This is a genomic window from Erwinia phyllosphaerae, assembly GCF_019132875.1.
In the GTDB taxonomy this organism is placed as follows: Bacteria; Pseudomonadota; Gammaproteobacteria; order Enterobacterales; family Enterobacteriaceae; genus Erwinia; species Erwinia phyllosphaerae.
Window position 1 is genome coordinate 344,220 of the sequence record NZ_JAHSPF010000005.1, and the last position, 57,671, is coordinate 401,890.

The 57,671-nt window shown below is 56.2% G+C and carries 43 protein-coding genes (1 of these 43 only partly in view); 34 read left to right on the forward strand and 9 right to left on the reverse strand.

All coding sequences use genetic code 11. From position 1 onward, the window contains the following. Positions 1–25: 25 nt before the first annotated feature. Complete coding sequence (gene ygfZ / locus KUE00_RS11740; RefSeq protein WP_246760069.1) at positions 26–1,006, reverse strand: tRNA-modifying protein YgfZ; 981 nt, start codon at positions 1,004–1,006, stop codon at positions 26–28. 219 nt (positions 1,007–1,225) lie between these two features. On the opposite strand from ygfZ, the gene sdhE reads away from it, so the two are divergent. Beyond that, on the forward strand, positions 1,226–1,492 hold the full coding sequence (sdhE, locus tag KUE00_RS11745) for an FAD assembly factor SdhE (protein WP_246760070.1): 267 nt from the start codon (positions 1,226–1,228) through the stop codon (positions 1,490–1,492). Continuing rightward, positions 1,473–1,871: a protein YgfX gene (locus tag KUE00_RS11750; protein WP_246760071.1), complete on the forward strand. Its 399-nt coding sequence runs from the start codon at positions 1,473–1,475 to the stop codon at positions 1,869–1,871. The genes sdhE and KUE00_RS11750 overlap by 20 nt, the downstream gene beginning before the upstream one ends. A 49-nt stretch (positions 1,872–1,920) precedes the next feature. On the opposite strand, the gene fldB is transcribed toward KUE00_RS11750, so the two are convergent. Continuing rightward, entirely contained in the window at positions 1,921–2,439 is a 519-nt protein-coding gene (fldB, locus tag KUE00_RS11755) for a flavodoxin FldB (RefSeq protein WP_246760129.1), read from the reverse strand. Positions 2,440–2,535: 96 nt separating this feature from the next. Between fldB and xerD the strand changes: the two genes are divergently transcribed. The 7 genes from xerD (at position 2,536) to lysS (ending at position 9,804) form a co-directional block, all read left to right on the forward strand. Further along, the gene (gene xerD, locus KUE00_RS11760) at positions 2,536–3,429 is read left to right on the forward strand and encodes a site-specific tyrosine recombinase XerD (protein WP_246760072.1); all 894 of its coding nucleotides are present in this window, start codon (positions 2,536–2,538) and stop codon (positions 3,427–3,429) included. 44 nt (positions 3,430–3,473) lie between these two features. Further along, positions 3,474–4,172 carry a bifunctional protein-disulfide isomerase/oxidoreductase DsbC gene (gene dsbC, locus KUE00_RS11765; RefSeq protein WP_246760073.1) on the forward strand — a complete coding sequence of 233 codons (699 nt, stop codon included), beginning with the start codon at positions 3,474–3,476 and terminating at the stop codon, positions 4,170–4,172. A gap of 5 nt (positions 4,173–4,177) precedes the next feature. Next, entirely contained in the window at positions 4,178–5,893 is a 1,716-nt protein-coding gene (gene recJ / locus KUE00_RS11770; RefSeq protein ID WP_246760074.1) for a single-stranded-DNA-specific exonuclease RecJ, read from the forward strand. Between the two features lie 47 nt (positions 5,894–5,940). Continuing rightward, positions 5,941–6,792, forward strand: a complete 852-nt coding sequence (locus tag KUE00_RS11775; RefSeq protein WP_246760075.1) for a hypothetical protein — start codon at positions 5,941–5,943, stop codon at positions 6,790–6,792. A gap of 33 nt (positions 6,793–6,825) precedes the next feature. Continuing rightward, on the forward strand, positions 6,826–7,011 hold the full coding sequence (locus KUE00_RS11780) for a hypothetical protein (RefSeq protein WP_246760076.1): 186 nt from the start codon (positions 6,826–6,828) through the stop codon (positions 7,009–7,011). A gap of 171 nt (positions 7,012–7,182) precedes the next feature. Next, a protein-coding gene (prfB, locus tag KUE00_RS11785) for a peptide chain release factor 2 (RefSeq protein ID WP_246760077.1) occupies positions 7,183–8,281 on the forward strand; the annotation gives its coding sequence in 2 pieces (ribosomal slippage) (positions 7,183–7,257 and positions 7,259–8,281; 1,098 coding nt in all). Positions 8,282–8,283: 2 nt separating this feature from the next. Then, on the forward strand, positions 8,284–9,804 hold the full coding sequence (gene lysS / locus KUE00_RS11790) for a lysine--tRNA ligase (RefSeq protein WP_246760078.1): 1,521 nt from the start codon (positions 8,284–8,286) through the stop codon (positions 9,802–9,804). 140 nt (positions 9,805–9,944) lie between these two features. On the opposite strand, the gene KUE00_RS11795 is transcribed toward lysS, so the two are convergent. Further along, positions 9,945–10,568 carry a serine protease gene (locus tag KUE00_RS11795; protein ID WP_246760079.1) on the reverse strand — a complete coding sequence of 208 codons (624 nt, stop codon included), beginning with the start codon at positions 10,566–10,568 and terminating at the stop codon, positions 9,945–9,947. Between the two features lie 468 nt (positions 10,569–11,036). On the opposite strand from KUE00_RS11795, the gene KUE00_RS11800 reads away from it, so the two are divergent. Further along, complete coding sequence (locus tag KUE00_RS11800; RefSeq protein WP_246760080.1) at positions 11,037–12,200, forward strand: MFS transporter; 1,164 nt, start codon at positions 11,037–11,039, stop codon at positions 12,198–12,200. A 4-nt stretch (positions 12,201–12,204) separates the two neighbouring features. Here KUE00_RS11800 and KUE00_RS11805 read toward each other — a convergent pair whose 3' ends face one another. After that, a complete protein-coding gene (locus tag KUE00_RS11805; protein ID WP_246760081.1) occupies positions 12,205–13,122 on the reverse strand; it encodes a LysR family transcriptional regulator in 918 nt (305 codons plus the stop codon). A gap of 159 nt (positions 13,123–13,281) precedes the next feature. Here KUE00_RS11805 and lysA point away from each other — a divergent pair, with 159 nt between their 5' ends. Continuing rightward, on the forward strand, positions 13,282–14,532 hold the full coding sequence (gene lysA / locus KUE00_RS11810; RefSeq protein WP_246760082.1) for a diaminopimelate decarboxylase: 1,251 nt from the start codon (positions 13,282–13,284) through the stop codon (positions 14,530–14,532). Here the strand turns inward: lysA and galR are convergent. Beyond that, on the reverse strand, positions 14,529–15,530 hold the full coding sequence (gene galR, locus KUE00_RS11815) for an HTH-type transcriptional regulator GalR (protein WP_246760083.1): 1,002 nt from the start codon (positions 15,528–15,530) through the stop codon (positions 14,529–14,531). The genes lysA and galR overlap by 4 nt on opposite strands. Positions 15,531–15,732: 202 nt before the next feature. Between galR and KUE00_RS11820 the strand changes: the two genes are divergently transcribed. The 13 genes from KUE00_RS11820 (at position 15,733) to lplT (ending at position 42,981) form a co-directional block, all read left to right on the forward strand. Next, entirely contained in the window at positions 15,733–18,015 is a 2,283-nt protein-coding gene (locus KUE00_RS11820) for a molybdopterin guanine dinucleotide-containing S/N-oxide reductase (RefSeq protein WP_246760084.1), read from the forward strand. Between the two features lie 491 nt (positions 18,016–18,506). Beyond that, positions 18,507–20,231 (forward strand): penicillin-binding transpeptidase domain-containing protein, encoded by a 1,725-nt coding sequence (locus KUE00_RS11825; RefSeq protein ID WP_246760085.1) that lies wholly within the window; start codon positions 18,507–18,509, stop codon positions 20,229–20,231. Between the two features lie 618 nt (positions 20,232–20,849). After that, positions 20,850–23,753 (forward strand): autotransporter domain-containing protein, encoded by a 2,904-nt coding sequence (locus KUE00_RS11830; protein ID WP_246760086.1) that lies wholly within the window; start codon positions 20,850–20,852, stop codon positions 23,751–23,753. Positions 23,754–23,987: 234 nt separating this feature from the next. Further along, positions 23,988–24,176, forward strand: a complete 189-nt coding sequence (locus tag KUE00_RS11835; protein WP_246760087.1) for a toxin-antitoxin system HicB family antitoxin — start codon at positions 23,988–23,990, stop codon at positions 24,174–24,176. A gap of 216 nt (positions 24,177–24,392) precedes the next feature. Then, entirely contained in the window at positions 24,393–25,520 is a 1,128-nt protein-coding gene (locus KUE00_RS11840) for an efflux RND transporter periplasmic adaptor subunit (protein WP_246760088.1), read from the forward strand. A gap of 10 nt (positions 25,521–25,530) precedes the next feature. Next, a complete protein-coding gene (locus tag KUE00_RS11845; protein WP_246760089.1) occupies positions 25,531–28,650 on the forward strand; it encodes an efflux RND transporter permease subunit in 3,120 nt (1,039 codons plus the stop codon). Then, on the forward strand, positions 28,650–30,059 hold the full coding sequence (locus tag KUE00_RS11850) for an efflux transporter outer membrane subunit (RefSeq protein WP_246760090.1): 1,410 nt from the start codon (positions 28,650–28,652) through the stop codon (positions 30,057–30,059). The genes KUE00_RS11845 and KUE00_RS11850 overlap by 1 nt, the downstream gene beginning before the upstream one ends. A gap of 166 nt (positions 30,060–30,225) precedes the next feature. Then, positions 30,226–31,455 (forward strand): MdtA/MuxA family multidrug efflux RND transporter periplasmic adaptor subunit, encoded by a 1,230-nt coding sequence (locus tag KUE00_RS11855; protein ID WP_246760091.1) that lies wholly within the window; start codon positions 30,226–30,228, stop codon positions 31,453–31,455. Next, complete coding sequence (locus KUE00_RS11860; RefSeq protein WP_246760092.1) at positions 31,452–34,661, forward strand: efflux RND transporter permease subunit; 3,210 nt, start codon at positions 31,452–31,454, stop codon at positions 34,659–34,661. Before KUE00_RS11855 ends, KUE00_RS11860 begins: the two co-directional genes overlap by 4 nt. Further along, positions 34,658–37,750, forward strand: coding sequence for a multidrug efflux RND transporter permease subunit (locus KUE00_RS11865; RefSeq protein ID WP_246760093.1), 3,093 nt, complete (start codon positions 34,658–34,660; stop codon positions 37,748–37,750). The genes KUE00_RS11860 and KUE00_RS11865 overlap by 4 nt, the downstream gene beginning before the upstream one ends. A gap of 24 nt (positions 37,751–37,774) precedes the next feature. Continuing rightward, the gene (locus tag KUE00_RS11870; protein ID WP_246760130.1) at positions 37,775–39,211 is read left to right on the forward strand and encodes an efflux transporter outer membrane subunit; all 1,437 of its coding nucleotides are present in this window, start codon (positions 37,775–37,777) and stop codon (positions 39,209–39,211) included. A 400-nt stretch (positions 39,212–39,611) separates the two neighbouring features. Continuing rightward, the gene (gene aas / locus KUE00_RS11875; protein ID WP_246760094.1) at positions 39,612–41,777 is read left to right on the forward strand and encodes a bifunctional acyl-ACP--phospholipid O-acyltransferase/long-chain-fatty-acid--ACP ligase; all 2,166 of its coding nucleotides are present in this window, start codon (positions 39,612–39,614) and stop codon (positions 41,775–41,777) included. Further along, complete coding sequence (gene lplT, locus KUE00_RS11880; RefSeq protein ID WP_246760095.1) at positions 41,770–42,981, forward strand: lysophospholipid transporter LplT; 1,212 nt, start codon at positions 41,770–41,772, stop codon at positions 42,979–42,981. The genes aas and lplT overlap by 8 nt, the downstream gene beginning before the upstream one ends. Before the next feature lie 130 nt (positions 42,982–43,111). Here lplT and KUE00_RS11885 read toward each other — a convergent pair whose 3' ends face one another. From KUE00_RS11885 to mutH, 4 genes are all read right to left on the reverse strand, one after another. Then, positions 43,112–44,152: an NADP(H)-dependent aldo-keto reductase gene (locus KUE00_RS11885; RefSeq protein WP_246760096.1), complete on the reverse strand. Its 1,041-nt coding sequence runs from the start codon at positions 44,150–44,152 to the stop codon at positions 43,112–43,114. Between the two features lie 171 nt (positions 44,153–44,323). Next, a complete protein-coding gene (locus KUE00_RS11890; RefSeq protein WP_281434582.1) occupies positions 44,324–44,539 on the reverse strand; it encodes a YgdI/YgdR family lipoprotein in 216 nt (71 codons plus the stop codon). A gap of 164 nt (positions 44,540–44,703) precedes the next feature. Continuing rightward, positions 44,704–45,414 carry a TerC family protein gene (locus KUE00_RS11895; RefSeq protein WP_246760097.1) on the reverse strand — a complete coding sequence of 237 codons (711 nt, stop codon included), beginning with the start codon at positions 45,412–45,414 and terminating at the stop codon, positions 44,704–44,706. A gap of 69 nt (positions 45,415–45,483) precedes the next feature. Next, positions 45,484–46,170, reverse strand: coding sequence for a DNA mismatch repair endonuclease MutH (gene mutH / locus KUE00_RS11900; protein WP_246760098.1), 687 nt, complete (start codon positions 46,168–46,170; stop codon positions 45,484–45,486). Between the two features lie 684 nt (positions 46,171–46,854). Here mutH and rppH point away from each other — a divergent pair. From rppH to ptrA, 10 genes are all read left to right on the forward strand, one after another. After that, the gene (rppH, locus tag KUE00_RS11905; protein ID WP_246760099.1) at positions 46,855–47,379 is read left to right on the forward strand and encodes an RNA pyrophosphohydrolase; all 525 of its coding nucleotides are present in this window, start codon (positions 46,855–46,857) and stop codon (positions 47,377–47,379) included. Positions 47,380–47,391: 12 nt separating this feature from the next. Beyond that, positions 47,392–49,638 carry a phosphoenolpyruvate--protein phosphotransferase gene (gene ptsP, locus KUE00_RS11910; RefSeq protein WP_246760100.1) on the forward strand — a complete coding sequence of 749 codons (2,247 nt, stop codon included), beginning with the start codon at positions 47,392–47,394 and terminating at the stop codon, positions 49,636–49,638. Positions 49,639–49,773: 135 nt separating this feature from the next. Beyond that, positions 49,774–50,655 (forward strand): prolipoprotein diacylglyceryl transferase, encoded by an 882-nt coding sequence (gene lgt / locus KUE00_RS11915; protein ID WP_246760101.1) that lies wholly within the window; start codon positions 49,774–49,776, stop codon positions 50,653–50,655. Then, complete coding sequence (gene thyA / locus KUE00_RS11920) at positions 50,652–51,446, forward strand: thymidylate synthase (protein ID WP_246760102.1); 795 nt, start codon at positions 50,652–50,654, stop codon at positions 51,444–51,446. Before lgt ends, thyA begins: the two co-directional genes overlap by 4 nt. A 340-nt stretch (positions 51,447–51,786) precedes the next feature. Next, entirely contained in the window at positions 51,787–52,323 is a 537-nt protein-coding gene (locus tag KUE00_RS11925; protein WP_246760103.1) for a prepilin-type N-terminal cleavage/methylation domain-containing protein, read from the forward strand. Further along, positions 52,320–52,877, forward strand: a complete 558-nt coding sequence (locus KUE00_RS11930; RefSeq protein WP_246760104.1) for a prepilin peptidase-dependent protein — start codon at positions 52,320–52,322, stop codon at positions 52,875–52,877. The genes KUE00_RS11925 and KUE00_RS11930 overlap by 4 nt, the downstream gene beginning before the upstream one ends. Beyond that, complete coding sequence (locus tag KUE00_RS11935) at positions 52,874–53,311, forward strand: DUF2509 family protein (RefSeq protein WP_246760105.1); 438 nt, start codon at positions 52,874–52,876, stop codon at positions 53,309–53,311. The genes KUE00_RS11930 and KUE00_RS11935 overlap by 4 nt, the downstream gene beginning before the upstream one ends. Further along, positions 53,268–53,597, forward strand: a complete 330-nt coding sequence (locus tag KUE00_RS11940; protein ID WP_246760106.1) for a prepilin-type N-terminal cleavage/methylation domain-containing protein — start codon at positions 53,268–53,270, stop codon at positions 53,595–53,597. The genes KUE00_RS11935 and KUE00_RS11940 overlap by 44 nt, the downstream gene beginning before the upstream one ends. A gap of 75 nt (positions 53,598–53,672) precedes the next feature. Next, positions 53,673–57,041 (forward strand): exodeoxyribonuclease V subunit gamma, encoded by a 3,369-nt coding sequence (recC, locus tag KUE00_RS11945; protein ID WP_246760107.1) that lies wholly within the window; start codon positions 53,673–53,675, stop codon positions 57,039–57,041. Positions 57,042–57,187: 146 nt separating this feature from the next. Further along, positions 57,188–57,671 carry the 5' end (the start) of a pitrilysin gene (ptrA, locus tag KUE00_RS11950; RefSeq protein WP_246760108.1) on the forward strand. 2,402 nt of this gene lie beyond the right edge of the window, so only the first 484 of its 2,886 coding nucleotides appear in the window; the start codon lies at positions 57,188–57,190; the stop codon falls past the right edge of the window.

Genomic DNA, 57,671 nt, shown 5'->3' on the forward strand with positions numbered 1-57,671 from the left:
GGGGCCGGATGGCCCCTTACTGCACTTAAGCCAGCGAGTAGGGGAGCGGCTGGATAGTCAGGCTGCCGCCTTCATCACCCTGCACGCGTAGCTCCGTCTCCGCTTCCAGATCGTTATTCAGCACGGCCTGCACCCAGACCTCGCCATTATCCAGCTGGCAGGCGGCAAGGATAGTGCCGGTACGTCGCCAGTTATCACCCAGCTTCATCTCCAGCGAATCAGCGGCGGCGGGTACTTTACCTGCGCTACCGGCCAGCCAGTATAACGCTCGCTTGTTGGCACCGCGAAACTTCGCGCGGGCGACCATCTCCTGACCTGTATAGCAGCCTTTTTTAAAGCTGATAGCGTCCAGCGCCTGCATATTGGTGGCCTGAGGGATAAACTGCGCGCTGTTTGCCGCATCGATAATCGGCAAACCCGCTTCGATATTCAGCGCCAGCCACTGCGAACTGTCGGTCAGCTGAGCCTGGCCGTCCAGCGCCTCGCGTAAGGCCAGCGCCTTATCACGGCTGACAATCAACAAAAAGCGTTCTGTCGGGGCCGCAAACCACAACAGCGTGGCGTCATCCTGCTGGATAACGGGATTTTCAGCATCTGGCAGCGCGGTAAACAACGGCGCAAGCGCTGCGCGAACCTGAAATCCGGCTGCGCCAAGCAGCACGGCTTCATCATCCGCCTCAATCGCAACTTTGGCGAACACGGCATATTTCTTCAGTTCGGTAATTTGCGTATCGCGCAGGCTGCGGCGCTCAAGATAGGCCAGCCCTTCTCCACGATGAAACAGGCGCAAATTGCTCCACATTTTTCCTTTCGCATCACAATGGGCGGCAGGCAAATGCGCATTAGCGCCCAGCGCGGCGACGTCCAGCGTCAGCTGTCCCTGCAAATAGCTGATGCGATCGGCTCCGGTCACATTTACCAGCGCCCACTCTTCCAGCGAAATCAGCGTAAGCGGCAGGCGAGCGGAGGCCGCAGGTTGACGAGGCGGGAAAGATAAAATCGGCATAGCGGATTCCTGAATGTAAGATAAACCTGTCTTTCAATGTTAAAAGAGCCGTCCGGCTTTGCAACCAGTTTTCTGAAAACGGCGCACAAAAGGCGCGGCAACTCTGCAACCGGTGCAATTACCTTGCGAAGCATGCTGCAAACGCAAACTGAGCCATCAACATTACCCTGAAAAAGCGCTACACTAGCGGCCATCTTTCACTGACTGACGATGGAAAGCATGGATATTAACAATAAAGCTCGTGTGCAGTGGGCGTGCCGTCGCGGCATGCGCGAACTGGATATCTCTATCATGCCTTTTTTCGAGTTCGAATATGACCACCTGAGCGACAGCGAAAAACAGGTTTTTGTACGGCTGCTGGAAAGCGACGACCCCGACCTGTTTAACTGGATGATGAATCACGGCGAACCGGCCGATCCGGAATTAAAAAGCATGGTTAATCTGATCCAACAGCGAAACCAGCAGCGTGGACCTGTGGCGTTCTGAGCTGCGCGTCTCCTGGCGCGCGCAGTGGCTGTCGCTGCTGCTGCACGGCCTGGTTATGCTGATGCTGTTGCTGGCACCCTGGCCGACAAACTTAACGGCCGTCTGGCTGCTGCTACTGACGCTGGTCGTCTTTGAGTGTATACGTAGCCAGCGGCGTATCGGCAGCCGCGAGGGCGATATCGCGTTACTGGAGCATCGCCAGCTGCGGTGGCGGCAGAAAAACTGGCAGATATGCGCCAGACCCTGGATGACGCGCCAGGCGATTCTGCTGGCGCTGCGTTCGGCGAAGGGCGAGCGGGAAAAACTGTGGCTGCTGCGTGACAGCATGAGCGAAGCGGAATGGCGGCAGCTGCGTCAAAAACTGCTTACCGCTGGCTGAACCGAAGCGGGTGAACGTGTGACCCTGACGCGCTCATTTTCTGGCCTGCTTACAGCGAGGCAGCCATTTCGGTCAGGATCTGTTCGCACCACTGCGCGATACGTTCATCCGTCTGGTCAAACTGGTTGACGTCATCCAGCGCCAGGCCAACAAAACTGTTGCCGTCGGCGGTCAGCGGTTTCTTGCTGATAAACTCGTAGCCTTCGTTCGGCCAGTAGCCAACGAATTTTACGCCCAGCGGCAGCAGGATTTCATGCAGCATGCCCAGCGCGTCCAGGAACCACTCGCTGTATTCGGCCTGGTCGCCCATACCGTAAAGCGCGACGACTTTATCCCGCAGGTTGAGCGTAGGGAGCTCGTTCCAGATGGTTTCCCAGTCCTCCTGGAGCTCGCCAAAATCCCAGGTAGGAATGCCCAGGATCAGCATATCGTACTGCTCCATCAGCCGTGGCGAATCATCTTTCAGATTGTGTAGCGTCACCAGATCTTCACCAATAAAATCGCGGATTTTTTCCGCCGCCATTTCGGTGTAACAGGTGCTGGAACCGTAAAAAAGGCCGATGTTCATACGCGGTTTACTCAATTCTCCTGGTTCAATGGCGCGAATTATATCAGAATTGGGCTTTGGCGGCGTGTCCGTCTGGCCGGCAGAAAAGGAGACGACGTGCAGGACAGCGATCTTATCGAACAGTTTCTTGATGCCCTGTGGATCGAGCGCAATCTTGCGGAAAATACGGTGGCCTCCTATCGTCTTGATCTGATGTCGCTGGTCAACTGGCTGGCACACCATCAAACAGATTTGCGGCAGGTAGAAAGCAGCGGACTGCAAAACTTTCTCGCCGAGCGAGTCGAGGGCGGCTATAAGGCCAGCAGCTCGGCCCGCTTGCTCAGCGCCATGCGCCGTCTGTTCCAGTATCTCTATCGGGAAAAGCTGCGTGAGGACGATCCCAGCGCGCTGCTGGCCTCGCCAAAGCTGCCGCAGCGGTTGCCGAAAGATCTTAGCGAAGCGCAGATCGAGCGGCTGCTGCAGGCACCTTCTACGGAGATCCCGCTGGAGCTGCGCGATAAGGCCATGCTGGAGCTGCTCTATGCCACCGGCCTGCGCGTAACCGAACTGGTAAGCCTGACGCTAAATAACGTCAGCCTGCGCCAGGGCGTGGTTCGCGTTATCGGCAAAGGCGATAAGGAACGGCTGGTACCGCTGGGTGAGGAAGCCCTGCACTGGCTGGAACACTACCTTGAGCATGGCCGCCCGTGGCTGCTGAACGGCCAGACGCTGGACGTGCTTTTTCCCAGCAGCCGAGCGCAGCAGATGACCCGGCAAACGTTCTGGCACCGCATCAAGCATTACGCTCTGCTGGCGGGTATCGACAGCGAAAAGCTTTCGCCCCACGTGCTGCGCCACGCTTTTGCCACGCATCTGCTGAACCACGGGGCCGATCTGCGTGTCGTACAGATGCTTTTAGGGCACAGCGATTTATCCACAACGCAGATTTATACTCATGTTGCTACCGAACGACTGCGGCAGCTACATCAACAGCATCATCCGCGCGCATAAGGCGCAGATTACATGGCCCGCTTACTAAGGCCCAAGGATAATAAATGAAACAGCGTTACCTTTTACTTTCTCTGCTGATGGCGGCTGGCCTTGCCCAGGCTGACGATGCGGCCATTAAACAATCCCTGGCGAAGCTGGGACTGCAGCAGATGGAGATTCAGCCGTCCACTTTGCCCGGGATGAAAACCGTACTGACCGAAAGCGGCGTGCTTTATGTTACCGAAGACGGAAAACAGTTTATTCAGGGGCCGCTGTACGACGTCAGCGGCAGCCAGCCGGTCAACGTGACCAACAAACTGCTGGAGAAAAAAGTCGAGGCTTTAAGCGGCGAAATGATCGTGTATAAAGCGCCAAAAGAGCAGCATGTCATTACGGTATTTACCGATATCACCTGCGGCTACTGCCACAAACTGCATTCGCAAATGGCAGACTACAACGCGCTGGGCATCACCGTACGCTACCTGGCTTTCCCGCGTGAAGGCATGAACGGCCAGGTTGCTAAAGATATGAAGTCCGTCTGGTGCGCAGCCGATCGCAGAAAAGCGTTTGATGCAGCGATGAAAGGCGAAGCGGTAACGGCAGCAGATTGCAAAATCGATCTGGCTAAGCAGTACCAGCTGGGCATTTTGTACGGTATTCAGGGTACGCCAGCTATTCTGCTGCAAAACGGCATGATGATCCCGGGCTATCAGGGGCCGCAAGAGATGAAGAAGCTGCTTGATAGCCAGAAAGCGGGCGGCTGAACCCGGTGAAAGGCAAAACTGAATTACGCCGCCGTGTAGCGGTGCAGGAGAGCGAGCTTCCCGATATTCATCCTCTGTTGCGTCGGCTTTACGCGCATCGCGGCGTTAAGCAGGCTGTCGAACTGGAGCGCGGCGCGAAAAATCTGCACGCCTTCCACTCGCTCAGCGGTATTGAGCGGGCGGCGGAAATTCTGCAAAAAGCCATCGCGGATAATCTGTGCATCATGATCGTCGGCGATTTCGATGCCGATGGTGCCACCAGCACCGCGCTGACCGTGCTGGCGCTACGCAGCATGGGCGGCCGCAATATTAAATACCTGGTGCCAAACCGCTTTGACGACGGCTACGGCCTGAGCCCGGAAGTGGTGGAGCAGGCGGCGGCGCGCGGCGCGCAGCTGATTATCACCGTGGATAACGGCATCTCTTCTCATGCGGGGGTGACTCTGGCGCATGAAAAAGGGATTGCGGTAGTGATTACCGATCACCACCTGCCTGGCGAAACGCTGCCGGATGCCGAAGCCATCGTTAACCCTAATCTTGCCGAAAGCGAATTTCCTTCACGCTCTTTAGCGGGCGTTGGCGTCGCTTTCTATCTGATGCTGGCGCTACGGGCACGACTACGCGATAGCGGCGTGACGACGTTGCCAAATCTCGCCGAGCTGCTGGATCTGGTTGCGTTAGGCACCGTCGCAGACGTTGTGCCGCTGGACGCCAATAACCGTATCCTGGTCTGGCAAGGGCTAAGCCGTATACGCGCCGGGAAATGCCGCGTGGGTATCAGGGCGCTGCTGGAGATCGCCAATCGCGATGCGCGCCAGCTGGCCGCCAGCGATCTGGGTTTCGCGCTTGGGCCACGGCTGAACGCCGCCGGTCGGCTGGACGATATGTCCGTCGGCGTGGCGCTGCTGCTGAGCGAAGATATCGCTCAGGCCCGTATGCTGGCCAGCGAGCTGGATGCGCTGAACCAGACGCGTAAAGAGATTGAGCAGGGCATGCAGACAGAAGCGCTGGCGCTGTGCGACGCGCTGGAGCGCAGCAGCGAAGCCTTGCCGCTCGGTATCGCTATGTACCATCCGGAATGGCACCAGGGCGTGGTCGGCATTCTGGCTTCGCGGCTGAAGGAGCGTTTTCATCGGCCGGTGATCGCTTTTGCTCCTGCTGGTGACGGCACGCTAAAAGGCTCAGGCCGTTCCATTACCGGACTGCATATGCGTGATGCGCTGGAACGCCTGGACACGCTCTACCCGGGGCTGATTATTAAATTCGGCGGCCACGCGATGGCAGCAGGCTTATCGCTGGAAGCGGACAGGTTCGACGAGTTTCGCCAGCGCTTCGGCGAGCTGATTGGCGAATGGCTGGACGAAGAGTCGTTACAGGGCGTGGTCTGGTCTGACGGCCAGCTGATGGCGCAGGAGCTGACGCTACCCACGGCGGAACTGCTGCGTGAAGCGGGTCCGTGGGGTCAGGCGTTCCCGGAACCGCAGTTCGACGGCAAGTTTAAGCTTATTCAGCAGCGTCTGGTCGGCGAGCGCCATCTGAAAGTGATGCTGGAACCGCTGGGCGGCGGCCCGCTGCTGGACGGTATCGCTTTTAATATTGATACCACGCTCTGGCCCGATCCCAGCGTGAAACAGGTTGAACTGGCCTACAAGCTGGATATCAACGAGTTTCGCGGCAATCGTAGCGTGCAGCTGATTATTGAGCACCTCTGGCCGCTGTAAAAAGACAGTACAGCATGTAAAGAAACGGGTTTGCAGGGAGGCATACCTTGATCATCGACTATAAAAACGAACTGCTACATGAGCATACGGCTTTGCAGGCTATCCTTTTTGCTTATGGGCAGTACAAAATGAATATCCAGAAGGATGAGGCAGATGAGGGTGAGGGCTACTACGCACCCTTAAACGCTATATTGTCGTGTATTGCCGGTTCGCACAAACTGGATCATATTCGTTTGTGTTGCGATGAAACTTCGAACCACTTTTTGCTTTTTGAATCCTACAGAGCTGATTTTTTGAAAGGTGATGCTCGTAGCGCCGCTGTTGCAAAATATCAGACCGCACGGCGGGAAGATCAGGTTGATGGGATGAAACCTTATCAAATTATTAATGCTTATCTGGCCAGGAAAAGTCTTACACCCTCTCAAAATTTTAAGGCTAACCTCTGGTTGAAGCGGATCAATGAAGCATTTGAAGTAGCCTCAAAACGCTATTGCTTACAGGTCGGACAGCGTCTGTTCAGAGGAGTAACGTTGACTGAGAAAGAGCTGGCTGTTTACCAACAAGCCCTGGCAAAGGGTGAGAAAATACGAAGCGAGGGATTTGCATCAACCTCCCTGAGTGAAAGCATCGCGCTGGCCTTTGCAGTATTTTCTGATACCAGGCACCTTGAAAATCATTCGGAACTTGAGGTAGAGGAAAATGAACCTCATGTTCCCGTCGTATTTGAGTTAACTAACAGGTATAAAAACCTGCCTTTTCTGATGCCCGATGCATTAAGACGTCCCGAACGAAGCCAGGGACAAATGGAAGTTTTGCTGCCACATGGCATCTGGTTCCAGCCAACTTATGTTGATTTCAAGGATAAGTTGATTAAAATATATGCCGATTTAGTAAGTTGAAGCAGATATTTACGCAGAGCTATAAGAGATAATATGATGAAAAATGTAGCCCAAAAAAGCGAGCGCGTAGAAGGGCAAGCCGCACAAGCGAGCAGTACCGACGAACGTATTAACAAGTTATTTGCAGAGAAGAAAGCGCTGGTAGCAGCAATAAGGAAAAGAAACGCCACATCGGCTTCCCGTTGCCAGGAAAATGCACCCGTAGTGGACTGGCTGTGAGTGCATCACGGGCCAGTTCTGGCGGGCTGGCTCTTTAGCGTCGCATTGTCTGCTGTTATTCTGTCTTGCCATCACTTTTCACCCGAAACTCCCTCCTCGCTAAAGCTACAAACCGCCCACAAATTCGGTTAAACTGCATAGTTACATTGCAGACTTTTGAAGATCTAAATCATGTTTGAAATTAATCCGGTAAAGAACCGTATTCAGGATCTCACTGAGCGCAGCAGCGTTCTCAGGGGGTATCTTTGACTACGATGCCAAGAAAGAGCGCCTGGAAGAAGTAAACGCCGAGCTGGAACAGCCGGACGTCTGGAACGAGCCCGAACGCGCGCAGGCGCTGGGCAAAGAGCGTTCCGCGCTGGAAGCCGTCGTTGAAACGCTGGATCAGCTGAGCCAGGGCCTGGATGACGTTTCCGGCCTGCTGGAGCTGGCCGTGGAAGCGGACGACGAAGAGACCTTCAACGAAGCCGTCGCCGAGCTGGACGGGCTGGACAAGAAGCTGGCCGAACTGGAGTTCCGCCGCATGTTTTCCGGCGAATACGACAGCGCCGACTGCTACATTGATATTCAGGCCGGTTCCGGCGGCACCGAAGCGCAGGACTGGGCCAGCATGCTGGTGCGTATGTATCTGCGCTGGGCAGAGGCGAAAGGCTTCAAAACCGAGATTATCGAAGAGTCAGAAGGCGAAGTGGCCGGCACCAAATCCGCCACGCTGCGCATCAGCGGCGACTACGCTTTTGGCTGGCTGCGTACCGAAACCGGCGTGCATCGCCTGGTGCGCAAAAGCCCGTTCGACTCCGGCGGCCGTCGCCACACCTCTTTCAGCTCCGCGTTTGTTTACCCGGAAGTTGATGACGACATCGATATCGAAATCAACCCGGCCGACCTGCGCATTGACGTTTACCGTGCTTCTGGCGCGGGCGGTCAGCACGTTAACCGTACGGAATCGGCAGTACGTATCACGCACATTCCAACCAATACCGTGACCCAGTGTCAAAACGACCGTTCTCAGCACAAGAACAAAGACCAGGCGATGAAGCAGATGAAGGCGAAGCTGTACGAACTGGAAATGCAAAAGAAAAATGCTGAAAAACAGTCGCTGGAAGATAACAAGTCCGATATCGGCTGGGGCAGCCAGATTCGCTCCTATGTGCTTGACGACTCACGCATTAAGGATCTGCGCACCGGCGTGGAAACCCGTAATACTCAGGCGGTGCTGGACGGCGATCTGGACCGATTTATTGAAGCAAGTTTGAAGGCAGGGCTATAAACATGTCAGAACAACATCCGCAGGGCGCCGACGCCGCGCTGGAACTGAATAACGAACTGAAAGCGCGTCGTGAAAAGCTGGGCTTGCTGCGTGAAAATGGCGTGGCCTTTCCTAACGACTTCCGTCGCGACAATATTTCCGATCGTCTGCACGCTGAATTCGGCGACAAAGAGAATGAAGAGCTGGAGTCGCTGGGCGTTGAGGTCAGCGTAGCGGGTCGTATGATGACGCGCCGTATCATGGGCAAGGCGTCATTCGTTACGCTGCAGGACGTCGGCGGCCGCATCCAGCTTTACGTTTCTCGTGACGATCTGGCAGAAGGTATTTATAACGAGCAGTTTAAAAAGTGGGATCTTGGCGATATCGTCGGCGCCCGCGGTAAGCTGTTCAAAACCAAAACCGGCGAGCTGTCCATTCACTGTAGCGAACTGCGTCTGCTGACCAAAGCGCTGCGCCCGCTGCCGGACAAGTTCCACGGCCTGGCCGATCAGGAAACCCGCTATCGCCAGCGTTATCTGGATCTGATTGCTAACGAAGAATCCCGCAAGACCTTTAAAATTCGTTCGCAGATTATGGCCGGTATCCGCAGCTTTATGGTTGGCCGCGATTTTATGGAAGTAGAAACGCCAATGATGCAGGTGATTCCTGGCGGCGCATCTGCCCGTCCGTTTATCACTCACCATAATGCGCTGGATATTGATATGTATCTGCGTATCGCGCCAGAACTTTACCTGAAGCGTCTGGTGGTCGGCGGTTTCGATCGCGTGTTCGAAATCAACCGTAACTTCCGTAATGAAGGGATTTCACCGCGCCACAATCCAGAGTTCACCATGATGGAACTCTATATGGCCTATGCGGATTACAAAGACCTGATTGAGCTGACCGAAAGCCTGTTCCGCACGCTGGCGCAGGACGTATTGGGGACTACCGTGATGCCTTACGGCGATCAGGAGTTCGACTTTGGCAAGCCGTTCGACAAGCTGACCATGAAAGAGGCGATCCAGAAATATCGTCCGGAAACCAACCTGGCCGACCTGGACGACTTTGATAAAGCTTCTGCTATTGCACAGTCGCTGGGCATCAAAATTGAAAAAAGCTGGGGCCTGGGCCGTGTCGTCACGGAGATCTTCGAAGAGACGGCAGAAAGCCACCTGATCCAGCCAACCTTTATCACCGAATATCCGGCAGAAGTTTCGCCGCTGGCGCGTCGTAACGACATCAATCCGGAAATTACCGATCGCTTTGAATTCTTTATCGGCGGTCGTGAAATCGGTAACGGCTTCTCCGAGCTGAACGATGCGCAGGATCAGGCCGAACGCTTCCTGCAGCAGGTGAACGCGAAGGATGCTGGCGATGACGAAGCGATGTTCTATGACGAAGACTACGTGACGGCACTGGAGCACGGTCTGCCGCCAACGGCGGGTCTGGGTATCGGTATTGACCGTATGGTCATGCTGTTTACCAACAGCCATACCATCCGCGACGTCATTCTGTTCCCGGCGCTGCGTCCGTCAGGCAAGTAAGTTTTCAGCAAGATGTAAACCCTGTCACGCCGACAGGGTTTTTTTTTGCGATGGCGAAAGCGGGTGCCTAAGCCGCGACGAACGATGCTGGCGCGACAACGAACAGTAACGTTGCGCTAAAGCTTCTCAGGCTGCCGTCATCAGGATTTAATGGCCTCATTTAGCCAGTCCTTAAAGCGGGCATAGGGCACATATAAAGAGACGTTTTTATAGAGCGTTTTACCCGTTTTCAGGTCGTTAATCCTGTCGGAATACCCCACGATCACGCCTGCAATAGAATCATCGGAAGCGTTATAAACCGCGCCGCCTGACATTCCCTGCACAACGCCGGCATTGGAGGCCACAACTACGCAGCTCAGCTTGTTCCAGTCATTTTTCAGCCCGGTATTAACCAGATTGGTGCCGGTAGAGGCCACCGGCATGGCTGAAATAAAGCTATAGCCGTAGAGATTGATTTTGTCGCCCATAAAGCCATTGCGGAAATGCGGGGCGGGAACATTGCCGTTTTTGTGGTAAACCACTGCCAGATCGCATTCCGGATGGCGCGACTTAACGCGATACAGTGAATATTTCGCCACGTGTGCCGCCGTCAGGCTGTAATCGGCCGTCAGGGGAATAGTGGTGCCCAGCGTGCCGACGCCGAGAATGGTGGGAATGCCGGTAACGGTCATGTCCACGCGTTTTTCCGCTTCGCTGCTGTACTCATACTTTCCTACCGAGCACCCGGTCATCAACAACACCAGCAGACAGATAGCCAGTCGCATCTTTACTCCCCGAGAATGAATCGATCAAGCACAGCTCAATAAACGCCCGTTGCATCCATCATCGAGGTATCGGCCAACACTCAGAAAACTTTACCTATTTAACCTCAGTTAGCGCCAAAAGATTATCAAATAATTGATAATTTTTCGTAATGGATAACCCCGTTGTTTCTCTGTTACCTGACCGTAATTAGTAAACAAAGCGCAACATAACGAGAAGTATAGCCAGGCGTACGCACGAAAAATCGGCAGAAAAAGGGTAAAAAAGCGGCTGTATTGCAACGTTAGACGTTTATTATTGCCTTTCAGGCAACATATTGTTGCCTGAAAGAGGGTATAAGTCCCTGACAAGCTGTGCTTTACTTCTTTCTGTGACGTAAATCAAAATTCATGTTTTGTAATATTTTTTTTAACTGAATCTGACGGCCGCTGCTGTACAGACAGTGAGTGTCCCGTTCTGGAGAGAATAAAATGCCCGTTTCATTACTGGCGCTGGCGCTCAGCGCTTTCGCTATCGGCACCACGGAGTTTGTCATTATGGGGCTGTTGCCGGAAGTGGCTGGTGATTTAAACGTCACCATTCCTTCCGCAGGCTGGCTGATCAGCGGCTATGCACTTGGCGTGGCGATAGGGGCACCAATTATGGCGCTGCTGACCGCCAGCCTGCCGCGTAAGCGCACGTTAATTTTGCTAATGTCGATTTTTATCGTTGGCAACGTGCTCTGCGCGCTGGCTTATAGCTATAACCTGCTGATGGCAGCGCGCGTGATCACGGCGCTTTGTCACGGGGCTTTCTTTGGCATTGGCTCAGTGGTGGCTGCGAGTCTGGTTGCGCCGGGCAAACAGGCGTCTGCAGTAGCGCTGATGTTCACCGGACTGACGCTGGCTAACGTGCTGGGCGTGCCGTTGGGCACCTGGTTTGGTCAGCTGTTTGGCTGGCGCGCTACCTTTTGGGGCGTGGCGGTCATCGGTATCCTGGCCTTTATCGCGCTGATTGTCAGTTTGCCGACCAACCGCGATGAGAAACCTGTGCATCTGGCCAGCGAAATCGGCGCGTTAGCCAACGGCAAGCTGTGGCTGTCGCTGCTGATGACGGTTTGCTTTGCCGCCGCAATGTTTGCCCTGTTCAGCTATATTGCACCGCTGCTGCTCCAGGTGACCGGCCTGAGCAATAAGGGCGTTAGCTGGACGCTGTTCCTGATTGGCGGCGGGCTGACCGTCGGTAATATCCTGGGCGGTAAGCTGGCAGACTGGAAGGTCTCTTTCAGTTTGATCCTTAGCTTTTCGCTGATCGCGCTATTCTCACTGGCGTTCAGCTGGACCAGCCATGCTCCCTGGCTGGCGGAAGTCACGCTGTTCCTGTGGGCGATGGCGACCTTTGCAACCGTGCCTGGCCTGCAAATTAACGTCGTACGCCACGGTAAAGACGCGCCTAATTTGGTTTCTACGCTGAATATTTCGGCTTTTAACCTGGGGAACGCATTTGGTGCCTGGGCGGGCGGCGCGGTGATCGATGGCGGCTACGGCCTGACCTCTGTGCCGGTAGCGGCAGCCGTGCTGGCCGTGATTGGTCTGCTTATTTGTCTGCTGACTTTCCGCCGCGGCAAAGCACAGCGGCAGCCTGCCTGCGCCTGATTTTTTAATCCAGTCCCCGCGCGCGCTGGTTGAACAGGCCGATATGCTGCTGCAAATGCAGAATAAAAGCGTCAACCAGCGCCGAAGAAGGGCGGTGCCGTGGCCGGATCAGGCTGACGGTGAAAGGTACCTCAATGCTGAAGCGCCTGATTGCTACGCCGCTGTCGGCGTAATCCAGCGCGGTTAGCGGATTGACTATCGACACGCCGACGCCTGCTCTGACCATCGCGCAAACCGATGCCGCGCTATGCGTCTCCATCACCATCCTGCGCTGTACGTTCTGTTCATGAAACAGGTGATCCAACAGCTGGCGATAACTGTCGGTTTGCGACAGGCTGATGTAGTTCTGACCAGCAAAATCCTGCGGCGTCAAACAGGCTTTACTCGCAAGCGGATGCCCGACGGGCAAAACGCACACCTCATTACCGGTGAAAATTTCACAGCGTTCCGTTCCGGCAGGCGTCTGGCTGGTTTCGGTTAGGCCCAAATCATAGCGCTGCGCCGAGAGCCACTCCTCCAGCAGCGGTGACTCCTGCGGAATGATATTCATACTGACGTCGGGATAGCGCTGCAAAAACGGCTGGCAGAGCGTGGGCAGCAGCGACTGGGAAAAAACCGGCAGGCAGGCGATAGACAGCTCGCCCTGGCGAAACTGGCGTAGTCCCTCGGCGGCGTTAAGAATTCTGTCCAGACCGTACCAGGAGCGCTGCACCTCTTCAAACAGCCGCAGTCCCTGAGCGGTCGGCTGCAGGCGGCCCCGTATCCGGTCAAACAGCTGCAGTCCGATCAGCTTTTCCAGTCTTGCCAGTTCGCGGCTAACCGTCGGCTGTGAAGTGTGCAGCATTGCCGCGGCTTCGGTCAAATTGCCGCTGGTGATCACCGCATGAAAAATTTCGATATGCCGTAAGGTTACGCCAGCCATATAAACGTCCTGAAAAAGCAAAGCTATATCATGGATGAATAGAGTGCGCTAAAACAGATATTTTTCATTCAGCTCCTGCCGTGGCGTAATCATCTCAGCCAAACTTAAAGCGCTCTGCTGAGAGTTTTATTATAAGAACGCGTTCCAGGAGATAGCCCGATGCCACGCTTGCTTAACAACACCGAAACCGCATTGACTCAGGACAACCTGCTGCCGCTGGTACGTCAGTATGGCGGCCCCGTCTGGGCCTATGATGCTGCGGTGATCCAACAGCGCATCGCGCAGCTAAAGCAGTTTGACGTGGTGCGATTTGCGCAAAAAGCCTGCTCAAATATTCATATTTTGCGTCTGATGAAGGCGGCGGGCGTGCGCGTAGATTCTGTTTCGCTGGGTGAAATTGAGCGCGCGCTGGCGGCGGGTTTCCAGCCAGGCGGTGAAGATATCGTCTTTACCGCTGATGTCATTGATGAGCCGACGCTGGCTCGCCTCGCGGAACTGCGTGTCCCGGTCAACGCCGGTTCTGTTGATATGCTGCACCAGCTGGGCGCGGTATCGCCGGGCCATCCGGTCTGGCTGCGCGTCAATCCCGGCTTTGGTCATGGTCACAGCCAGAAAACCAATACCGGCGGTGAAAACAGCAAGCACGGTATCTGGCACGGCGATCTGTCGCTGGCGCTGGCTGCGGTAGAGCAGCATCAATTGCAGCTGGTCGGCATTCACATGCATATTGGTTCCGGCGTTGATTATGGTCATCTGGAGCAGGTATGCGATGCGATGGTCAAGCTGGTTGTCGATTGTGGTCAGGATGTACAGGCTATTTCCGCAGGCGGCGGGCTTTCTATTCCCTATCGTTTTGGTGAAGAGGCGATCGATACCGCGCACTATTTTGGCCTGTGGGACGCGGCTCGCCAGCGCGTAGCGCAACATCTGGGCCATGCGGTCAAGCTTGAAATCGAACCGGGCCGTTTTCTGGTTGCCGAGTCTGGCGTGCTGGTCTCCCAGGTACGCGCCGTTAAGCAGATGGGTAGCCGCCATTTTGTGCTGGTAGATGCAGGCTTTAACGATCTGATGCGGCCCGCCATGTACGGTAGCTATCACCACATTTCCGCAATGGCCGGTGACGGACGTGAGCTGGGGGAGGAGGCCATCGAAAGCGTGGTGGCCGGGCCGCTGTGTGAATCGGGCGATGTCTTTACCCAGCTGGAAGGCGGCAACGTTGAGACCCGCGCCCTGCCGGCCGTGAAGCCCGGCGACTATCTGGTTTTCCACGATACCGGCGCTTACGGGGCTTCTATGTCGTCCAACTACAATAGCCGTCCGCTGCTGCCGGAAGTGCTGTTTGAAAACGGCCAGCCGCGTCAGATCCGTCGTGCGCAAACCGTGCAGGAACTGCTGGCGCTGGAAATTTAGTCCGGCGAGCCCACCGAATGACGGCGCACCAGCGTCGGGCTAAACATATTGGTCACCTCAGGCAGCGGCTGGTTATTCGCCAGCGCTAACGCCAGCTCCGCTGCCTGCTGCGCCATGGTCACGATAGGGTAACGCACCGTCGTCAGCCTTGGACGCACGTAGCGCGACACCAGCACATCATCAAAACCAATCAGCGACATCTCTTCCGGCACGCGCACGCCGTTATCGCTCAGCACCGCCAGCGATCCTGCCGCCATTGAGTCGTTATAGCAGGCTACGGCAGTGAAAGGCTTGCCGCGTCCCAGCAGTTCCGTCATCGCCTGTTCGCCGCCGGTTTCATCCGGTTCGCCAAAGGCCACCAGCCGATCGTTGCAGGGCAGGTCGTGTTCTCTCAGCGCATCGTAATAGCCTTGCAGACGATCTTCCGCGTCGGAAATGGAATGGGTTGAGCAGATAAAAGCGATATTGTGATGACCTTGCTGAATCAGATGACGGGTTGCCAGCCAGGCACCGTAACGGTCATCCAGCGCAATACAACGTTTTCCAAAGCCGGGCAGCGTGCGGTTGATCAGCACCATACCGGGGATTTGCTCCATTAGCGGAATCAGATCGGCATCGGGAATTTTTTTAGTATGGACCACCAGCGCGCCGCAGCGATGGCGAATAAGCTGCTCAATGGCCTGACGTTCTTTTTGCTCGTTGTGATAACCGTTGCCGATCAGTAAAAAGTTGCCGGTGCGGTAGGCGACCTGCTCCACGGCTTTAACCAGCGCGCCAAAAAAGGGATCGGAAACGTCGCCCACCACCAGCCCCATGGTTTCCGTGGACTGCTGCGCCAGCGCGCGCGCATTGGCATTGGGATGATACTGCAGCTCAGCCATCGCGCTGTTGACGGCAAGTCGGGAAGCCTCGCTCGCCTTGGGCGAATGATTAATCACGCGGGAAACCGTGGCAACGGAAACGCCCGCAAGCCTGGCAACATCCTTAATGGTGGCCATAGTTCCAAAACCTTCCAGGGTAAACGTTTACATTGCGCTAAGTGTTGCGGAAATTTCCTGTTACTTCAAGCACACAGAATGTAGCCGCCGTCGCAAAGCCGTTAATTGATTGGCGATCCAGCCACCAGGAGGGGGATTCAACGGCGCGCGAAAAAGATGGTAATCTGGTTGCCAGAAAAGATAACACCAGCCGGAATCATTCATGACCATTAAAAAAGTGCCGCACCTTGCCCACTGGGGCGCCTTCACCGCCGTGGTAGAAAACGGCAGGCTGCTGCGCTGCGAGCCTTTCTTTGCCGACCGCGATCCTTCACCCATGCTGAATACCATCCCGGAACTGGTTTATTCCGACAAGCGCATTCGCCAGCCGATGGTGCGCCGTTCCTGGCTTAAATCGCGTGAAAAAAGCGATCGCACGCTGCGCGGAAGAGAAGACTTTGTCGCCGTCGACTGGGAAACCGCGCTGGATCTGGTGGCGGAAGAGAACCGCCGCGTGCGCGATCGTTACGGCGCTTCCGGCATTTTTAATGGCTCTTATGGCTGGTCATCGGCAGGACGCGTCAACCATGCGCGAACGCTCGTCCGCCGTTTTTACTTCACCGGCGGCGGCGGCGTGGATCAGTTAGGTAACTACAGCTGGGGAGCGGCGCAGTTTTTTCTGCCTTATATCATCGGCACCTATATGCCGCTGACCGGACGCGTCACCGACTGGCCCGACGTGGTTAAACACTGCGAGATCTTCCTGGCCTTTGGCGGCCTGGCGCTAAAAAATGGTCAGGTAGCTTCCGGCGGCGCTGGCGAGCACAGCCTGAAACCCGCGCTGCTGGAGCTGGCAGCGAAGGGCACGCCGATCATCAATATCAGCCCGATGCGCGATGACTGTCCGGAGTTCGTTAACGCCGAGTGGATTCCGATTCGGCCCAACACCGACGTGGCGCTGATGCTGGCGCTGGGCTTCGAGACAGAGCGACTGGACGCAGCCGATCGGGATTTCCTTGCTTCACACTGCGTCGGCTATCCGCAGCTGCGCAGCTATCTGCTGGGTGAAAGCGACGGTATAGCGAAGACGCCGCGCTGGGCCAGCGATATCACCGGCATCCCGGCCCAGCGTATTGAGCAGCTGGCTAAACAGCTGATCGGCAAGCGGAGTTTTATCACCAGCTCCTATTCTGTTCAGCGCGCGCACCGTGGCGAGCAGCCTTACTGGATGATGATTGCACTTTCGTCCATGCTGGGGCAGCCGGGCCTGCCGGGCGCCGGTTTCTCTTTTGGACACGGTTCGATGAACAGCGTTGGCAATCCGCGTATTGAAGGGCCAGCGCCGCTAATGTCGACCGGGGTAAATCCGATTGCCGATCGCGCTATCCCGGTCGCGCGCATCAGCGATATGCTGTTGAATCCCGGCCAGCCTTACGCTTTCCAGGGCGAAACGCATACCTATCCCGATATCCATCTTATCCACTGGGCTGGCGGCAATCCTTTTCATCATCACCAGCAGCTTAATCGCCTGGTCGAAGGCTGGCAGAAACCCGATACCGTTGTCGTACAGGACATCGTCTGGACGCCAGCCGCGCAGATGGCCGATATTGTGCTGCCGGTCACCACCACGCTGGAACGCAACGACATTGGCGGCTCTTCCCGTGACCGCTTTGTGCTGGCTATGCATCAGGCCATCAGGCCGCAGCATCAGGCCCGTAACGACTTTGATATTTTTGCCGATCTTGCCGATCGGCTGGGCTACCGCGAGGCCTTCACTGAAAATCGCAACGAGATGCAGTGGATCGAACATCTTTATCAGCAGTGTGCGGTTGCGCATCAGCGTAAGGGCATTGACTGGCCAGAGTTCCAGACCTTCTGGGAACAAGGTTACGCAGAGGTACCGGAAGGCGGAAAACCGTTTATTTTTATGGAGGATTTTCGCCAGGATCCGCTGAAGAATCCGATCCAGACCGCCAGCGGCAAAATTGAACTGTTTAGCGAAACCATCGGCGGTTTCGGGCTGGAAGATTTTGCGCCGCATCCCGAGTGGCAGCCGCCGCAAGAGTGGCTGGGCGCGGAACTAAGCCAGCGCTTTCCGCTGCATATGATCTCTATTCAGCCTGGCGACAGGTTGCATAGCCAGATGGACGCTACGCCCTCCGTGCAGGCCAGCAAAACCGCCGGACGTGAAACCTTGTGGATGCATCCGGACGATGCCAGCCCGCGAGGCATTGCCGATGGCGATGTTATTGAGGTCAGCAACGAGCGTGGCCGCATGCTGGCGGGCGTTCGGCTTACGGACGGCGTTAGCCGCCGCGTGGTCCTGATTGCCACCGGAGCGTGGTTCGATCCGGGCTTCGGTAAGGCCTGGCAACCGTTCGATCGCGCGGGCAATCCTAACGTGCTGACGCTGGATATCGGCACCTCATCGCTGACGCAAGGACCAAACGCCATGAGCTGCCTGGTGGAAATCCATAAGGCCGCCGTTGATGACGCGAAAGCATAATATTGGTAACGCATGCTGAATGATATGCCGCGGGTAAAACCCAAAAACGGCGTGGGAAATCCGTTCTGAGCTCGCCGCAACAGCGCGGCACACGTCCTGTTTAAGCAGCGCTTGCTGTGGGTAAAACTTGCCGAGGCCTCTTAGCGGCGAGCTTAAAATGTGCAAAAGTGCATAAGAATCACATGGCTGGTTACATTTTGCGGGTAACTGTTGCGAATGCAGGCTGGCGGGTCGGCTGGTGTGGTTGCTACAGTTTACGTCCCAGAGGTATTGATGGGTGAACATCAAAAGCTTTTACTTTGTTTCACCGACCTGCGCAGATGCGCAGGTTTTTTTTACCTGAAGCGTGCCGCAGGCGGCACAACTCCACCTGTTTATACGCTAAACCCGGGCGCAACAATCACGATCTGAAACACAGTTTTCCTGTCATCATCCCCGCATTTTTTGTATAACTCCCGGTCAGTTATTCGCTATCCGTTAACAGAAGAGCTATGCCCCGCTTAAAGAAATTACTGGCTAAAGACCAGGCAAAAACGCCTTTTCATCCCTTTCGCTTTCGTCTGATTTGCCTTGGCGTGTTTGCCTCTATGCTTCTGCTGCTGGTATGGGTAGGGGATCTCCAGCTGATTAACCATCCTATGCTGGAAAAGCAGGCGGATGAGCGCTCGCTGCGTACGGTGACTATTCCAACCAATCGCGGCACGCTGCTGGACAGAAACGGCGAAGCGCTGGCGCTAAGCGTGCCGTCGCGCGATATCATTGCCGATCCGCAGCGCGTGCTGGAAGCAAATCCCGATTTTACCAGCGCGAAATGGGAATATCTGGCTAACGCACTCGATCAGCGTCCCGAAGAAATTGCCCGGCAAATCAAGGCTAACCCCAACCGGCGCTTCTTGTACCTGGGGCATAAGATTGAGCTGGGTATTGCGAAAGACATCGCCAAACTGCATCTGACCGGGATCTCAACCGTTTATGATGACAGCCGTTTTTATCCGATGAGCGAAGCAACCGCGCCGCTAATCGGCATCGTTGGCGCTGACAATACCGGCCTGAACGGGCTGGAAAAAGGCTACGATAAGGTACTGCAAGGTACGCCGGGCGAGGAGAAGTATCGCCAGGATGCCCACGGCAACATCATTGCAATGATCAACTATGAGCCGCCAAAACAGCCGCCGACGGTGCAGCTCAGCATCGATAAGTTCGATCAGTACACTATGTACACCAAACTGCGCGACGGCGTGTTGGTGAATAAAGCGGACTCGGGCGCGGCGGTACTGGTGAAAATCGACACCGGCGAAATTTTGGGGATGGCTTCTTATCCTTCTTATAATCCCAATAATTTTGTTGATGTGTCACCAAACCAGATGCGTAACGCGGCAATTAACGACAGCTATGAGCCTGGTTCCACGGTAAAACCGCTGGTGGTTATGGAAGGCCTTGCGCGCAAGCTGGTGCGTCCGGACTCCGTGCTGGACACCACACCCTACCGCGTAAACGGCCACCTGATCCGCGATGTTGGCCACTGGCCTCGCCTGACTATGACCGGCATTTTGCAAAAATCGAGCGATATTGGCGTATCGCATATTGCGCTGGCGATGCCTGCCGAAGTCCTGGTCAATACCTATCACTCTTTTGGGCTGGGTAGACCAACCGGGCTGGGGTTGACTGGCGAAAGCGTGGGTTACTTTCCGCTGCATCGTGAACGCTGGGCGGATATCGAAAGGGCTACCTTCTCCTTTGGCTATGGCCTGCGCGTTACGCCGTTACAGATTGCACGTGAATATGCCACGTTAGGCTCTTTTGGCGTATATCGTCCGCTTTCAATCACTAAGGTTACGCCACCGGTTATCGGCACGCGCGTAGCCAATGAGGACATTGTGCGTTCGGTCGTGCATATGATGGAGAGCGATGCGTTGCCGGGCGGCAGTGGCGTGCGCGCAGCCGTGCCGGGCTATCGTCTGGCAATCAAGACCGGTACGGCAGAAAAGATGGGCGCGAGCGGTAAATACGATGGCGGTTATATCAACTATACCGCTGGCGTAGCGCCAGCCAGCAATCCGCAGGTGGCGCTGGTGGTGATGATTAACCATCCTACCGCTGGCGATCACTTTGGTGGCTCGGTTGCGGCACCGGTGTTCGGCAATATTATCGGGCCGGTACTGAAGCATCTGAACGTGGCACCGGACGCGCTTTACTCTACCCACAACGGCTCATAGCTCTTTTCGGGGATGGTTAGCCACCCAACCGCTTAGCGGTGGCAAGGGCTGGCCGGACAAGCAGATAGTTTACGCGCAGGGAAGCGCGAAACGAGCCGGGATGGCCGTATTAAAGACGTTTCCCGTTGCGGTCACCTCTTAACGCCTTATGCCCGATCCCATAGCGACTTCCAAAGTAACCTGCCTCTTAATGCCTTATTTCCGGGCCCGTGGCAGCTTTCCAGGCAATCTGATCCCTAACGCCTTATGCCCAATCCGGCAGCGACTTCCAAAGTAACCTGCCTCTTAACGCCTTATTTCCGGGCCCGTGGCAGCTTCCAAAGCAACCTGATCCTTAACGCATTATGTCGCCCCCTGGCTTTTTTCAAAATAATCCAGCCATTGCCGCATCAGGCCGCTCCCTGGCAACCTCCACAATCCGCCTGTTTTTGCTCGCCTTTGTGTCACAGTTCAACTTTAACGACTAAATATCCTCGCAAACCGGCAGTTGTTCCAACGATTGAGAATGCTCCGATCTATTAAATTAAATTTATCTACTATTCCATGTATTGATCTCTAAACTTTATGTATTCCGGCATGGATAGCTCTGTCTCCGCGACGTGATTTAAGAGGATTTCCGTGCAAATTACCCGAACAGCATCTGTACTCCCGATTCCTTCCCCACTGTCATTACTGGCCGTTTTGATCGGCTCGCTTTTGCTCAGCGGCTGTGGTGGTGGTGGTGGCGGCGGCGGTAGCAGCAACAATGAAACCGTAAATACTACGCCAACACCTACAACGCCAACGCCAACGACGCCGACACCAACACCAACGACGCCGACGCCGACGCCGACAACGACGACGACAACCACTACTCCAACGCCGGTATCGACGACCCCGGTGACAACCTACGGCCCGGTGAAAGTAGGGATAGTGGATTCGGGGCTGGCGGCTGGCCGTTCAGACATCAACTACGCCAACGTCCATTTTACCTCTTATCTGTCCGGGGCCAGCCAAACCCTGAACGATAACAACGGCACGGCAGGGCACGGAACGGTAGTCGCATTGACCATTGCCGGTCTTGCCAGCGGCGCCTTTTCCGGCGGCGTGGCACCAGACAGCGATCTGTGGATAGCTCAGGCGTCCAGTAACAATCTTTTTTATTACAGCGACACTCAGCGAGCAATCAGCGGGCTGCTAAATAACGGCGTGAAAATTATCAACATGTCTTATGCTTCCGGCGAGCGTTTGACAACGACTGCTGAACTGGAAAGCGCGCGGGTCAGCGGCCGTTACGATCTGCTGCGTGACAGCCTGAGCAGCATTGTCAGCGCCAACGCGTTGGGCGTGGTGGTGACGGGTAATAACGGCACCTCAACGCCATCGCCTAATGCTCAGATCCCGCTGATTTATAACGACGCCAGCCTGGAGAAAGGGCTGATCGCCGTCACCGGTTACCTGCCGGGCTATACCGTGGCGCAGGGCAGTCGCCCACCTGAGCTATATGTGTTTGACGCCTGTGGCGATGCAGCGGCCTGGTGTCTTGCCGCGCCAGGCTACGCCGATTATTTGCAGGATGACGGCACGCTTGCGCGTAAATATGGTACCTCTTTTGCGGCGCCTCGCGTTGCTGGCGCTGCCTCGAGAGTTTCGGCACAGTTTCCCTGGATGACGGGCTATAACCTTCAACAAACCTTGTTAACCACGGCGGACTATCATACCGATGCCGTCCAGGGCGTCAGTCAGGATACTGCCAATGGCCGTCCTTATAACGATACCTTTGGCTGGGGCAATGTCGATGTCGATAAGGCCCTGAAAGGGCCGGGCATGTTTTATAACGCGGACTTTACCGCCGCGCTGACCTACGGCAGCTACGTTTTTTCTAACGACATTAGCGGCAATGGCGGGTTAATTGTGACGGGAGCCAGCGACGCGGGTGGCATACTGACGCTGACCGGCAATAACACCTATACGGGCGCAACCCAGGTCGAAAGTAACACATTGTATATAGATGGCAGCGTCGCCAGCGACGTACGGGTAACCGGCAGCGGTCTGCTGGCTGGCTCGGGCAACATCAGCGGCAACCTGAGCAATCAGGGGACGGTTGTCACTACGTCTGGTGGGGCGCTACATGTTGCGGGTAGCTATCAACAGAGCGCCGACGGCACCTTGCGCATCACGCTTTCCGAACCGCTGACGGTGGCGGGGCCGGCAACGCTGAACGGCGCATTGCAGGTTACCTTGCCTTCCGACACCTATGTTGTGCAAACCAACGAATCGTTGTTGCAAAGCGGGCAGGGGATTAGCGGCCAGTTTTCCAGCGTCGATACCGGGGTATTCCTGCAGGGGACGGTTGCCTATGGCAGTAACAGCGTCGACGGGCATTTTCAGCGCGTCAATACCGTGCAGGCGGCGGAAGCGGCTGGGCTTACCGGTACGGCGACACTGAAAAGCGCCGCAAACGTAGAACAGGCGATGCAGGTTGCCGATAGCCTTTCCACGCAGTCTGGCTTATCTGCTCAGCAAACCTCGCTGTTACAGGCCGCCGCCGCATTTGAGCAGATCGGCAGCAGTGCAGAGGCTGCGGCAGCGCTGGACTCGCTTTCCGGGCAGGCGCACGCCAGCGGCAACGCCATCCTTTTCAACAGCCTGGACTACCAGAACCAGCTGCTGAACAACCGTCTCGATCCTGAGCAACGCAAAAATAACGGGGTATGGGCGGAAACCGGTACGCTGCACGGCGATCTGCAACAGGATGGCTATCTGGGCAGCCACTATCGTACCAATACGACGGCAATCGGTATCGACAGCGATTTTGACGTTACGGGCCTGCGGCTGGGCGCGGCGGTGACCGACAGCGAGATCAAAGCCAGCTATGACGGCAGCGGCGGCAACAGCAGTAACAGCCTGCAGGGCGTCATGTTTTACGGGCAGTATGCCGTGACGCCGGAATGGATTTGGCAAGGAAACCTGAGCTATCAGCACGGCAATACCGAACTCGATCGGGCTGTGTTAATTGATGGCGTGCAGGCGACCTCATCAGATACGAGCAATGACAGCTGGCAAGCGTTGGTAAAAACGGGCTACCGCTGGTCGCTGGACGATTATCTGACGCTGCAACCTTATGTCGGAATGAAGCTAAGTCAGCTCTATACCGGCGACTTTAAAGATAAAGGCAGCGCGCTGGGTCTGCAGGGCGACAGCGCGCGTTACAGCCGCACCGTTGGGCTGACCGGGCTTAACCTGAGCGCACCGCTGTTTGACGTGGACGAATGGTGGTCGCTGCTGTCGGTTTACGGCGAATATCAGCATGCCTTTAGCAATCCGTCGCTGGACGTCAACGCCAGGTGGACAGGGGCTGGTTCAGAAGGTGAAAGCTTCCAGATCCCCGGCATGCGGCTTGATCAGGATTCTCAATGGTATGGCGTAAGGGTTGACGTGGCGAAAGCCAAAGATGCGCGGCTGTTCCTGCGAGCGGATAAGCATATTGCGGATAAAGGCGACGAGTCGGTATTCCGTGGCGGCGTCGATATCGCGTTTTAACCTTCCTCCACCTTTGCCTGACGGTTCGTGCCGTTGGGCAAAGGTTCCTCTGATTGCAGCAAAAGATCACACAACTCTTAACTGTTTTTTTGCATCAGGACTACAACTACTTTGCGCCATTCGGAGTAGGGTGGTGCCATCACGATTTAACACCGCATTCCGTTAGGTCGTGCAGCCCCTTGCCGTGTTGGTAGCGCTGTGAGGGGCGATTTTTTCTCACCGGACGGGAAGCCTATGGCCAAGATCAAAGACAGAACGCCGAAACGAGGGGGACGCTCGGCTGCTTTCCAACTGCGCATTCATCCTGAACTTCATAAGCAGCTAAAAACGCTGACCGATAACGAAAACGTTACGCTTTCCTGTTGGCTAAAAGAGCTGGCGCGGCGTGAACTACGTCGACGCGGCATTGAGCCGGAAGGGTAGATCGTCAGGGGAGAAGCCAGCTCGTCGGGTAACATCAGTTCAATAAGAAATACAATCAGGCACGATGGGTAGCACAAAATGCTTATTCGTAGCTTTTGAACATCTAATTTATCAGAAACTTAACACTGTCAGCCGACGTCCCCTTCTATAATCAACCTCTTTTATGAGAATAGTCACTCTCATTACTATTTTATTCTACTCCATTGAGAACAGACCATGCGCTTAAAGATCCTTTCAGCGAGCCTGATTTTTCTGCTGGCCGCCTGTGACCAGCAGACTTCTACTGAGGCCAGTAACCAGCCTGTATCCATCGGCGTAGCCACACTGCATAGTGAACCGGTAACCCTGTTCACGCAGCTGCCAGGGCGTACTACTGCCGTGCGTACGGCCGAGGTGCGTCCGCAGGTTAGCGGCATCATCATGAAACGCCTGTTTACGGAAGGCGGTGAAGTGAAAGCAGGCGATCCGCTGTACCAGATCGATCCCGCCAGCTATCAGGCGGCCTACGATAAAGCCGAAGCGACGCTGCTGAACGCCAATAAGCTGGCGCAACGCTATAAGCCGCTGGCTGCCGCGCATGCCATTAGCGGGCAATCGTATGATGATGCCGTCGCTGCCGCCAGAGAAGCAACGGCAGATCTGGAAACCGCACGCGTCAATCTCAATTACACCAAAGTTCGTGCGCCAATCTCCGGCCATATCGGGCGCTCGCTTTCCACGGAAGGCGCGCTGGTCACCAACGGCCAGACCAGCTATCTCACCACCATCCAGCAGCTCGATCCTATCTATGTCGACGTCAGCGAATCGTCGCAGGATCTGCTGCGTCAGCGTCGCGCGCTGGCGGAAGGCAAGCTGAAAGCCGTGGGCGACAATGCCGCAGCGGTAAAGCTAACGCTGGAAGACGGCTCAACCTATCAGCAGGAAGGCAAGCTGGAGTTCTCTGAGGTGACGGTGGATCAGGGTACCGGCAGCGTCACCATGCGTGCTTCTTTCCCGAATCCGAAACGCATTCTGCTGCCGGGCATGTTTGTTCACGCCAGCTTCCCGGAAGGCGTTGCCGACCAGGGCATTCTGGCCCCGCAAGAAGCGATCATGCATGACACTAAAGGTAAGCCCTATGTCTTTATCGTGAAAGCGGACAACACCGTAGCGCAGCAAAGCATTACTACAGGCGAAATGATCGGCAACAAGTGGCTGGTAACGTCCGGTTTGCAGGCCAACGATCGCGTAGTGGTAGAAGGTCTGCAGGATGTGCGTTCGGGTAGCAAGGTACAGCCAAAGGAAGCACAGGCAAAAACCGCGCCGCAGGCCAACCTGACGACCACCGATCCTTCAGCGCAGTAGAGGAAAACTGATGTCTAAATTCTTTATTGAGCGTCCGATTTTCGCCTGGGTAGTGGCGATCATCGTGATGCTGGTAGGCGGTCTGTCGATCCTCAAATTGCCGATCAACCAGTACCCCAATATTGCGCCGCCAGCCATCTCTGTTCAGGTGACCTACCCGGGTGCCAGCGCCGAAACCACGCAGAACACCGTGGTACAGGTTATTGAACAGCAGCTGAACGGCATCGATAATCTGCGCTATATCGAATCGCAAAGTAACAGCGACGGTAGCGCCACCATTATCGTTACCTTCAACCAGGGCACCGATCCGGATACCGCCCAGGTTCAGGTACAGAACAAGGTCTCGCTGGCGGAGTCGCAGCTGCCGACGGAAGTAACCGAGCAGGGCATCAACGTTCGTAAATATCAGGCCAACTTTATGCTGGTGGTCAGCCTGATTTCGACTAACGGCAAGATGAGTAACGGTGACCTGGCCGATCTGCTGGTATCCAAACTGGAAGATCAGGTTGCGCGTACCAAAGGGGTGGGTGACTTCCTGGTGATGGGGTCCGAATACGGCATGCGTATCTGGCTCGATCCGGCCAAGCTCTACAAATATCAGCTGATCCCCAGCGACGTTTCTACCGCCATTACCCAGCAGAACGTGCAGATCTCCAGCGGTAAGCTGGCCGGCCTGCCAACGGTGCAGGGCGCGAAATTCAGCGCCACAATCGTGGGCAAAACGCGTCTGCAATCCGTTGCTCAGTTTGAAAATATTCTGCTGAAAGTCAACACGGACGGCTCGCAGGTTCGTCTGAAAGACGTGGCGAAAGTCGATCTTGGCCCGCAGGATTACAGTATTTCTGCGACCTACAACGGCAAACCTTCCGCCGGGATGGCGCTGCGTCTCGCCAGTGGCGCAAACGTGCTGGATGCGATTAACGCGGTGCGTACTACGGTAGATAACTTGAAATCTTCGCTGCCGGACGGCGTGGAAGTGAAGTTCCCTTACGACACTTCGCCTGTGGTCAGCGCGTCGATTGAAGAAGTTGTCAAAACGCTGTTTGAAGCGATTGGACTGGTGTTCCTGGTGATGCTGGTGTTCCTGCAAAACCTGCGCGCAACGCTGATCACTACCATGGTGGTGCCGGTCGTGCTGCTGGGCACTTTCGGCATTTTGTCCGCCTGTGGCTACACCATCAACACGCTAACGATGTTCGGTATGGTGCTGGCAATAGGACTACTGGTGGATGATGCCATTGTGGTGGTGGAAAACGTCGAGCGTGTAATGCACGACGAAGGGCTGGATCCCAAAGCCGCCACGATCAAATCGATGGAGCAGATTCAGGGCGCACTGTTTGGTATTGCGCTGGTGCTCTCCGCCGTCCTGCTGCCGATGGCGTTCTTTAGCGGGTCTACCGGCGTAATCTATCGCCAGTTCTCTATTACCATTGTTTCCGCGATGGCGCTTTCGGTGCTGATGGCGCTGATCTTCACGCCAGCACTCTGCGCCACGCTGCTTAAGCCAGGTTCGGCAGATCATAAAACCACCGGTATGGCAGGCTGGTTTAACCGCAAGTTTGACGCGGGCACGCTGCACTACACTAACAGCGTTGGCGCGGTGATCTCTAAACGTAATCTGTTTTTGGTTATCTATCTGCTGGTGGTGGTCGCGACCGGGTATCTGTTTACGCGGGTGCCAACCTCGTTCCTGCCGGATGAAGATCAGGGCGTGATGATGATGCAGACCACGCTGCCCGCCAACGCCTCGGCGGAACGCACCCAGCAGGTTCTGGACGAAATTCAGGCGTGGCTGCTGAAAAACGAGCCGGAAGTCAGCTCGGTGTTCTCGCCAAACGGCTTTAGCTTCTCCGGACGCGGCGAAAACACGGCGATGTCGTTTGTGCTGCTGAAACCCTGGGCTCAACGTAACAGCGATCAAACCGTGCAAAAGCTGGCAGCTCGCACGATGGCGCACTTTGCCACGCTAAAAGACGCGAAGGTGTTTGCGCTGGTGCCGCCTGCCGTGATGGAGCTGGGTAACGCCACCGGTTTTGACTTTTATTTGCAGGATACCAATAACCAGGGCCACGCGGCGCTGATGGCGGCGCGTAACCAGTTCCTTGGCATGGCCGCGCAGGACAAACGCCTGACCGCAACGCGACCAAACGGCATGGATGACGAGCCGCAGTATCATTTGATTATTGATGATGAACGCGCCCGCGCGCTGGGCCTGAGCCTGGAGGATATCAACGATACGCTTTCCACCGCCTGGGGTTCCAGCTATGTGAACCAGTTTATCTACAACGGTCGAGTGAAAAAGGTCTATCTGCAGGGCAACGCGGGTTCGCGCGTGACGCCATCTGACCTGAACAAATGGTACTTCCGCAACAGCAGCGGCAACATGGTGCCGTTTTCTGCCTTTGGCAGCGGCGAATGGCAGTATGGCTCGCCGCGCTATGAGCGTTTTAACGGCGTCTCGGCGGTCGAAATCATGGGTTCTCCGGCCAGCGGCTACAGCTCTGGCGACGCGGTAAAAGCGGTTAATGACATTGCGGCCAAACTGCCGAAAGGGTTCAAAGTGCAGTGGCACGGCCTGTCATACGAAGAGCAAACCTCCGGCTCGCAGACCACGGCGCTTTACGCCATCTCTCTTCTGGTGGTGTTCCTCTGCCTGGCCGCGCTGTATGAAAGCTGGTCGATTCCGTTCTCGGTGATCATGGTGGTGCCGCTGGGTATCCTCGGGACTATCCTGGCAGTGCTGATGCGCGGACTGGAAAACGACGTCTTCTTCCAGGTCGGGCTATTGACCACCGTCGGCCTGGCAGCGAAAAACGCCATCCTGATTGTCGAGTTCGCCAAAGACCTGCATGAAAAAGAGGGTAAAGGGCTGGTCGAAGCGGCAATGGAAGCGGCCAAACTGCGTATCCGTCCCATTATTATGACGTCAATGGCCTTCGTTCTGGGCGTGTTGCCGCTGACCATTTCCAGCGGCGCGGGCGCGGGCAGCCAGCACTCAATCGGTACAGCCGTAGTGGGCGGCATGATCACCGCCACTTTCCTGGCGATCTTCTTTGTGCCGATGTTTTATGTCGTGGTCGCACAGCGTTTCTCTGGCAAGAAAAAAACCAAAACTGAGGTAAAAGAATAATGCACTCCCGGACTTTTTCACTGGCAACGCTGCCGCTGGCAGTGGTGCTGGTACTGAGCGGCTGTACGATGGAACCGAAATATCAACGTCCTGCGCTGCCGGTAGCGGCGCACTACGACCAGCAGGGAAAGGCAACGGCTAACGGCGCGGATATCAGCTGGCAAAATTTCTTCACCGATCCGGTGATGCACAAGCTGATTGCCATGTCGCTGGCGAATAACCGTGACCTGCGCGTTGCGGCGCTAAACGTCGAAGTGGCGGGTTCGCAGGTGCAGATTGACAGGGCAGCGCTGCTGCCTTCCATCAGCGCCAGCGCTTCGCAAACCGCTGCGCATCTGCCCGGTAACCTTTATAACACCGCGTCAACCGGCCCGGTCACCTACCATGAGTTCAACACCAGCCTGGGCGTTAGCGCCTGGGAGCTGGACTTCTTTGGCCGTCTGCGCAGCCTGCGCGACGCCGCACTGGAAAGTTATCTGGCGACGGCGGCCACGCAGCGCGCCACGCAGATCAGCCTGATTTCACAGGTGGCGTCGGCTTATCTTTCACTCTGTGCCGATAACGAGCTGCTGAAGCTGGCGCAGGACACGGTGAAAAGCCAGCAGGATTCTTACAACCTGACCAAACGCAGCGTGGAAGGCGGCGTCAGCAGCGAGCAGGATCTGGTACAGGCGGAAACCTCCGTGCGTACCGCGCAGGCTGATGTAGCGACCTATACGCGCCAGGTACGCCAGGACGTTAATGCGCTGGCGCTGCTGGTTGGCACGGATCTCCCGCCGGATATGCTGCAAAATGCGCATCTGAATAAGAACTGGGATTTCCCGGCGACACCGGCAGGCCTGCCTTCCGATCTGTTAACGCGTCGTCCGGATATTATCTCGGCCGAACATACGCTGAAGGCGGCCAACGCCAATATCGGCGCGGCTCGTGCGGCGTTCTTCCCAAGCATCAGCCTGACGGCTTCCGGCGGCTCCACCTCCAGCAGCCTGGGGCATCTGCTGGAAGGCGGCACGGCGGCCTGGTCGTTCGGGCCGAGCATCAATCTGCCTATTTTTGACGGTGGCGTAAACTCGGCTAATCTTGATATCGCCCATTTGCAGAAACGCATTGAAATTGCTGACTATGAGAAAGCGATCCAGACCGCGTTTAAAGAGGTGGGCGACGCGCTGGCAGGGCAGGACACCTACAAAGATGAACTGACCGCGCGCGAACAGGATGAGCAGGCCAACCAGCGCAACTACGATTTTGCCCATATCCGCTATCAGCAAGGCGTGGACAACTATCTGAACGTACTGGTGGCGCAGCGCTCGCTTTATGCGGCGCAGCAATCGCTGATAACCACGCGTTTAGGGCAGCTGAATCAGCAGATTACGCTGTATAAGGCGCTGGGCGGCGGCTGGAAATCATAACGGGTTTCAGCTGGCTTTACGTGATTACGTAATCCTTACGTAACAAGGATGGAATTTAATCAGCGCTCTCACCCATAATATTGCCGGGTCACAGACTGACCTGGCTTTTTTCAGGCGGTAGCGTCATGCTGCCGTTTCTTTGTTTTACTTGATCTTACAGAGCCTCATGACCCCAACGACTGCGAAAACCTCATCCTCACGCCGTAAAAAAATTATTTTACTGATCCTGGTCATCCTGCTTGCGCTGCTGGCGTGGCGCTTCTGGCCGAGTTCTGGCGCGCGCAATGCTGGCGGCCCTCCAGGCGCGGGCGGCCCACATGGCGGCCCCGGCATGATGATGTCCGGCCCCGTTGCGGTGCATGCGGGCAACGTGACCACGGCCGATGTGCCGGTCTATCTGACCGCGCTGGGTACGGTCATTCCCAACGCGACCGTTACCGTCACCAGCCGCGTTGATGGCCAGCTGATGAAGGTTTACTTCACCGAAGGGCAGAAGGTGAAAGCGGGCCAGCTGCTGGCGCAAATCGATCCACGTAGCTATGAGGCCACGCTGGCGCAGTACCAGGGCGAACTCAACCAGAATCAGGCGCTGCTGCAAAGTGCGGAACTGACGCTGGCACGCTACCGCAAGCTTTATGCGCAGGACTCGCTTGCCCGTCAGGATCTTGATACGCAGACCGCCACCGTTGGGCAGTACCGCGGTGCCGTTAAGGCCGACCAGGCGCAAATCGCCGCGGCGAAGCTGAATATTGAGTTTGCACGCATTACCGCGCCGGTTTCCGGCCGCGTTGGCCTGCGTCTGGTGGACGAAGGCAATATGGTGCAAACCAGCGACTCTACCGGCATTGTCACCATTACCCAAATGCAGCCCGCTGCCGTGACCTTCAGCGTGCCGCAAAGCAATATTCCCGTGTTGATTAAGGCCTTGCACAACGATCAAGCGCTGCCTGCTACCGCCTTCGATCAGGAAGGCAAGACCGCGCTGGCTACCGGCAGCGTGAAGTTTATCAGTAACCAGATCGACACCAGCACCGGCACGGTAGAACTGAAAGCCCTGTTCGATAACAACGACGAAGCGCTCTTTCCTAACCAGTTCGTCAATATGCGGCTGCAAACCGGCACGCTGAAACAGGCGACGGTGATCCCTGCGCAGGCGCTTCAGTTAAGCAGCGACGGCAGTTTTGTTTACGTCATTAACAGCGACAAAACGGTAACGCGCCGCGCGGTGAAAACCGGGCCAGCGCTGGGCGACACGCAGCAGGCTATTTTGTCCGGCGTGAAGGCAGGCGAGCAGGTGGTGACCGTCGGCATTGACCGTCTCAGCAACGGCAGTAAAGTCTCTGTGGTTACCGCAGACGAAACCAAAGCTGCCAGCGGCAAAGCGAAAGCGCAATGAATCCGTCCCGTATCTTTATAGAGCGGCCGGTCGCCACCATTTTGCTGATGGTCGGCGTATTGATTTCCGGCATTTTCGCTTACAAATTCCTCTCTACCTCGGCGCTGCCGCAGGTGGATTATCCGACTATCCAGGTCACCACGCTCTATCCCGGTGCCAGCCCGGACGTGATCGCTTCTGGCGTTACCGCGCCGCTGGAGCGACAGCTTGGCCAGATGGCCGGTCTCAGCCAGATGGCTTCCAGCAGCTCGGGCGGCTCCTCGGTTATTACGCTGAAGTTCTCGCTGGATCTGTCGCTGGACGTGGCCGAACAGGAAGTGCAGGCGGCCATCAACGCCGCCGACAGCCTGCTGCCGTCCGATCTGCCTAATCCGCCAACCTATAAAAAGGTTAACCCGGCAGATACGGCGGTGATTACGCTGGCGGCCAGTTCCGATACGCTACCGCTGATCAAGGTGCAGGATCTGGTCAATACGCGTATTGCGCTGAAGCTGTCGCAGATTTCCGGCGTCGGTATGGTGACGCTGGCGGGCGGTCATCAGCCAGCTATTCGCGTGCAGATGGATCCGAAAGCGCTGGCGGCGCACGGCCTGACGCTGGAAGACGTTAACACGCTTATCAGCAACAGCAACGTTAACGGCTCAAAGGGCGGCTTTGACGGCAAATATCACTCCATCACTATCGACGCCAACGATCAGCTGCGCACGGCCAAAGAGTACGGCAACCTGATCCTGACTTACCAGAACGGCGCGGCGTTGCGGCTGCACGATATTGCACACATTGAAGAGGCGTCGGAAAACACTTATCAGTCCGCGTGGGCCAATAACAGCCCGGCGATTATTATCAGCGTGCAGCGCCAGCCGGGCGCTAACGTTATTTCCGTGGTCGACAATATCAAGGCACAGCTGCCGACCCTGCAGGCCGCGCTGCCGGATGGCGTAAAAGTGCAGATCTTGTCCGACCGCACCCAGACCATTCGCTCCTCTATCAGCGACGTGCAGTTTGAACTGATGCTGTCGATTGCGCTGGTGGTGATGGTAACGTTCCTGTTCCTGCGCAACGTGGCGGCGACGCTGATCCCCAGCGTGGCGGTGCCGCTGTCGCTGGTGGGGACCTTTGGCGTGATGTATCTGGCGGGCTTCAGCCTTAACAACCTGTCGCTGATGGCGCTGACTATCGCCACCGGGTTTGTTATCGACGACGCCATCGTGGTAGTGGAAAACATTTCAAGACGACTGGAGCAGGGTGAAACGCCGATGGAAGCGGCGCTGAAAGGCTCGGCGCAAATCGGCTTTACTATTATCTCGCTGACCTTCTCGCTGATTGCGGTTTTGATCCCGCTGCTGTTTATGGGCGACGTGGTCGGCAGGTTGTTCCGCGAGTTCGCCATCACGCTGGCGGTATCGATTCTGGTTTCCATGCTGGTCTCGCTCACGCTTACCCCCATGCTTTGCGCTTATCTGCTGCGCCACATTCCGGAAGAGAAGCAGAGCCGTTTTTATCGCAAGGGCGGTCAATTCTTTGACAAGCTGGTGGCCGGTTACGATCGCCTGCTGACCATTGTGCTGAACCATCAGCGGCTGACGCTGCTGGTCGCGCTGGCAACGCTGGTCTTTACCGCGCTGCTGTATGCGATCATTCCCAAAGGCTTTTTCCCGTCGCAGGATACCGGCCTGATTCAGGGCGTGACCGTAGCATCACAGGACGTCTCCTTTAACGAGATGGCAAAGCGGCAGCAGCAGCTGGCGGAGATCGTACTGAAAAACCCGGCGGTAGAAAGCCTCTCTTCCACTATCGGTATTGACGGCACTAATACCAGCCTCAACAGCGGACGACTGCAAATTAACCTGAAGTCGTTCGACGAGCGCGACGAGCGCGCCGACAAGATCATCAGCGAGCTACAGCAGGCGACCAAAAACGTGCCGGGTATTCAGCTGTATCTACAGGCCTCGCAGGATTTAACGGTTAACGATCAGGTGACGCCAAACCAGTATCAGTTCTCGCTGGACGATGCGGACAGCGAAAACCTGGTCAGCTGGTCACCGAAGCTGGTCAGCGCGCTGGAGAAACGGCCTGAATTCCGTTCCGTGGTGAGCAATCTTCAGGATCAAGGGCAGGTTGCTTACGTCGAGCTGAATCGCGACGCCGCGGCTCGCTATGGCATTACCGCTTCTGACGTGGATACCGCGCTGTACAATGCGTTTGGTCAGCGGCTGGTTTCCACTATTTTTACCCAGTCAAACCAGTATCGCGTGGTGCTGGAAGTGGCGCCGCAGTACCAGCAGTCGCCCGCGTCGTTTAACGATATCTGGCTGGCGGCCTCGTCGTCGTCGTCAACGTCAACGTCGGACAGCAGCGGCTCGTCATCTACTTCAACAACCGGCTCCTCCTCCAGCAGCAGCTCGTCCGGCAGCAGCAGCTCGACCAGCAGCAGTTCGACCAGCACCACCAGCATGGTCAGGCTGACCTCAATTGCTACTATCCATCAGCGCATTGGTTCACTGGTACATATGCGGCTGAACCAGTTCCCGGCGGTGACGCTCTCGTTCAATCTCAATGACGGCTACTCGCTGGAGGATGCGCAAAAGGCGATTGCCGAAACGCAGCAAAGCCTGCATATGCCGTCCAGTATTACGCTGCGCTACCAGGGCGAAACCGAGGCGTTTTTAAATGCCAACAGCAACACGCTATGGCTGATTCTGGCAGCGCTAATGACCATGTATGTGGTGTTGGGTATTCTGTACGAAAGCTTTATTCACCCTGTCACCATTCTTTCCACGCTGCCTTCGGCGGCGGTAGGCGCGCTGTTGACGCTGCTGCTGGCGAATACCGAATTCAGCCTGATTGCGCTGATAGGGGTGATCTTGCTGATCGGTATCGTGAAAAAGAATGCGATTATGATGATCGACTTTGCGCTGGACGCAGAGAAAAAACAGCAGCTTAGCCCGCGTGACGCCATTCACCAGGCCTGCCTGCTACGTTTCAGGCCGATTTTGATGACCACGATGGCGGCGCTGTTGGGCGCTCTGCCGCTGATGCTGGCATCGGGTTCCGGTGCCGAACTGCGCCAGCCGCTGGGGATAGTGATTGTGGGCGGTTTGATCTTCAGCCAGGTACTGACGCTGTTTTCTACGCCGGTTATCTATCTGTGGTTCGATCGCCTGGCCGAGCGCCTGCGTCGTAGACTGCGCAGGACGGAAAGATGAACATCACGCGCTTCTTTATTTTCCGGCCGGTAACCACGCTGCTGTTAATGCTGGCGCTGCTGCTGCTGGGCGCGTTGGGCTATCGCCTGCTGCCTGTGGCGCCGCTGCCGCAGGTCGATTTCCCGACCATTATGGTTTCCGCCAGCCTGCCGGGCGCCAGCCCGGAAACGATGGCGGCCACGGTGGCCACGCCGCTGGAGCGCGCGCTGGGGCAGATTGCCGGTATCACCGAGATGACCTCCAGCAGCTCGCAGGGATCGACCAACGTCATTTTGCAGTTTGAGCTGAGCCGCGATATCAACGGCGCGGCGCGTGACGTGCAGGCGGCGATCAACGCTTCGCGCAGTCTGTTGCCGAGCAGCATGCCTTCGCTGCCTACCTACCGCAAAGCTAACCCGTCAGATGCGCCCATTGTCATGCTGGCGCTAACCTCGACCACGCGTTCCAAAGGTGAGCTGTACGATCTGGCCGACAGCGAAATCGACCAGAAAATTGCCCAGGTTAAGGGCGTGGGCGACGTTTCGCTGATGGGCAGCGCCTTGCCCGCCGTGCGCATTGATTTGCAGCCGCAGATGCTGACCCATTTCGGCGTGTCGCTGGATACGGTCAGCACGGCGATTGCCAACAGCACCACCAATTTGCCGAAAGGAATGCTGCAGGGCGAAAAACAGTCTTGGGTGATCGACAGCAACGGCCAGCTTGAACAGGCAAAGCAGTACCGTAATCTGATCGTCAGCTACCAGAATGGCCGCGCCATCCATCTTAGCGATGTCGCCACCGTTTACGATTCGGTAGAAGATCAGTACAACGTCGGCTACTACAATGGTTCGCCGTCGGTAATGATCGGCGTCACGCGGCAGGCCGGTGCCAACATGCTGGAAACCATTGATGCGATCAAAGCCCAGCTTCCGGCGCTAGAAAAAAACCTGCCGGCTGACGTGGCGTTGAAAATCGTCGTTGACCGTTCACCCAACGTTCGCGATTCGCTTTATGACACGGAAGAAACGCTGCTGATTGCCATGATGCTGGTTATCGGCGTGGTGTTTGTCTTTTTACGCAACTTACAGGCGGTGGCGATCCCCGCGCTGGCGCTGCCGGTTTCGCTTATCGGCACCTGTGCGGTGATGTATCTGCTGGGCTACAGCCTGGATAACCTGTCGCTGATGGCGCTGATTATCGCCACCGGATTTGTGGTGGACGACGCAATAGTCGTGCTGGAAAACATTACCCGCTATATCGAAGAGGGGCTAAGTCCGGTACGCGCGGCGCTCAAGGGGGCTAACGAAGTTAGCTTTACCGTGCTGTCGATGACGCTGTCGCTGGTAGCGGTGTTTATCCCCATCCTGTTGATGGGCAGCATTGTTGGCCGTCTGTTCCGCGAGTTTGCGGTTACGCTGACCGTTTCGCTGGTGATCTCCATGCTGGTATCGCTGAGCCTGACGCCGATGCTCTGTTCACGCCTGCTGAAGCGCAAGCCGAAGGTTACCGTACGGCCACATCCTGTTTATCAGTGGATTGAAAACGGCCTCAACCGGCTGCTGGCCGCCTATGCCAGCGCGCTGAACTGGGTAATGCGCCACCAGCGGCTGACGCTGTTTAGCCTGATACTCACCGTTATCCTTAACCTGTTCCTTTATTCCGTGGTGCAAAAAGGCTTCTTCCCCAATCAGGATACTGGCCTGCTGATGGGGATGCTGCGCGCCGATCAGAACGTCTCTTTTCAGGCGATGAAGCCAAAAGTGGAAGCGTTCGCCAAAATGATTCAGCAGGACCCGGCAGTAGATGGCGTAATGTCATCAATGGGCAGCGGCGCGTTCGGCTCGCGCAATACCGCCAACTTCTTCGTCCATCTTAAGGACTTCAAAAAGCGCGACGCGACCGCGGCAGAAGTGGCTAACCGACTGAGCGGCAAAACGCGCAACGTGCCTGGCGTAGAGCTGTTTTTGATGGCCGCGCAGGATTTGCATATCGGCGGCCGTAGCGCCAACGCCAGCTATCAGTACAGCCTGCAGGCGGACGATCTGGATACATTGCGTATCTGGACGCCTAAGGTTAAGGCGGCGCTGGAAGCCATTCCGCAGCTGAACAGCGTGGACTCCGATTCCCAGACCGGCGGCCAGGAAGTGATGATCAATATCGATCGCGACCGCGCCAAAAGGCTGGGCGTCGACGTCAATATGATCGATACGATGCTGAACAACTCCTTTGCGCAGCGTCAGGTCGCCACGCTTTATAAGACGTTGAATCAATATCATATAGTGATGTCGCTACAGGACGCCTATACGCGCGATCCGGACATGCTGAACAAGCTTTACGTCGTTAACGATTCCGGCGATCAGATCCCGCTTTCCGCTTTTGCCAGCTTCAGCGGAGCCAACGCGCCGCTGTCGGTAGCGCATCAGGGGCAGTCGGCGACCAGCACCATTGCCTTTAACCTGGCGGACGGCGTCTCGCTGGAGCAGGCGTCGGCGCTGATTAAAACCGCGATGGCAAAAATCGGGCTGCCGAGCGATATTCAGGCCGGATTCCAGGGAACGGCGAAGGCTTTTGCCGATCTGTCGGCCTCGATGCCGTGGCTGATTCTGGCCGCGCTGGCCGCCGTTTATATCGTGCTGGGCATGCTGTACGAAAGCTATATCCATCCGCTGACCATTCTTTCCACGCTGCCGTCCGCGGGCGTCGGGGCGCTGCTCTTACTGCTGCTGACCAACACGCAGCTGACGGTTATTGCGCTAATCGGTATTTTGCTGTTGATCGGTATCGTGAAAAAGAACGCCATTATGATGATCGACTTTGCGCTGGCCGCCGAGCGTAACCAGGGCATGACGCCGCAGCAGGCGATTACCCAGGCCTGTCTGATGCGCTTTCGACCCATTATGATGACCACGCTGGCCGCCTTTTTTGGTGCGTTGCCGCTGGCGCTGGGCAGCGGCGGCGATGCCGATCTGCGCAGCCCGCTGGGCCTGGCGATTGCCGGTGGCCTGGCGCTGAGCCAGCTGTTAACGCTGTTTACCACGCCGGTGGTTTACCTCTATCTCGATCGCGCCAGTCGCGCTACCAAACGCCAGTGGGCACGCCTCAGAGCTTAAATGATGAAAATAATGACTTTACCCATGCTAAACGGACGCTGGCACCTGCCTGCGCCATCGACCCGTGCCTGCCGGAAACTTACGCCCGTTTTGCTGGCGCTGCTGCTGGGCGGCTGCGCTGTCGGCCCCGACTATCATCGCCCGACGGTAAACGTACCGACACACTATAAAGAAGCAAAAGGCTGGCGCGAAGCGACGCCGCAGGATGCGCAAAGCAAAGGCGAATGGTGGTCGGTCTACCATGACAACACGCTGAGCGGCCTGCTGCGCCAGGTTTCTATCTCCAACCAGAACGTAGCGCAGTATGAGGCACAGTATCGCCAGGCGAAGGCGCTGGTGGCCGAGTCCCGCTCCGACCTTTTTCCCAGCGCCACCTATACCGGCTCTTCAACGCGGAGCGGCAGCACCACATCCGGCCAGCGGACGACCAGTAACAGCCAGTCTTTACAGGCCAGCGCCAGCTGGGAACTGGATATCTGGGGCAAGCTGAGACGCACGCTGGAAGAGAATAAAGCGAGCGCGCAGGCAAGCGAAGCCGAGCTGGCGAATATCACACTTAGCGCCCAGTCCGAGCTGGCGCAGGACTATTTCCAGCTGCGCATCATGGATCGGCAGATTGCGCTGTATCAGGAAAGCGTCGCGGCGTATCAGCGCTACCTGACCGTCATTAATAATAAATATCAGGCCGGCAGCGAGTCTCGCGGTACGCTGGCACAGGCTCAGGCGCAGCTGGAAAGCGCTCGCGCTTCCGCGCTGGATCTTAGCTGGCAGCGTGCGCAGACCGAACACGCCATTGCTCTTCTTATCGGTAAAACGCCAGCCGAATTCAGCCTGCCAGCCACGACAGAAATGACGGCAACGCTGCCGCCTCTTCCACAGGCAGTGCCGTCAACGCTGTTGCAGCGTCGTCCGGATATCGCCTATGCCGAACGCACCGTTGCCGCGGCCAATGCCGCCGTAGGCGTAGCCATTGCGGGTTACTATCCCGATCTGACGCTAAGTGCCAGCGGCGGTTTCAGCAGCTCTGCGCTGCATAACCTGCTGTCGTTGCCTAATCGCGTCTGGTCGCTGGGGCCATCGCTTAGCGGCACGCTACTGGACTTTGGCGCCACGTCTTCCAAAGTGGAACAGGCCCGCGCGGCCTATGATGCAGACGTCGCCAGCTATCGCCAGGCGGTGTTGACCGGTTTCCAGGAGGTAGAAAACTATCTGGTGGAGCTGAACACATTGCAGGATGAAATGGCCGCGCAGCAGCGCGCGACGCAGGCAGCGCAGGAGTCGGCTCGCGTGACCCGCAACCAGTATGAAGCCGGGATGATCGACTATCTTGACGTCGCCACCACGGAAAACACCAGCCTGAGCCAGCAGCAAAGCCTGCTGTCGCTGCAAAGCACGCAGTGGGTTGCCAGCGTGGAGCTGATTGCGGCGCTGGGTGGCGGCTGGACGGCACCCTCGCATTGATGCGCAGGAAAGAGTTTAAATCATTGATTTAATCCAATAAGATGCTCCCGTAGCCAGCAGCGGCTATGGGAGTATTATTAGAATTCACGCTTCACGACAACTTAACCGCTATATCTGATATTGCATACGTCATCATTCGCCATGGCGCAGGCCAAAAAGACATTTTCCTTATTATCTTTGTTCCCAAACGTAAATTTAATGATGAGATTCCTTGGGGGGGCTGTTTCGCTGTCGGCCATCACCGGAACAACGTTTGTCGAGCCGCGCCGCAAAACTTTCTGCAACACTGTAGATTTCGGTATTAATCGCCCTCAACGCTCGTAATTTTCACCGTTTACCATTGTCTTGCTCAGCCATATCCTGCATCGTTACAGGCAAATTTACTGGCTAAGGAGATGCCATGCTGCTTTCTTTTTTTCGTCTGCTTTTTCGTCTGCTGTATCGCACTCGTCTGGCTGGCGATATTTCCGCGCTGCATCAGCCAAAGGTGCTGATTGTTCCTAATCACATGTCGTTTCTGGACGGCATGCTGCTGGCGCTGTTTTTGCCGGTTAAACCCGTGTTCGCCGTCTACTCCTCCGTCAGCGAGCAGTGGTATATGCGTTGGGTGCGCTCGCTGGTCGATTTTGTGCCGCTCGATCCCACTAAACCGCTGTCGATCAAGCACCTGGTGAAAACGATCGGGCAAGGCCGCCCGGTGGTGATCTTTCCGGAAGGGCGGATTACCGTTACCGGCTCGCTGATGAAAATTTATGATGGTGCCGGTTTTGTGGCGGCAAAATCGCAGGCGGCCGTGGTGCCAATAAGAATTGAAGGCGCGGAATATACGCCGTTTGGCCGTCTGGCTGGCGTCTTCAAGCGTCGTCTTTTTCCACGTATCAGCCTGACCGTGCTGCCCGCCACCACCATCCCCATGCCGGAAGCAAAAACCGCGCGGGAACGCCGCAAGCTGGCGGGTGAACACCTGCATCATATTATGATGGAGGCACGCATGGCGGTGCGTCCGCGCGAGACGCTTTATCAGGCTTTCCTGTCTGCCCGCACGCGCTACGGTTTTTTTAAGTCCTGCATTGAAGACGTTAATTTTACGCCTGACAGCTATACGGGGCTGTTGAAAAAATCGCTGGGCGTGGGTCGTATTCTGGAGCGCTATACGTCGCCAGGTGAATATATTGGTTTGCTGTTACCAAACGCAACGGTTACGGCAGCAGCCATCCTGGGGGCGTCAATGCGTGGCCGTATTCCGGCAATGCTTAACTACACCGCAGGGGTAAAAGGCGTAGGCAGCGCGCTGCAGGCGGCAGAAGTGAAAACGGTTTTTACCTCTCGCCAGTTCCTGGATAAGGGCAAGCTATGGCATCTTCCCGAGCAGCTTACCGGGGTGAAATGGGTTTTTCTGGAAGATTTAAAAGAGACCGTCACGGCTCAGGATAAACTCTGGATCCTTAGCCATCTTCTTTTTCCACGGCTTGCCGAGGTGTCGCAGCAGCCCGAAGACGCGGCAATGGTGCTATTTACTTCAGGTTCCGAAGGCAATCCTAAAGGCGTAGTGCATTCGCATAAGAGCCTGCTGGCAAACGTTGAACAGATCCGGACCGTGGCCGATTTTACGCCGCGCGATCGCTTTATGTCGGCGCTGCCTTTGTTCCATGCCTTTGGCCTGACGGTGGGCTTGTTTACGCCACTGATGACCGGCGCAGAAGTCTTTCTTTATCCAAGCCCGTTACACTATCGCATCGTTCCCGAACTGGTCTATGACCGTAACTGTACCGTACTGTTCGGCACCTCTACCTTCCTGGGTAACTATGCGCGCTTTGCCAATCCTTACGACTTTGCCCGGTTGCGCTATGTGGTCGCCGGTGCGGAAAAACTACAGGAAAACACGCGTCAGGCGTGGATGGATAAATTCGGTATTCGCATTCTGGAAGGCTACGGCGTGACCGAATGCGCGCCGGTTGTCGCGATTAACGTGCCGATGGCCGCCAAAAATCACACCGTTGGGCGAATTTTACCCGCGATGGACTCGCGGCTTATTTCCGTTCCCGGCATTGAGCAGGGCGGTCTGCTACAGCTGCGCGGCCCGAACATCATGAAAGGCTACCTCAGAGTCGAAAAACCGGGCGTGCTGGAAGCGCCGCAGGCGGATAACGGCGAGGGGCAAATGGAAGCGGGCTGGTACGATACCGGCGACATTGTCAGCTTTGACGAGCACGGTTTCTGCCAGATTCAGGGCCGCGCCAAACGCTTTGCGAAAATCGCGGGTGAAATGGTCTCGCTGGAAACCGTAGAGCAGCTTGCGTTAAAAGCGTCGCCAGAAAAACAGCACGCTGCCTCAATCAAGCCGGACGGCAACCGTGGCGAAGCGCTGGTGCTGTTTACCACCGACGGCGAGCTTAACCGCGAGCAGCTACAGCGTGCGGCCCGTGAAATGGGCGCGCCGGAGCTGGCCGTGCCGCGCGATATTCGTTTCCTTAAGCAGCTGCCGCAGCTGGGCAGCGGTAAACCCGATTTCGTCACGCTGAAAAGCATGGCGGAACAGCCGGAAAACAGGACGGAAAATGCGTAACTCATCTGGCGGCGAAAAGCTGCTGTCGCGCGGTATGATAGCGGTTATTGTCGCGCAGTTTTTGTCCGCTTTTGGCGACAACGCGCTGTTATTCGCCACGCTGGCGGTGCTTAAGCAACAGCTCTGGCCGGACTGGAGCCAGCCGATACTGCAAATGGTTTTCGTCGCGACCTACATTATCCTGGCGCCTTTTGTCGGTCAGTTTGCCGACAGCTTTGCCAAGGGGCGCGTGATGATGTTTGCTAACGGCCTCAAGCTGCTGGGCGCGCTGGCGATCTGCTTTGGCCTGAATCCTTTTATCGGCTATGGCCTGGTCGGCATTGGCGCAGCGGCCTATTCCCCGGCTAAATACGGCATCCTTGGCGAAATCACTGACGGAGAAGCGCTGGTTAAGGCAAACGGCCTGATGGAGTCTTCTACCATTCTGGCAATCCTGCTGGGTTCGCTGGCGGGCGGTATGCTGGCCGACTGGAACCTGACCGGCGCACTGATTGCCTGCGTGCTGGCCTATGCGCTGGCCGTGGCGGCAAACACGCTTATTCCAAAACTGGCGGCCGCCCGCGTCGGGCAAAGCTGGCATCCGCTGCGCATGTCGGCCAGCTTTTTCCAGGCCTGTCGCATTTTATGGCGAGATGGCGAAACGCGCTTTTCACTGTTGGGCACCAGTCTGTTTTGGGGAGCAGGCGTAACGCTGCGCCTCCTGCTGGTATTGTGGGTACCGGTTGCGTTAGGCATTACGGATAACAAAACGCCGACGCTGCTAAACGCTATGGTTGCTATCGGCATTGTGTTTGGCGCAGGAGCCGCAGCGAAGCTGGTGACGTTGAAAACGGTTGGCAGATGTATGCCGGCAGGCGTGCTGATCGGCGTAGCGGTGACCTGTTTTGCTTTACAGCATACTGCAACAGGCGCTTATGGACTGCTGATAGTCATTGGCATGCTGGGCGGCTTTTTTGTGGTGCCGCTGAACGCGCTGCTGCAAATGCGCGGCAAGGCAAGCGTCGGTGCCGGTAACGCCATCGCCGTACAAAACCTGGGCGAAAACAGCGCGATGCTGCTGATGCTGGGGCTTTATACCGTGGCTATTAAGCTCGGTACGCCGCCAGTCGCCACTGGCGTAGGATTTGGTGCGCTGTTTGCTCTGGCTATTGCCGTACTGTGGGGATGGCAGCTGGCGCAAAAGCGGGGGCGCAGCGTGCAGTAAGGGCGATCTGAATGCGGCACCAGCTGTTACGGAGGGTGCCGGTGTCGTGCTTCGGACAGCTCATGCCGGACGTCAGTACGGTATAAACAACCTCAGGGGCGGATATTCTCCGCCCCCTGTGACGGAGGGTTTACGGCGCAGGGAAAGTATAACGGCGATGAATCGCCTCAAGACCCTGCATCACCTCTTCATCCAGCGTCAGATTGTAGCTGTCGATATTGGTTTTTAACTGCTCCAGCGTGGTAGCGCCCAGCAGCGTGCTGGCAACAAAAGGCTGCTGACGGACAAATGCCAGCGCCATCTGTGACGGATCCAGATGGTGCTTTTTCGCCAGCGCGACATACTCAGCTATTGCCAGCTCAGCCTGTTCGCCGCTGTAGCGCGTAAAGCGGCTAAACAGCGTGTTACGTGCGCCTGCAGGTTGCGCACCGTTCAGGTATTTTCCGCTCAGCGTACCAAAAGCCAGGCAGGAGTAGGCCAGCAGCTCCACGCCTTCGTGCTGGCTGATTTCCGCCAGGCCAACTTCAAAGCTACGATTCAGCAGGCTGTAAGGATTCTGGATAGAAACAATGCGCGGTAGCTCGTGCTTTTCGGCCAGCTGCAAATAGCGCATCACGCCCCAGGGGGTTTCATTGGAAACGCCGATATACCGGATTTTCCCGGCGCGCACCTGCTCGTTCAACGCTTCCAGCGTTTCCAGCAGCGTTACCGTTGCGGTGCTGTCTGCGTATTCGTAGTTCAGTCTTCCAAAATAGTTGGTTTGACGCTGCGGCCAGTGCAGCTGGTAAAGATCAATATAATCGGTATTAAGCCGTTTCAGGCTGGCATCCAGCGCGGCGCGAATATTTTTACGATCCAGCGCCTGACCCGGACGAATTGAGGCGTCGGCACCGCGTACCGGGCCAGCGACTTTTGACGCCAGAATAATTTTTTCGCGATTGCCGCGTGCTTTCAGCCAGCTGCCGATATAGGTTTCGGTTAATCCCTGCGTTTCCGGACGCGGCGGTACCGGATACATTTCGGCGGTATCAATCAGATTAATGCCGGAACGCAGCGCTAAATCGAGCTGGGCATGCGCATCGGCTTCGCTGTTCTGCTCGCCAAAGGTCATGGTGCCTAATCCCAGGCTGCTGACTTCCAGCGTACTGTGGGGAATACGATGATAATGCATTTGCCGGCTTCCTTTTTCATTATTAAGAACCGGCCCGGCGCCACAATGGCAGGTTACCAGCGCCAGATCCGGCTTTTGACTATAACCGTCGGGCACAGCAGGGGGAAGAGCAGATTTATCGGGAAGTGCGGTAAGCCACCTGGTTGACACGCTCAGGTGGCGAGATAGGGTTTAACGTTCGACAATCGAGGAAACCTCGTCGCCGTTAATCTGGAGTTCATGGCCGGAGCGGTCAGTATATTTAACCAGGCCGGTATCCGCGTCGATTTCCGGTTTACCCTGGGTCATAATCATTTTCCCATCTTTGGTCGCCATAACATAATCGCTGCTGCAACCGCCCAATAGCGTAGCCAGCATCAATACGGCTGCGCCTGACATCAACTTCATAATTCGCTCCCTTAGCCTGAAAATATCTCCCGATAGTAATAGCTTATTTTAGAGAAAGCGTTAACCGCAGAACTCCGAAAAGCGTGGTGTAGCACGACAAACTATTGACTTTGATCGTGAAATCGTCAGGAAAGAGGCCGACCGGCAATGCCGGTCAGCTCAGATCAGGCGTGGTTTTTTTTGCTGCGCAGCAGATTGAGGCACTCTACGGCCATAGAGAAAAACATGGCGAAATAGATATAACCTTTTGGTACGTGGATATTGAAACTTTCCAGAATAAGGGTAAAACCTACCAGGATCAGAAAAGAGAGCGCCAGCATTTTGACCGAAGGATGACGCTCAACAAATTCGCCAATAACGCGGGCGGCAAACATCATCACGCCAACCGCAATCACTACGGCCGCCATCATAATAATCAAATGATCGGAAAGTCCTACAGCGGTGATAACGGAATCCAGGCTAAAAATAATGTCGAGCAGCATAATCTGCACGATGGCCCCGATAAAAGAGTGCACGTTAGTCTTGTGCTCCTCTTCGTTGCCTTCAATCGTTTCGTGGATCTCCTGGCTTGATTTCCATAACAGGAAAAGCCCGCCAAACAGCAAAATCAAATCTCGTGCGGAAAAATCGTGATCCATCAGGGTAAACAGCGGGGTAGTCAGGCGAATAACCCAGGCGATAGAAGCCAGCAGGCCCAGACGCATCAGCATGGCGCCCGCAAGGCCCACACGGCGCGCGGCATTCTGTTGCTGCTTAGGGAGCTTAGCTACCACCAGAGAAAGAAAGATAATGTTATCAATACCCAGGACGATTTCCAGAATCGTCAGCGTACCCAGTGCCAGCCAGGCGTTGGGATCGGCAATCCAGTCAAACATACAAACGTCGCATCCTAAACGAAAGTTAAACGAAGAGTATACTCATCCGAATGCCAGTCAGCTAAAGCTTTACAGTAAAAAATGGCGGGCAAGAAGCGGGGCGGTAAAGGTCTTCTTCAGATAGAAGCCTCTCGGCAGCGTCATTATCGGCTGGCCATTTTCGCCAATGCCTTCCGTCAGCGCTTTGCTGTTGGCCGCTTTAGGACGGATTTGCAGTACTTCACCGTGGCGCGCGGTGATACGCTCTACCTGACCCAGCACGATCATATCCATCAGCTCTTCCCAGTCACGCCGCAGCAAGGTTTCTTCTTCCTGATTCGGGCTCCAGAGAAGCGGCGCGCCGACGCGGCGTTCTGCCAGCGGGATCGCTCTGTCGCCTTCAACCGGCATCCACAATACTCTGGCCAGCTTATGGCGCACGTGGCTGGTTTCCCAGACCAGGCCGCTGTTGCCGGTCAATGGGGCAACACAGACAAAGGTTGTTTCCAGCGGGCGGCCCTGTACATCAATCGGGATGGTTTTCAGTTCCACGCCAATATCTGCAAAGTCCTGCTCGGGCTTGCTGCCTGCGCTTGCACCCAGATAGCGCTCCAGCAGCATGCCAACCCACCCTTTGTCCCGACGTAAATCAGCCGGAATAGCCAGGCCGGCATTCAGTGCCAGCTCACCCAGCGTAAAGCCTGCCAGCTGGCGTGCACGCGCAAGCAAAATGGCTTCACTTTCAGGCCGCGGCACGGAAAAAAACGTTGCTGACATAAAGGCTTCTCTGTTGCTCAAAAAATAGACAGTGTTTTTTCCCGCTAAAAAACGCTGAACGGGAAGTGGGGGAAAGCGGAATAATAGCATGATTAATCATGCCTTTTTATTTGCGTCCGCCTCTGTTTTGTCCGCGTGCGAAAAGGTTATGCCTGACTGCGCACCGACAATGAACAGGATCTTACACGTAGTTATCCACAGAAAAATGGGATAAGTCGACTTTTATCACAGTACTGTTTCGATTTACAGGCTTGACTCGACCACTTTATCCATTTTTCCCCTTTTTTTGCTTATCATAGCGGCATAACCTGTGGATAAAAAAGGCGATGCTCGATCTTTCGCCAGTGCCTTAGCAGCCCGGTATGACACTAAGATTAAAGCGTTAAAACCCGCCGCCGACGTCAGGTAAATTCCAATGCTTATAATCAGTTAACCACTATACTGATAGCGCGTGTATCGGCCGTCTGGAAAGTTTTCCCCAAACGTTAAGAGAGTTCTGCACAAAGATATCCACAGAAAAGGTGAATAAAATCGGGTAAAAAAGGCGGATTCTGTTTATAACTCGGGAAATGTTCGTAAGTTATCCCGCGAATGCCGCCCCACAGGGGGAAAAAGCAGTGGTTTACCGCCTGTAAGGAGTATGAAACAATCAGAACATCCGAGTTTTAAGTTTGAGGTAGTCCAGTGATCGATGATGATGGCTACCGCCCGAATGTTGGTATCGTAATTTGTAACAGGCAGGGACAAGTGTTGTGGGCCAGACGCTATGGCCAACACTCCTGGCAGTTTCCCCAGGGAGGGATAAATCCTGGAGAAACGGCAGAACAGGCGATGTATCGAGAACTCTTTGAGGAAGTTGGTTTACACCGCAAAGATGTGCGCATCCTTGCCTCTACCCGAAACTGGTTACGCTATAAGTTGCCAAAACGTTTGGTGCGTTGGGACACAAAGCCGGTTTGTATCGGCCAGAAACAGAAGTGGTTTCTTCTGCAATTATTGTGCAATGACGCGGATATCAATATGCAAACCAGCAGCACGCCAGAGTTCGACGGCTGGCGCTGGGTAAGCTTCTGGTATCCTGTACGCCAGGTGGTCTCTTTTAAACGCGACGTCTATCGGCGAGTGATGAAAGAGTTTGCCGGCGTGGTAATGCCGCTGCAGGAGAACGCCGTACCGCGAACTACGCCTTATCGACGGAAGAGAGGGTAAGCCACTTAAAATATGCTTACACAGCTGCGCGAGATAGTTGAAAAAGTGGCAGGAGCGCCCCGGCTGACCGAGGCGCTCGATATTCTGGTCAGCGAAATTTGCCTGGCAATGGATACCGAAGTCTGTTCGGTTTATCTGGCCGACCACGACCGCCGCTGCTATTACCTGATGGCAACGCGTGGGCTAAAAAAACCGCGTGGCCGCACCGTTGCGCTGGCCTTTGACGAAGGGATCGTCGGGCTGGTCGGTCGGCTGGCCGAGCCTATCAACCTGGCGGATGCGCAGAGTCATCCCAGCTTTAAATATATTCCTTCCGTAAAAGAAGAGCGTTTCCGCTCTTTCCTCGGCGTGCCGATTATCAGCCGTCGCCAGCTGTTGGGCGTGCTGGTGGTGCAGCAGCGCGAACATCGCCAGTTCGATGAAAGCGAAGAGTCTTTCCTCGTTACGCTGGCTACGCAGATGGCCACCATTCTTTCCCAGTCGCAGCTGAATGCGCTGTTTGGGCAATATCGACAGACCCGCGTGCGTGCGCTGGCTGCCGCGCCGGGCGTGGCGGTGGCAAAGGGCTGGGTAGAAAGCAATCAGCCTTCGCTGGAAAACGTCTCGGCGGCCTCCACGCTGGACGCGGTGCGCGAGCGGGAAAGGCTGTCGGTGGCAATGGATGAAGCCTCTGGCGAGTTTCGGCGCTACAGCAAACGCTTTACCTCCAGCGTGCATAAAGAAAGTGCGGCCATCTTCGACCTCTATTCGCACCTGCTGAGCGACAACCGCCTGAAGAAAGACCTTTATGCGGAGATCGATAATGGCTCGGTCGCAGAGTGGGCGGTTAAAAAGGTTATTGAGAAGTTCGCCGCGCAGTTTGCCAGCTTACAGGATAGCTATCTGCGCGAGCGGGCCGGTGATTTGCGCGCGCTGGGCCAGCGTCTGCTGTTCCATCTTGACGATACGATGCAGGGCACTAACACGTGGCCCGCGCGCTTTGTGCTGGTTGCCGATGAGCTGAGCGCGACCACGCTTGCCGAGCTGCCGCACGAGCGCCTGGCTGGCGTAGTGGTCAGAGACGGTGCGGCCAACTCGCACGCGGCCATTATGGTGCGCGCAATGGGCATCCCAACGGTGATGGGTGCCGATATCCAGCCGGAAGTGCTGAACGGTAGACTGCTGATTGTCGATGGCTATCGCGGCGAGCTGCTGGTCGATCCCGAACCGGTGCTGGTGCAGGAGTACCAGCGGCTTATCACCGAGGAAAATGAGCTAAGCAAGCTGGCGGAGGACGTGGTTGAGCGACCGGCGGCGCTGAAGTCTGGCGAGCCGATAAAGGTCATGCTCAACGCCGGTCTTAGCGCAGAGCACGAGCAGGCGCTGGGTAGCCGCGTGGATGGCGTCGGGCTTTACCGCACGGAAATTCCGTTTATGTTACAAAACGGTTTCCCCTCGGAAGAAGAGCAGGTGGCGCAATATCAGGGCATGCTACAGCTGTTTCTGGAAAAGCCGGTAACGCTGCGTACGCTGGATGTCGGTGCGGACAAGCAGCTGCCTTATATGCCCATCAGCGAAGAAAACCCTTGTCTGGGCTGGCGCGGCATCCGCCTGACGCTGGATCAGCCGGAAATTTTTCTGGTACAGGTTCGTGCAATGCTGCGCGCCAACGTCGCCAGCGATAACCTCAGCATCCTGCTGCCAATGATCACCAGCATCGATGAAATTGATGAAGCGCTCAAACTGATCGAGCGTGCCGGAAAAGAAGTAGAGGAGATGCTGGGTTACGGCATCCCGAAACCGCGTATCGGCGTCATGATTGAAGTGCCTTCAATGATTTTTATGATCGGCCATCTGGCGAAGCGGGTCGACTTTGTCTCGGTTGGCACCAACGATCTGACGCAGTATCTGCTGGCTGTCGATCGTAATAACACGCGTGTCGCTAACCTGTACGACAGCCTGCATCCCGCTATGCTGCGGGCGCTAAAAACCATTGCAGAAGAGGCGAAGCAGGCCGGAATTGAGCTGTGCCTGTGCGGCGAAATGGCAGGCGATTCCAGCTGCGTCGCGCTGTTGATAGGGCTTGGCTATCATCACCTGAGCATGAACGGCCGTAACGTCGCGCGGGTCAAGTATCTGCTGCACCACATTGATTACGAAGAAGCGCAAAAGCTGGCGGAAGCGGGCTTGCAGGCGCAGCAGGCAACCGAGGTGCGCCATCTGGTCGCCACGTTTATGGAAAGACGCGGCCTGGGCGGGCTGATCCGTGGCGGACGCTAGCCATTAAAGTTTACAGTTACCCGGGCCGCCTTTTATGCGGCCTGTGCTATGATGCGCGCCTCTGTACGGCGCCACGCGCGCTCTGGTTTATTCATTCCGTCACCTGAAATCAGGGACTTTACATAATGGTGAAAGATGACTAACGGCTATCTGGCTTTCCCCCAATTTGATCCGGTAATTTTCTCCGTCGGGCCGCTCGCTCTGCACTGGTATGGACTGATGTACCTCGTTGGTTTCATTTTCGCCATGTGGCTGGCAGTGCGTCGTGCCAACAAGCCCGGCAGCGGCTGGACAAAAGATGAGGTTGAAAACCTGCTGTACGCCGGTTTTCTGGGCGTCTTCCTCGGTGGCCGTATCGGCTATGTGCTGTTTTATAACCTGCCGCTGTTTCTGGATAATCCGCTTTATCTGTTTAAGGTCTGGGACGGCGGTATGTCGTTCCACGGTGGCCTGATTGGGGTTATCTGCGTGATGCTGTGGTTTGCGCATCGCACTAAACGCAACTTCTTCCAGGTTTCCGATTTTATTGCGCCGTTAATCCCGTTTGGGCTGGGCGCAGGCCGTCTGGGCAACTTTATCAATGGTGAACTGTGGGGACGCGTCGCGCCGGATTTGTCGTGGGCCATGCTGTTTCCTGGCTCCCGTAGCGAAGACGTTGCGCTGGTAGCAACCCATCCGGAATGGCAATCTTTGCTGGCTACCTACGGCGTGCTGCCGCGTCATCCTTCCCAGCTCTATGAGCTGCTGCTGGAAGGCGTGGTGCTGTTTATTATCTTAAATCTCTATATTCGTAAAAAACGCCCGATGGGCGCGGTCTCAGGGCTGTTCCTGCTTGGCTACGGCGCATTTCGCTTTATTGTCGAATACTTCCGTCAGCCGGATGCTCAGCTGGGCCTGTTTGACAACATTATCAGCATGGGACAAATCCTCTCGACGCCAATGATTATCGCTGGTGCCATTATGATGATTTGGGCCTATCGCCGCCGTGCTGCGCAGCAACTTCGTGAGGAAAAATGAAACAGTATCTGGAATTAATGCAAAAAGTGCTCGACGAGGGCACGCCGAAAAATGACCGTACCGGTACCGGGACACTGTCGATTTTTGGTCATCAGATGCGTTTCAACCTGCAGGAAGGTTTTCCGCTGGTCACCACGAAAAAATGCCATTTGCGTTCGATCATCCACGAGCTGCTGTGGTTTTTGAACGGCGATACCAACACGGCTTATCTAAAAGAAAACAAGGTTACTATCTGGGACGAGTGGGCCGATGAAAATGGCGACCTTGGCCCGGTTTACGGTAAGCAGTGGCGCAGCTGGGGCGCGGCTAACGGCCAGCAGATTGACCAGCTGGCGAAGGTGATGCAGCAGCTGAAAAGCGATCCCGATTCCCGCCGCATTATCGTTTCCGCCTGGAACGTGGGCGAACTTGATGAGATGGCGCTGGCGCCGTGTCACGCTTTCTTCCAGTTTTATGTGGCGAACGGCAAGCTTTCCTGCCAGCTTTACCAGCGTTCCTGCGATGTGTTCCTCGGCCTACCGTTTAACATCGCCAGCTACGCGCTGCTGGTGCACATGGTGGCGCAGCAGTGCGATCTGGAACCGGGTGATTTTGTCTGGACGGGCGGCGATACGCACCTTTACAGCAATCATCTGGAACAGGCCAATTTGCAGTTGACGCGCGAGCCGCGTCCATTGCCGAAACTGGTGATCAAGCGTAAACCGGCTTCGCTGTTTGATTATCGTTTTGAAGATTTTGAGATTGAAGGTTACGATCCCCATCCCGCTATCAAAGCGCCGGTGGCTATCTGACGGATTAAGGGAGCGGGTTACCGCTCCCTTTGTTCTTCCCGTTTAGCGCATTTATTTTTCTCTACCAGCCTCTGTTTCGGCTCCCATCCCCTGGTCCCGTTCCTCTGTTATTGCGGGCACATACCCGGCTTTTAACATCCCGGCTCCCGTTCCTCTGTTATTGCAGGTCTATACCCGGCTTTTAATATCCCGGCTCCCGTTCTTCTGTTATTGCGGGCACATACCTGGCTTTTAACATCCCGGCTCCCGTTCCCCTGTCATTGCGGATCCATACCCGGCTTTTAACATCCCGAATATCGTGTTGTTTTGCGACACATCTTCTAAAAAAATGTTGCTGAAAGTGGGTGCAGATGAATGGCCGGAAGACGTCTCGCAATTCGCTACTTTCCCGCTGGTATCGCTAGCCGACACGGGCACAATAGCCGTTATGAACAGAAACGGTTTTACCTTGCTGGAGCTGCTGGTGGTGATGGTTATCGCCAGTATATTGACGACGGCTGCCGCAGGCAGCTGGCAACAGTGGCGGCAGACGCAGCGGCTCAACGCCAGCGCACGACAAATTCAGCATTTCTTGCTGCGCTTACGCAATGATGCCAACTGGCACAATCGACAGGCGCTGTTATGGCGCACGAGCGGCGTTCCGTGGTGTCTGGGTAGCGGCCCGCGCCAGCAGCATTGTGCGGGCAGGCAGCGCTGGCTGCTGCTCGCGCCGTGGCGGGAGATCAAACTCTTATCGTTAACGGAGGGGATGGGATTTTATGGTCGCCGCAACGTCGCAAAACCTGGCCGGATCGTTATTGCCAGCGCGGCAGGCGAGCGGCATATCATCCTGTCCTCACGCGCCAGAGTGCGTATCTGCCGGGACGCCTGTCCATGAGATGCCTTTCCATAAAAAGCGCGGGCTTTACGCTGCCGGAAATGATGATTGCGCTGGCGATCGGTGGCGTACTCATGCTGGGTGCCGCAAGGTTTTTACCGCTGCTGCAAATGAATAATCTGCGCATGCTGATGACTTTTCAGCTGCGAGAAGAGCTACAGCTGATGATGGCCACGCTGGCGAAAAACGTCCGCCGGGCAGGTTACTGCCATGGAGAATGCCAGGGCAAGGCCCTGATAACCAGCAGTAACGGCCAGTGCCTGCTGCTGCGCTGGGATGAAAACAGCAACGGTAAATGGGAAAATGCCGACAGCGAAACCAGCGATTACTATGGTTTCCGGCTACGTAACGGCAGCCTGGAGGCGCAGCGCGGCGTAGATAGCTGTGAAAGCAGCGGCTGGGAAAAAATGAACGATCCGGCCAGCGTGATCATCAGTGACTTTCGCGTTGTCAGAAAAGCGCAGCAGGTTCAGCTACGGCTAAGCGGCTATGCGCTCGGCTTCCCCCTTCAGGCGCTTACCGTTGAACGCTGGGTAACGGGAGAAAACCTGTGACGGCACAGCAGGGAAGCGGGGCGTTGATGATGGTTATCCTGCTGTTGCTGATGTCGGCGGCGCTGCTACAGGCTACGCGTCGTCAGATGGAGCAGTCGCTAAGCCTGGTCGTCGACGAAGGGGTTTATCTGCAGCAAACCAGCCTGGCCGTTTCCGCGCTACGCTGGGGCGAAACCGAGCATTGGCCGTCCGTGCAGCGATGGTCTTGCCGTACGGCAAATCAGTCGGCCTGGCGTGCCTGCTTTATTGTGTTGAAAACAGGTGAGGCGCTGCTGCGTGGCGACAGCGGAAGCGGAACCCTGACTATTTACCGATGGGTAAAACGCAATGATGAAAATAGTGCGATATCTGCCTTACCGCATGGCTGGCTCGACTATTGCCCGCTGGCCAGTGAAGAAAGCTGCCTGCCGGAAGGTCAGGCAGCAGGGCTTTAGCCTGCCGGAAACGCTGATCGCGCTATTGCTGTTCAGTATCAGCTCGCTGGCGCTAACGCAGTATCAGCTGGCGCTGGGCAAGGCTTTTCAGCTACAGGCGCAGCAGCGGGAAGCAGTCAGGCTTGCCTGGCAACGGTTTGAGGGCTACGAAGCGCCAGGCTGGCGGACTACGCTGGAACAGCAAACGTTGATGGGCAGTTGCACATTATTTACGGCGCAGGCTATTAGCCCGGCCGGCGCTCGGGCCAGGCTATCGCAATTGCGTTGCGATAACGCCGAGCGGTGAAAGAGGATCGCATTTGCAACCGTCGCCGGACGGGGTAGAGTGTGCACGCAAAGCAATACCGGATCAGGAGCAGGCATGTTTACCGTTTATCACTCAAATCAGCTGGACCTGCTGAAAACGCTGGCGGCGTTTCATATCGAAAACCAGCCGCTGCGCGATCCCTTTCAGTCAGAAGTGGTACTGGTACAGAGTCCGGGCATGGCGCAGTGGCTACAAATGTCGCTGGCCAGCCAGTTCGGCATTGCCGCCAACATCGCTTTTCCGCTGCCTGCTTCTTTTATCTGGGATATGTTTATCCGCGTGCTGCCGGGCATTCCAAAAGAGAGCGCGTTTAACAAATCCAGTATGAGCTGGAAGCTGATGACGCTGCTGCCGAAAATGCTGCCGCGCCCGGAATTTGCCATGCTCAGCCACTATCTCTCCGACGACGAAGACCAGCGCAAGCTGTTTCAGCTTGCCTCACGCGTGGCCGATCTGTATGACCAGTATCTGGTGTACCGTTCTGAATGGCTTAACAGCTGGGAAAGAGGTCAGCACATTGATGGCCTGGGCGAAGCGCAGCTGTGGCAGGCACCGCTGTGGGCGGAGCTGGTGGCCTACAACCGTGAACTGGGCCAGTCGGAATGGCACCGCGCCAATCTTTATGCACGCTTTATTTCCACGCTGGAAAATAGCGCGACCCGACCGCCTGGCCTGCCGGATCGCGTGTTTATCTGTGGCATTTCCGCGCTACCGCCGGTTTATCTACAGGCTTTACAGGCGCTGGGCAAGCATATCGATGTTCATCTGCTGTTCACCAACCCTTGCCGCCATTACTGGGGTGATATTCAGGACTACGCTTTTTTAGCTAAGCTGCAAAGCCGCCGCAGAGAACACTTTAAAGAGCAGCGACAAAGCACGCTGTTTCGCCAGGAAGATGCATCCAGCCTGTTTAACGAAGCGGGCGAACAGCAGCTGAGCAACCCGCTGCTGGCTTCCTGGGGCAAGCTCGGGCGCGACAACCTGTTTTTGCTGGCGCAGATGGAGTGCCGCGAAATCGACGCCTTTGTCGATATTGAGCCGGTTACGCTATTGCAAACGCTCCAGTACGATCTGCTGGAGCTGGAAGACAATGCGGTTATCGGGCTGAAACGCGAAGAGTGGGAAAACAGCCTGCGCAAGCGCGTGCTGGATCCTGCCGACCAGTCGTTAACCGTGCATCTTTGCCACAGTCCGCAGCGTGAAGTTGAGGTTTTACAGGATCGCCTGCTGGAGCTTATGGCTAACGATCCGCAGCTTTCGCCACGGGATATCATCGTGATGGTGGCGGATATCGACGCCTATACGCCTTTTATCCAGGCCGTGTTTGGTAACGCGCCAGGCGACCGCTATCTGCCGTTCGCCATTTCCGACCGTCGCGCCAGCCAGGCGCATCCCGCTTTGCAGGCGTTTATTTCGCTGCTGAGCCTGCCCGACAGCCGTTTTACGTCCGAAAGCGTTCTGGCGCTGCTGGAAGTTCCGGCGCTGGCCAACCGCTTTGCTATAGATGAAGAGGGACTGCGGCGTCTGCGCCACTGGGTGGGCGAGTGCGGCATCCGCTGGGGGCTGGACGACGATACGGTTCGCGAGCTGGATCTGCCGCCAACCGGACAGCACACCTGGCAGTTCGGTCTGACGAGGATGCTGCTGGGCTATGCGATGCACAGCGATATCGGGCACTGGCAGGGCGTACTGCCTTATGACGAATCCAGTGGCCTGATTGCTGAACTGGTAGGGCATCTGGCAGAACTGTTGATGCAGCTGCGCCGCTGGCGCGAGCGGCTAGGCACCGCCAGAGAGCTGGAAAGCTGGCTACCGCTGTGCCGGGAGCTGCTGGATGACTTTTTCGCCGGGGATGCCGATGCCGAAGCGGCGCTGGCGCTGATTGAAGAGCAGTGGCGAGCCGCTATCAGCTACGGTATTCAGGCGGAGTATCAGCAGGCTATCCCGCTGTCGCTGCTGCGCGACGAGCTGCGCGCCAGGCTGGATCAGGAGCGTATCAGCCAGCGCTTTCTGGCCGGACCCGTTAACTTCTGTACGCTGATGCCGATGCGCTCCATCCCCTTTAAGGTGGTATGCCTGCTGGGCATGAACGACGGCGTTTACCCGCGCACGCTGCCGCCACCGGGATTTGACCTGATGAGCCAGCAGCCGAAAAAAGGCGACCGTAGCCGCCGCGATGACGATCGCTACCTGTTTCTGGAAGCGATCAACTCAGCGCAGCAGCAGCTCTATATCAGCTATATCGGCCGGACCATACAGGACAACTCGGAACGTTTTCCCTCCGTGCTGGTCAGCGAACTGATGGAATATATCAGCCAGAGCTTTTGCCTGCCGGAAGACAGGGAAAAAGACGTGGACAGCAGCGCGGCGGCGGTTATCGCCCATCTGCATCATTTGCACAGCCGCATGCCGTTTGCCGCCGAAAACTTCCAGCCGCAGGCCCGCTATCAAAGCTATGCGGCGGAGTGGCTACCGGCGGCTAAGGCCAGCGGCGTACCGCATCCACCCTTTATGCAGGCGCTGCCGGAACTGACGATTGAGGAGCTCAATTTCGATCGGCTGCTGCAGTTCTGGCGTCATCCGGTGCGCGCTTTTTTCAGCCAGCGACTGGGCGTCAGCTTCAGCGCGGAAGATACCGAATTGCCGGATGCCGAACCCTTTACGCTGGACAACCTCAGCCGCTATCAGCTTAATACCCAGCTGCTGAACGCCCTGATTGAAGGCGAGTCGGGCGAACCGCTGTTCGACAGGCATCGCGCAGCGGGAAATCTGCCGTATGGCGCATGGGGCGAGCTCTTCTGGCAGGATCAGCTGGCGGATATGAGCGAGCTGGCTGGCATAGTGCGCGAGCAGCGTCAGGCATCCGGGAGTCAGGAAATCAATATCCAGGCTGGCGGCCTGCAGCTTAACGGCTGGCTGCCCGCCGTGCAGGACGATGGCCTGCTGCGCTGGCGGCCCGGCCACCTTAACTTTACCGACGGGCTTTCGCTGTGGCTGGAGCACCTGGTTTACTGCGTACAGGGTGGTAGCGGTACCAGCCGCATGTATGGTCGTAAAGAGAGCCGCTGGCAGTTTCCTCCGCTTTCGGCCCCTGACGCCAGCGCCTGGCTTGAACGCTATATCAGCGGTTATAAAGAGGGCATGCGCTCGCCTTTGCTCTTGCTGCCCAAAACTGGCGGCGCGTGGCTGGAGGCCAGCTATGACGAGAAGACGGCGGCGCTCTCTTACGACGAGGCGACGCAGATAAAAGCGCGCAATAAGCTGTTGCAGGCGTGGCAGGGAAACATGCAGATAGAAGGTGAGGGCAGCGATCCTTATCTGGCGAGGCTGTTTCGCACGCTGGACGATACCACGCTACAACAGATCATCTACAACGCCGAAGTCTGGCTGCTGCCGCTGTTGCGGATGAATGACATTAACTGAGACATCCTGTAGTGTTACTTTATAACCAACTTTGGCTATTTTTCTGTCCGCTGATGCCCGTCAGCGGAATTTTTAGGGTAAACAGTTTACCTGTCGCCGTCTTAAGCCGCGCGACAGCAAGAACGTTAGCTTGTCGAGGAGTTTGAATGCGTCGTTATGCAGTCTGCTTTACCACCCTGTTTCTGCTTTTTACCTTCTGGAGCCCGCTGTCGCAGGCGCAATCAGGCTGGCAGGCCGTTCCTGAAGCGATCCGTAAAAGTGAAAAAGATCCGCGTCAGTATCAGGCGATCAGGCTGGATAACGGCATGACGGTACTGCTGGTTTCCGATCCGCAGGCGACCAAATCTCTTTCGGCGCTCACCTTGCCGGTCGGCTCGCTGGAAAGCCCACGCAACCAGCAGGGGCTGGCACACTATCTGGAGCATATGCTGCTGATGGGATCAAAGCGTTATCCGCAGCCGGATAACCTGGCCGAATTTCTGAAAAAGCATGGCGGCAGCCACAATGCCAGCACCGCATCCTACCGCACGGCTTTTTATCTGGAAGTGGAAAACGACGCGCTGGAACCGGCGGTAGACCGGCTGGCCGACGCCATTGCCGAGCCGCTGCTTGACCCCGTTAATGCCGATC

Excerpts from the sequence above, each read along its gene's own strand:
- ygfZ (WP_246760069.1), bottom strand. The coding sequence starts at position 1,006 with ATGCCGATTTTATCTTTCCCGCCTCGTCAACCTGCGGCCTCCGCTCGC.
- sdhE (WP_246760070.1), top strand. The coding sequence starts at position 1,226 with ATGGATATTAACAATAAAGCTCGTGTGCAGTGGGCGTGCCGTCGCGGC.
- fldB (WP_246760129.1), bottom strand. The coding sequence starts at position 2,439 with ATGAACATCGGCCTTTTTTACGGTTCCAGCACCTGTTACACCGAAATG.
- dsbC (WP_246760073.1), top strand. The coding sequence starts at position 3,474 with ATGAAACAGCGTTACCTTTTACTTTCTCTGCTGATGGCGGCTGGCCTT.
- KUE00_RS11780 (WP_246760076.1), top strand. The coding sequence starts at position 6,826 with ATGATGAAAAATGTAGCCCAAAAAAGCGAGCGCGTAGAAGGGCAAGCC.
- lysS (WP_246760078.1), top strand. The coding sequence starts at position 8,284 with ATGTCAGAACAACATCCGCAGGGCGCCGACGCCGCGCTGGAACTGAAT.
- KUE00_RS11795 (WP_246760079.1), bottom strand. The coding sequence starts at position 10,568 with ATGCGACTGGCTATCTGTCTGCTGGTGTTGTTGATGACCGGGTGCTCG.
- KUE00_RS11800 (WP_246760080.1), top strand. The coding sequence starts at position 11,037 with ATGCCCGTTTCATTACTGGCGCTGGCGCTCAGCGCTTTCGCTATCGGC.
- KUE00_RS11805 (WP_246760081.1), bottom strand. The coding sequence starts at position 13,122 with ATGGCTGGCGTAACCTTACGGCATATCGAAATTTTTCATGCGGTGATC.
- lysA (WP_246760082.1), top strand. The coding sequence starts at position 13,282 with ATGCCACGCTTGCTTAACAACACCGAAACCGCATTGACTCAGGACAAC.
- galR (WP_246760083.1), bottom strand. The coding sequence starts at position 15,530 with ATGGCCACCATTAAGGATGTTGCCAGGCTTGCGGGCGTTTCCGTTGCC.
- KUE00_RS11820 (WP_246760084.1), top strand. The coding sequence starts at position 15,733 with ATGACCATTAAAAAAGTGCCGCACCTTGCCCACTGGGGCGCCTTCACC.
- KUE00_RS11825 (WP_246760085.1), top strand. The coding sequence starts at position 18,507 with ATGCCCCGCTTAAAGAAATTACTGGCTAAAGACCAGGCAAAAACGCCT.
- KUE00_RS11835 (WP_246760087.1), top strand. The coding sequence starts at position 23,988 with ATGGCCAAGATCAAAGACAGAACGCCGAAACGAGGGGGACGCTCGGCT.
- KUE00_RS11840 (WP_246760088.1), top strand. The coding sequence starts at position 24,393 with ATGCGCTTAAAGATCCTTTCAGCGAGCCTGATTTTTCTGCTGGCCGCC.
- KUE00_RS11845 (WP_246760089.1), top strand. The coding sequence starts at position 25,531 with ATGTCTAAATTCTTTATTGAGCGTCCGATTTTCGCCTGGGTAGTGGCG.
- KUE00_RS11850 (WP_246760090.1), top strand. The coding sequence starts at position 28,650 with ATGCACTCCCGGACTTTTTCACTGGCAACGCTGCCGCTGGCAGTGGTG.
- KUE00_RS11855 (WP_246760091.1), top strand. The coding sequence starts at position 30,226 with ATGACCCCAACGACTGCGAAAACCTCATCCTCACGCCGTAAAAAAATT.
- KUE00_RS11860 (WP_246760092.1), top strand. The coding sequence starts at position 31,452 with ATGAATCCGTCCCGTATCTTTATAGAGCGGCCGGTCGCCACCATTTTG.
- KUE00_RS11865 (WP_246760093.1), top strand. The coding sequence starts at position 34,658 with ATGAACATCACGCGCTTCTTTATTTTCCGGCCGGTAACCACGCTGCTG.
- KUE00_RS11870 (WP_246760130.1), top strand. The coding sequence starts at position 37,775 with ATGCTAAACGGACGCTGGCACCTGCCTGCGCCATCGACCCGTGCCTGC.
- aas (WP_246760094.1), top strand. The coding sequence starts at position 39,612 with ATGCTGCTTTCTTTTTTTCGTCTGCTTTTTCGTCTGCTGTATCGCACT.
- lplT (WP_246760095.1), top strand. The coding sequence starts at position 41,770 with ATGCGTAACTCATCTGGCGGCGAAAAGCTGCTGTCGCGCGGTATGATA.
- KUE00_RS11885 (WP_246760096.1), bottom strand. The coding sequence starts at position 44,152 with ATGCATTATCATCGTATTCCCCACAGTACGCTGGAAGTCAGCAGCCTG.
- KUE00_RS11890 (WP_281434582.1), bottom strand. The coding sequence starts at position 44,539 with ATGAAGTTGATGTCAGGCGCAGCCGTATTGATGCTGGCTACGCTATTG.
- KUE00_RS11895 (WP_246760097.1), bottom strand. The coding sequence starts at position 45,414 with ATGTTTGACTGGATTGCCGATCCCAACGCCTGGCTGGCACTGGGTACG.
- mutH (WP_246760098.1), bottom strand. The coding sequence starts at position 46,170 with ATGTCAGCAACGTTTTTTTCCGTGCCGCGGCCTGAAAGTGAAGCCATT.
- ptsP (WP_246760100.1), top strand. The coding sequence starts at position 47,392 with ATGCTTACACAGCTGCGCGAGATAGTTGAAAAAGTGGCAGGAGCGCCC.
- lgt (WP_246760101.1), top strand. The coding sequence starts at position 49,774 with ATGACTAACGGCTATCTGGCTTTCCCCCAATTTGATCCGGTAATTTTC.
- thyA (WP_246760102.1), top strand. The coding sequence starts at position 50,652 with ATGAAACAGTATCTGGAATTAATGCAAAAAGTGCTCGACGAGGGCACG.
- KUE00_RS11930 (WP_246760104.1), top strand. The coding sequence starts at position 52,320 with ATGAGATGCCTTTCCATAAAAAGCGCGGGCTTTACGCTGCCGGAAATG.
- recC (WP_246760107.1), top strand. The coding sequence starts at position 53,673 with ATGTTTACCGTTTATCACTCAAATCAGCTGGACCTGCTGAAAACGCTG.